Source organism: Micromonospora sp. CPCC 205561 (assembly GCF_036906775.1).
Taxonomy (GTDB): Bacteria; Actinomycetota; Actinomycetes; order Mycobacteriales; family Micromonosporaceae; genus Micromonospora.
This window is the reverse complement of the sequence record NZ_JBAKHV010000005.1, coordinates 114,420-169,226: the sequence shown is the minus strand read 5'-3', so window position 1 is coordinate 169,226 and position 54,807 is coordinate 114,420. Positions and strand designations below refer to the sequence as shown.

55 protein-coding genes, 1 tRNA gene and 1 pseudogene (1 of these 57 cut by a window edge) are annotated in these 54,807 nt (G+C 74.1%); 30 read left to right on the top strand and 27 right to left on the bottom strand.

Features of this window, described 5'->3' with window-relative positions; genetic code table 11:
- The first annotated feature begins 104 nt into the window (after nt 1–104).
- Nucleotides 105–178 (top strand) — tRNA-Gly (locus V6V16_RS05920).
- 175 nt (nt 179–353) lie between these two features.
- On the opposite strand, the gene V6V16_RS05915 is transcribed toward V6V16_RS05920, so the two are convergent.
- The 6 genes from V6V16_RS05915 to V6V16_RS05890 all read right to left on the bottom strand — a co-directional run bounded on the left by V6V16_RS05915 (nt 354) and on the right by V6V16_RS05890 (nt 4,986).
- On the bottom strand, nt 354–1,298 hold the full coding sequence (locus V6V16_RS05915; protein WP_334560173.1) for a hypothetical protein: 945 nt from the start codon (nt 1,296–1,298) through the stop codon (nt 354–356).
- 109 nt (nt 1,299–1,407) lie between these two features.
- Nucleotides 1,408–1,953, bottom strand: coding sequence for a hypothetical protein (locus tag V6V16_RS05910; protein WP_334560171.1), 546 nt, complete (start codon nt 1,951–1,953; stop codon nt 1,408–1,410).
- Nucleotides 1,954–2,024: 71 nt separating this feature from the next.
- Nucleotides 2,025–2,567 (bottom strand): hypothetical protein, encoded by a 543-nt coding sequence (locus tag V6V16_RS05905; protein ID WP_334560169.1) that lies wholly within the window; start codon nt 2,565–2,567, stop codon nt 2,025–2,027.
- A 103-nt stretch (nt 2,568–2,670) separates the two neighbouring features.
- Nucleotides 2,671–3,192, bottom strand: a complete 522-nt coding sequence (locus V6V16_RS05900; RefSeq protein WP_334560167.1) for a nucleotidyltransferase domain-containing protein — start codon at nt 3,190–3,192, stop codon at nt 2,671–2,673.
- A gap of 233 nt (nt 3,193–3,425) precedes the next feature.
- Nucleotides 3,426–4,523: a hypothetical protein gene (locus V6V16_RS05895; protein WP_334560166.1), complete on the bottom strand. Its 1,098-nt coding sequence runs from the start codon at nt 4,521–4,523 to the stop codon at nt 3,426–3,428.
- Between the two features lie 142 nt (nt 4,524–4,665).
- Nucleotides 4,666–4,986 (bottom strand): PadR family transcriptional regulator, encoded by a 321-nt coding sequence (locus V6V16_RS05890; RefSeq protein WP_334560212.1) that lies wholly within the window; start codon nt 4,984–4,986, stop codon nt 4,666–4,668.
- Nucleotides 4,987–5,078: 92 nt separating this feature from the next.
- Here V6V16_RS05890 and V6V16_RS05885 point away from each other — a divergent pair, with 92 nt between their 5' ends.
- Nucleotides 5,079–5,966, top strand: a complete 888-nt coding sequence (locus tag V6V16_RS05885; RefSeq protein ID WP_334560164.1) for an LLM class flavin-dependent oxidoreductase — start codon at nt 5,079–5,081, stop codon at nt 5,964–5,966.
- A 60-nt stretch (nt 5,967–6,026) separates the two neighbouring features.
- On the opposite strand, the gene V6V16_RS05880 is transcribed toward V6V16_RS05885, so the two are convergent.
- Entirely contained in the window at nt 6,027–6,458 is a 432-nt protein-coding gene (locus V6V16_RS05880) for an ASCH domain-containing protein (protein WP_334560163.1), read from the bottom strand.
- A gap of 104 nt (nt 6,459–6,562) precedes the next feature.
- Here V6V16_RS05880 and V6V16_RS05875 point away from each other — a divergent pair, with 104 nt between their 5' ends.
- Nucleotides 6,563–7,099, top strand: coding sequence for an alpha/beta hydrolase (locus tag V6V16_RS05875; RefSeq protein WP_334560161.1), 537 nt, complete (start codon nt 6,563–6,565; stop codon nt 7,097–7,099).
- On the opposite strand, the gene V6V16_RS05870 is transcribed toward V6V16_RS05875, so the two are convergent.
- Complete coding sequence (locus V6V16_RS05870; protein WP_334560159.1) at nt 7,087–8,148, bottom strand: hypothetical protein; 1,062 nt, start codon at nt 8,146–8,148, stop codon at nt 7,087–7,089. The two genes, V6V16_RS05875 and V6V16_RS05870, sit on opposite strands and share 13 nt — an antisense overlap.
- A gap of 34 nt (nt 8,149–8,182) precedes the next feature.
- Nucleotides 8,183–8,734, bottom strand: coding sequence for a phosphoribosyltransferase (locus V6V16_RS05865; protein WP_334560157.1), 552 nt, complete (start codon nt 8,732–8,734; stop codon nt 8,183–8,185).
- Between the two features lie 197 nt (nt 8,735–8,931).
- On the opposite strand from V6V16_RS05865, the gene V6V16_RS05860 reads away from it, so the two are divergent.
- The 5 genes from V6V16_RS05860 to V6V16_RS05840 all read left to right on the top strand — a co-directional run bounded on the left by V6V16_RS05860 (nt 8,932) and on the right by V6V16_RS05840 (nt 13,860).
- Entirely contained in the window at nt 8,932–9,567 is a 636-nt protein-coding gene (locus V6V16_RS05860) for a septal ring lytic transglycosylase RlpA family protein (protein WP_334560155.1), read from the top strand.
- A 97-nt stretch (nt 9,568–9,664) separates the two neighbouring features.
- The gene (locus V6V16_RS05855; RefSeq protein WP_334560154.1) at nt 9,665–10,792 is read left to right on the top strand and encodes a PP2C family protein-serine/threonine phosphatase; all 1,128 of its coding nucleotides are present in this window, start codon (nt 9,665–9,667) and stop codon (nt 10,790–10,792) included.
- Nucleotides 10,793–10,956: 164 nt separating this feature from the next.
- Nucleotides 10,957–12,813 (top strand): acyl-CoA dehydrogenase, encoded by a 1,857-nt coding sequence (locus tag V6V16_RS05850; RefSeq protein WP_334560153.1) that lies wholly within the window; start codon nt 10,957–10,959, stop codon nt 12,811–12,813.
- A 300-nt stretch (nt 12,814–13,113) separates the two neighbouring features.
- Nucleotides 13,114–13,431 (top strand): hypothetical protein, encoded by a 318-nt coding sequence (locus V6V16_RS05845; protein ID WP_334560151.1) that lies wholly within the window; start codon nt 13,114–13,116, stop codon nt 13,429–13,431.
- Nucleotides 13,432–13,590: 159 nt separating this feature from the next.
- A complete protein-coding gene (locus V6V16_RS05840; RefSeq protein WP_013730795.1) occupies nt 13,591–13,860 on the top strand; it encodes a DUF6458 family protein in 270 nt (89 codons plus the stop codon).
- 97 nt (nt 13,861–13,957) lie between these two features.
- Here the strand turns inward: V6V16_RS05840 and V6V16_RS05835 are convergent, their stop codons facing one another.
- Complete coding sequence (locus V6V16_RS05835; protein WP_334560150.1) at nt 13,958–14,494, bottom strand: SixA phosphatase family protein; 537 nt, start codon at nt 14,492–14,494, stop codon at nt 13,958–13,960.
- A 116-nt stretch (nt 14,495–14,610) separates the two neighbouring features.
- Between V6V16_RS05835 and V6V16_RS05830 the strand changes: the two genes are divergently transcribed.
- Nucleotides 14,611–14,898, top strand: coding sequence for a DUF6458 family protein (locus V6V16_RS05830; protein ID WP_334560147.1), 288 nt, complete (start codon nt 14,611–14,613; stop codon nt 14,896–14,898).
- Between the two features lie 151 nt (nt 14,899–15,049).
- On the opposite strand, the gene trhA is transcribed toward V6V16_RS05830, so the two are convergent.
- Entirely contained in the window at nt 15,050–15,724 is a 675-nt protein-coding gene (trhA, locus tag V6V16_RS05825) for a PAQR family membrane homeostasis protein TrhA (RefSeq protein WP_334560145.1), read from the bottom strand.
- Between the two features lie 108 nt (nt 15,725–15,832).
- Between trhA and V6V16_RS05820 the strand changes: the two genes are divergently transcribed.
- The 3 genes from V6V16_RS05820 to V6V16_RS05810 are packed head-to-tail and all read left to right on the top strand — an operon-like array spanning nt 15,833 to nt 18,031.
- Nucleotides 15,833–16,444 carry a 5-oxoprolinase subunit B family protein gene (locus V6V16_RS05820; protein WP_334560143.1) on the top strand — a complete coding sequence of 204 codons (612 nt, stop codon included), beginning with the start codon at nt 15,833–15,835 and terminating at the stop codon, nt 16,442–16,444.
- A complete protein-coding gene (locus V6V16_RS05815) occupies nt 16,342–17,298 on the top strand; it encodes a biotin-dependent carboxyltransferase family protein (protein WP_442934038.1) in 957 nt (318 codons plus the stop codon). The genes V6V16_RS05820 and V6V16_RS05815 overlap by 103 nt, the downstream gene beginning before the upstream one ends.
- Nucleotides 17,282–18,031: a LamB/YcsF family protein gene (locus tag V6V16_RS05810; RefSeq protein WP_334560140.1), complete on the top strand. Its 750-nt coding sequence runs from the start codon at nt 17,282–17,284 to the stop codon at nt 18,029–18,031. Before V6V16_RS05815 ends, V6V16_RS05810 begins: the two co-directional genes overlap by 17 nt.
- 18 nt (nt 18,032–18,049) lie before the next feature.
- On the opposite strand, the gene V6V16_RS05805 is transcribed toward V6V16_RS05810, so the two are convergent.
- The 3 genes from V6V16_RS05805 to V6V16_RS05795 all read right to left on the bottom strand — a co-directional run bounded on the left by V6V16_RS05805 (nt 18,050) and on the right by V6V16_RS05795 (nt 20,509).
- Complete coding sequence (locus tag V6V16_RS05805) at nt 18,050–19,888, bottom strand: NHL domain-containing thioredoxin family protein (RefSeq protein ID WP_334560137.1); 1,839 nt, start codon at nt 19,886–19,888, stop codon at nt 18,050–18,052.
- A gap of 89 nt (nt 19,889–19,977) precedes the next feature.
- Nucleotides 19,978–20,232 carry a flavin reductase gene (locus V6V16_RS05800; RefSeq protein ID WP_334560134.1) on the bottom strand — a complete coding sequence of 85 codons (255 nt, stop codon included), beginning with the start codon at nt 20,230–20,232 and terminating at the stop codon, nt 19,978–19,980.
- 10 nt (nt 20,233–20,242) lie between these two features.
- Nucleotides 20,243–20,509, bottom strand: a complete 267-nt coding sequence (locus V6V16_RS05795) for a hypothetical protein (RefSeq protein WP_442934037.1) — start codon at nt 20,507–20,509, stop codon at nt 20,243–20,245.
- Between the two features lie 377 nt (nt 20,510–20,886).
- Here V6V16_RS05795 and V6V16_RS05790 point away from each other — a divergent pair.
- From V6V16_RS05790 to V6V16_RS05765, 6 genes and pseudogenes are all read left to right on the top strand, one after another.
- Nucleotides 20,887–21,652 (top strand): annotated as a pseudogene (locus V6V16_RS05790) (DUF5753 domain-containing protein).
- Nucleotides 21,643–21,834 carry a DUF397 domain-containing protein gene (locus V6V16_RS05785; RefSeq protein ID WP_334560131.1) on the top strand — a complete coding sequence of 64 codons (192 nt, stop codon included), beginning with the start codon at nt 21,643–21,645 and terminating at the stop codon, nt 21,832–21,834. Before V6V16_RS05790 ends, V6V16_RS05785 begins: the two are co-directional and overlap by 10 nt.
- Before the next feature lie 545 nt (nt 21,835–22,379).
- Entirely contained in the window at nt 22,380–23,615 is a 1,236-nt protein-coding gene (locus tag V6V16_RS05780; RefSeq protein ID WP_334560130.1) for a YcaO-like family protein, read from the top strand.
- A gap of 7 nt (nt 23,616–23,622) precedes the next feature.
- The gene (locus tag V6V16_RS05775; protein WP_334560129.1) at nt 23,623–24,120 is read left to right on the top strand and encodes a hypothetical protein; all 498 of its coding nucleotides are present in this window, start codon (nt 23,623–23,625) and stop codon (nt 24,118–24,120) included.
- A gap of 8 nt (nt 24,121–24,128) precedes the next feature.
- Nucleotides 24,129–25,370: an MFS transporter gene (locus V6V16_RS05770; RefSeq protein ID WP_334560127.1), complete on the top strand. Its 1,242-nt coding sequence runs from the start codon at nt 24,129–24,131 to the stop codon at nt 25,368–25,370.
- 110 nt (nt 25,371–25,480) lie between these two features.
- Nucleotides 25,481–25,849 (top strand): VOC family protein, encoded by a 369-nt coding sequence (locus V6V16_RS05765; RefSeq protein WP_334560123.1) that lies wholly within the window; start codon nt 25,481–25,483, stop codon nt 25,847–25,849.
- A 171-nt stretch (nt 25,850–26,020) separates the two neighbouring features.
- Here V6V16_RS05765 and V6V16_RS05760 read toward each other — a convergent pair whose 3' ends face one another.
- From V6V16_RS05760 to V6V16_RS05735, 6 genes are all read right to left on the bottom strand, one after another.
- A complete protein-coding gene (locus V6V16_RS05760; RefSeq protein WP_334560120.1) occupies nt 26,021–28,822 on the bottom strand; it encodes an LppU/SCO3897 family protein in 2,802 nt (933 codons plus the stop codon).
- A gap of 343 nt (nt 28,823–29,165) precedes the next feature.
- A complete protein-coding gene (locus V6V16_RS05755) occupies nt 29,166–29,303 on the bottom strand; it encodes a hypothetical protein (RefSeq protein ID WP_168222356.1) in 138 nt (45 codons plus the stop codon).
- A gap of 219 nt (nt 29,304–29,522) precedes the next feature.
- Nucleotides 29,523–30,998 (bottom strand): dihydrolipoamide acetyltransferase family protein, encoded by a 1,476-nt coding sequence (locus tag V6V16_RS05750; RefSeq protein WP_334560209.1) that lies wholly within the window; start codon nt 30,996–30,998, stop codon nt 29,523–29,525.
- A gap of 5 nt (nt 30,999–31,003) precedes the next feature.
- Complete coding sequence (locus V6V16_RS05745) at nt 31,004–31,993, bottom strand: alpha-ketoacid dehydrogenase subunit beta (protein ID WP_334560117.1); 990 nt, start codon at nt 31,991–31,993, stop codon at nt 31,004–31,006.
- Nucleotides 31,993–33,168 carry a pyruvate dehydrogenase (acetyl-transferring) E1 component subunit alpha gene (gene pdhA, locus V6V16_RS05740; RefSeq protein ID WP_334560115.1) on the bottom strand — a complete coding sequence of 392 codons (1,176 nt, stop codon included), beginning with the start codon at nt 33,166–33,168 and terminating at the stop codon, nt 31,993–31,995. Before pdhA ends, V6V16_RS05745 begins: the two co-directional genes overlap by 1 nt.
- A 671-nt stretch (nt 33,169–33,839) precedes the next feature.
- Nucleotides 33,840–34,490: a hypothetical protein gene (locus V6V16_RS05735; RefSeq protein WP_334560112.1), complete on the bottom strand. Its 651-nt coding sequence runs from the start codon at nt 34,488–34,490 to the stop codon at nt 33,840–33,842.
- 229 nt (nt 34,491–34,719) lie between these two features.
- Here V6V16_RS05735 and V6V16_RS05730 point away from each other — a divergent pair, with 229 nt between their 5' ends.
- Entirely contained in the window at nt 34,720–35,274 is a 555-nt protein-coding gene (locus tag V6V16_RS05730) for a phosphatase PAP2 family protein (protein WP_334560109.1), read from the top strand.
- Between the two features lie 77 nt (nt 35,275–35,351).
- Here the strand turns inward: V6V16_RS05730 and V6V16_RS05725 are convergent, their stop codons facing one another.
- The 3 genes from V6V16_RS05725 to V6V16_RS05715 form a co-directional block, all read right to left on the bottom strand.
- Nucleotides 35,352–36,575: a hypothetical protein gene (locus V6V16_RS05725; protein ID WP_334560106.1), complete on the bottom strand. Its 1,224-nt coding sequence runs from the start codon at nt 36,573–36,575 to the stop codon at nt 35,352–35,354.
- Nucleotides 36,576–36,689: 114 nt separating this feature from the next.
- On the bottom strand, nt 36,690–38,372 hold the full coding sequence (locus V6V16_RS05720) for a GTPase (protein WP_334560103.1): 1,683 nt from the start codon (nt 38,370–38,372) through the stop codon (nt 36,690–36,692).
- The gene (locus V6V16_RS05715) at nt 38,369–40,210 is read right to left on the bottom strand and encodes a GTPase domain-containing protein (protein ID WP_334560100.1); all 1,842 of its coding nucleotides are present in this window, start codon (nt 40,208–40,210) and stop codon (nt 38,369–38,371) included. Before V6V16_RS05715 ends, V6V16_RS05720 begins: the two co-directional genes overlap by 4 nt.
- Nucleotides 40,211–40,431: 221 nt before the next feature.
- Between V6V16_RS05715 and dnaK the strand changes: the two genes are divergently transcribed.
- The 5 genes from dnaK to V6V16_RS05690 all read left to right on the top strand — a co-directional run bounded on the left by dnaK (nt 40,432) and on the right by V6V16_RS05690 (nt 45,166).
- On the top strand, nt 40,432–42,297 hold the full coding sequence (dnaK, locus tag V6V16_RS05710; protein WP_334560097.1) for a molecular chaperone DnaK: 1,866 nt from the start codon (nt 40,432–40,434) through the stop codon (nt 42,295–42,297).
- 47 nt (nt 42,298–42,344) lie between these two features.
- On the top strand, nt 42,345–43,073 hold the full coding sequence (gene grpE / locus V6V16_RS05705) for a nucleotide exchange factor GrpE (protein WP_334560095.1): 729 nt from the start codon (nt 42,345–42,347) through the stop codon (nt 43,071–43,073).
- An 84-nt stretch (nt 43,074–43,157) separates the two neighbouring features.
- Nucleotides 43,158–44,351, top strand: coding sequence for a molecular chaperone DnaJ (gene dnaJ, locus V6V16_RS05700; protein WP_334560093.1), 1,194 nt, complete (start codon nt 43,158–43,160; stop codon nt 44,349–44,351).
- Between the two features lie 46 nt (nt 44,352–44,397).
- Nucleotides 44,398–44,838 carry a heat shock protein transcriptional repressor HspR gene (locus V6V16_RS05695; protein WP_334560090.1) on the top strand — a complete coding sequence of 147 codons (441 nt, stop codon included), beginning with the start codon at nt 44,398–44,400 and terminating at the stop codon, nt 44,836–44,838.
- Between the two features lie 136 nt (nt 44,839–44,974).
- A complete protein-coding gene (locus V6V16_RS05690) occupies nt 44,975–45,166 on the top strand; it encodes a hypothetical protein (RefSeq protein ID WP_334560088.1) in 192 nt (63 codons plus the stop codon).
- A gap of 102 nt (nt 45,167–45,268) precedes the next feature.
- On the opposite strand, the gene V6V16_RS05685 is transcribed toward V6V16_RS05690, so the two are convergent.
- The 4 genes from V6V16_RS05685 to V6V16_RS05670 form a co-directional block, all read right to left on the bottom strand.
- On the bottom strand, nt 45,269–46,714 hold the full coding sequence (locus V6V16_RS05685; protein WP_334560086.1) for an SDR family NAD(P)-dependent oxidoreductase: 1,446 nt from the start codon (nt 46,712–46,714) through the stop codon (nt 45,269–45,271).
- Nucleotides 46,715–46,835: 121 nt separating this feature from the next.
- Entirely contained in the window at nt 46,836–47,267 is a 432-nt protein-coding gene (locus tag V6V16_RS05680; RefSeq protein ID WP_334560083.1) for a hypothetical protein, read from the bottom strand.
- Between the two features lie 179 nt (nt 47,268–47,446).
- Nucleotides 47,447–48,652 carry a cation:proton antiporter gene (locus V6V16_RS05675; protein ID WP_334560080.1) on the bottom strand — a complete coding sequence of 402 codons (1,206 nt, stop codon included), beginning with the start codon at nt 48,650–48,652 and terminating at the stop codon, nt 47,447–47,449.
- A gap of 7 nt (nt 48,653–48,659) precedes the next feature.
- Complete coding sequence (locus V6V16_RS05670; protein ID WP_334560077.1) at nt 48,660–49,160, bottom strand: cation:proton antiporter regulatory subunit; 501 nt, start codon at nt 49,158–49,160, stop codon at nt 48,660–48,662.
- Nucleotides 49,161–49,591: 431 nt separating this feature from the next.
- On the opposite strand from V6V16_RS05670, the gene clpB reads away from it, so the two are divergent.
- The 6 genes from clpB to V6V16_RS05640 form a co-directional block, all read left to right on the top strand.
- Complete coding sequence (gene clpB, locus V6V16_RS05665; protein WP_334560074.1) at nt 49,592–52,183, top strand: ATP-dependent chaperone ClpB; 2,592 nt, start codon at nt 49,592–49,594, stop codon at nt 52,181–52,183.
- A 105-nt stretch (nt 52,184–52,288) separates the two neighbouring features.
- Complete coding sequence (locus V6V16_RS05660; protein WP_334560071.1) at nt 52,289–52,669, top strand: hypothetical protein; 381 nt, start codon at nt 52,289–52,291, stop codon at nt 52,667–52,669.
- A 161-nt stretch (nt 52,670–52,830) separates the two neighbouring features.
- A complete protein-coding gene (locus tag V6V16_RS05655) occupies nt 52,831–53,457 on the top strand; it encodes a DUF4178 domain-containing protein (protein ID WP_334560068.1) in 627 nt (208 codons plus the stop codon).
- On the top strand, nt 53,457–53,963 hold the full coding sequence (locus V6V16_RS05650) for a DUF2617 family protein (RefSeq protein WP_334560065.1): 507 nt from the start codon (nt 53,457–53,459) through the stop codon (nt 53,961–53,963). The genes V6V16_RS05655 and V6V16_RS05650 overlap by 1 nt, the downstream gene beginning before the upstream one ends.
- Nucleotides 53,960–54,385, top strand: a complete 426-nt coding sequence (locus V6V16_RS05645; RefSeq protein WP_334560062.1) for a DUF4247 domain-containing protein — start codon at nt 53,960–53,962, stop codon at nt 54,383–54,385. Before V6V16_RS05650 ends, V6V16_RS05645 begins: the two co-directional genes overlap by 4 nt.
- A 31-nt stretch (nt 54,386–54,416) precedes the next feature.
- Nucleotides 54,417–54,807 carry the 5' portion of a DUF350 domain-containing protein gene (locus V6V16_RS05640; protein ID WP_334560059.1) on the top strand. The gene runs 32 nt beyond the window's last position, so 391 of the gene's 423 nt are visible here — the first part of the coding sequence; its start codon is at nt 54,417–54,419; the stop codon falls past the right edge of the window.

Genomic DNA, 54,807 nt, shown 5'->3' with positions numbered 1-54,807 from the left:
GGGGCCCTCCGGCGGTCGAGCCGTCGCAGGATCTCGGCAGCGGGTGGCGTCGGAGGGGTACCTGGGTGCACCGACGTGACGACTCAGGTACAGTGATGCCGCCTGCGGGTGTAGTTCAATGGCAGAACATCAGCTTCCCAAGCTGACAGTGCGGGTTCGATTCCCGTCACCCGCTCCACGTGCGAAGGCCCTGGTCAGGACGCGAGTCCTCGCCAGGGCCTTCGACTTTTTTCGGAGCAGGGACGATGCCGAGTGCCGCGAAGCTCCGGTCGGAGGAGGCGGCTCTGCCTGCGAGGTCGAGCCGGGACGAGGGCAGTCGCCGAAATGCGCTCGGTCGGTGGCAGGTGGCTGGGTCAGCGGCTGTCGGATGCCCTGTTGAGTGGCGATGTCGGAAACCAGGAGCGCAGAGTGCTGGGCCGGTTGCCGAGTCGGCGCTGACGCCGTGCGTAGCTGACCAGCAGGACCAGCACGAGTGCCGACGTGGCGAGGCCGCCGACGAGCACCGCGCCGCTGCCGTCCCCGTCCGACGTGGGGTTGGTGGCGCCCGGGAGGGTGAAGGTCACGCGGGCGGTGGCGTTGCGTCTGGTCCAGCCGCTGGCGAGCTTCAGCTCGGCGGTCCAGGGACCGTTGGGTAGGTGCTGGCCGACCGGGACTGCGAGGTTGGTGGTGGCGCCGATGGCGAGGGTGGGGGCATCGACCTTGAACGGTCCGGTGCCGAGCCCGTCCGGCCCGTCGGTCAGGGAGAGTGTGCCGTCGAGGTCGAGGGCGCGTTTACCTGTGTTGGCCACCTGGGCGGTGAGGAGGGCGGTGCCGTCCGGGGCGCGGGTGCCGGCAATGCCGCTGATGGTGAAGTCGGAGGGAGGCTCGCCCCCGGGACCGACGGACAGGTAGACACGAACTCCCACGCGGTTGACGGCGCGAATGGGCCCCTCGGAGCGTGGGGCGACGCTTTCGGCCCAGATCACCGCGTACCGCTCCCCGGCGGAGGCGTCCTTGGGTACGCGGATGGTGGCCCAGGCGGTCGTCTCAAGGTCAGGTTTGAGGTCGAGGTGGTCGCGGTCGAGGGTGATCCAGCTCGACAGCTCGTTGGCCGTACGGTCGGGGGCGACGGTCCACTCGTCCTTCTCGACGGCGGCGGCGGCCGGGTACACGGCCACGTCCTGCCTCAGCTGGCTCGGGTTGGCCACGACGATCCGGCGCCTGATCGTCGTGCCGGGGTTGACGTGGTCGACGACGTACTGGTGGGCGCGGGCGTCGTCGCGGCGGCTGACCGGTGCGTCGAGGAGCCGGATGCCCACACCGGTCTCCGGCGCCGGGGGTGGAGGGGTCGGTGACGCGCTGACGGCGGGGGCCCCCGCCAGCACCAGTGTGGTGATGACGAGGGCGAGTGCCGGTGCGGCCTGCCGGTCACGACACAGAATGGGTCACCGTCCCGGTGTAGAGACCCCCGACCGCGTCGGAGGGAATGCTGAGGATGAGTCTCGGGGTCCAGGTGACGGTGTTGTTGCCGGAGCCGGAGGTCTTGGAGAAGGCGACGCGTGGCTGGTTGAGGGTGATCGCCTGCTCCTGGGTGGGTTGGCCGGGCACGAAGGTGCCGGTGCCGGTGCTGGATGTGGCGGGACCGGACCAGTATTCCGCCAGCTGCGACTGGATGATCTCGGTCGGCTCGCCGGTGCCCGTGGCGAAGTCGCTGGCGACGACGGAGGCGACCCAGGTGGCGCTCGCCGCGGCCCGGTCGTCGCGAACGGTCACGGGACCGATGGGGCCTCTCAGTTCCTGCCCGGGAAAGGCGGAGCCGAGGTTGACCGACGTCGGTGCCTCGATGTTGAGGTTGGCGGTCGCGACGGTGAACGTGACCTGGGTGTCGGTTGAGGGCTGCGCGGCCGCCGGTGCCGCGATGCCGAGGATCGCTGCGACGGGGAGGCACAGCACGAGTGCCGAGGTTCTCTTCATGTACCGGTTATAGCAGCCGAAATGGGACGAGACAGGGCAAACCTCAGCCAGGCGTCAGCTCGGGCGGTGTGTCAGGAGACCGAGTGCGTCACGGTGCCACGGTAGAGACCGGAAACCGCCGTTGCCGGGAGATTGAGCACCAGGCCCGGGCTCCACGTGACCCGGTTGTTCGCGTTGCCCGAGGTCTTGCGGAAGGCGACGCGGGGTGCGGCGAGCGTCTGAGCCTGCGGCCGGGTCGGCTGCCCGGGGATCAGGTTGCCCCCGCCGGTGGAGCGGATGGCCGGCCCTGACCAGTAGGAGAGCTGGCTCGCCGGAATCGTGGCCGTCGACGTGCCGGTGCCGGTGGTGAAAGCCGTCGACGTGACAGTCGCCGTCCACGTGTTCGGGTTGACCGGCCGGCTGTCGCGAACCGTGACGGCAGTCAGCTGTCTGCTGGGGGTCGCCCCCGGCCGACCACCCCCGAGGCTCACCGATGCCGAGGCCGATACCTCCAACCCGGTCTCCAGGGCCCGCGCGATGACGAACGAGGCGCCGACCGCGGGTGCCGACCGCACGACTGCGGCACCGGTCACCAGCACGAGGGAAAGCCCCATCAAAACCACCAAACGCCTCATACCGACAGTATATGCAGTTACAGGGCCGGGACCGATCCGGCCCGGCCCTGTCGCCGCCTCCCATCCGCTCGCATGTCGTGGCTCAAGGGATGAAGCCGTCGGCTCAGGCCTTCGGGTCGTCGCCGGTCGCCGGGGACGTGGCGAGGCGGTGCAGCCAGGCCAGGTCGGCGCGGTCGACGTCGCGCGGCTGGTAGCCACTGTGGAACACGAGCTGCTGCGCCACCGAGATGCAGTCGACCCGGCGACCGGCGATCGACCCGATGGTGAAGCAGTCCTTCGGCCAGCGGAAGCTGCCGCCGTCGGGGCCGGCCTGGTGGCCGTCGCCGGCCTGGTCGAACGTCAACGGGTGCAGGTCGACCCGGCCCCGCCCGGCGGCGACGACCTCCACGCGGATCGGCCGCCAGTCGGTCTCGACCAGGTAGCCGAGCCGGCCGAGGGCCCGTAGCGCCGCGGCTTCGTGTTCGACGGCGATGGCCAGGTCCAGGTCGCGGTGCGTACGGGTCTGGTGCCCGACGAGGGCGTCGACCCCCCATCCGCCGCCGATCCATGCCCTGCACCCGGCGGCGGCCAGCGCGGCCAGGACGGCGTGGACCTCGTCGGCTTCCATGCCGGCAGAGTCGGTCATGGCCACCGTTCTAGCCCCCGCGGGCGCCCGGAGCCACCCGATATCGGTCGCCTGGGCCGCGAGCGAGGCACCGAACGCGCGGGGTCCGTGCTCGGGCGGATCCACTCGCCGGGCTCCCCGGAGTTCGCCGGGCCGTGGCGGCCGGCCCGGCACACGGTCCACATCCCGAGGTTTACGACGGCGGGATCGTCGACACCGACGCCCGGCGACGTCGGCGCGTCGCTCCGGGCCGGTCAACCGGTGGTGGGCAGCGGGTCGGGGCCGCGCCGGGGGGCGGCGGCCAGCGCCAGCCCCAGCAGCGCGGTCGCCGCGCCCACCACGAACAGCAGCGAGGCCGCCGGCTGGCCGAGCCACTCCCACAGCGGGTGCCACGTCGGGTGCGGTTCGTCGAGGTGGTGCCGGAGTAGGGGCGGGACGGTCAGCAGGACGGGCGTCCACCAGAGGAAGAGGGTGATCGCGAACAGGACGCCGACCGCCCCCCGGGCCGGGTGCGCCGCCTCGGTGCGCCGGCTGGCCCAGCCGAAGACCAGCCAGCCGATCCCCGCGCCGAGCAGGCCGCCGGCGATGCCGGCCGGCAGCACGGCCGGCGGAGTGGTCCGGCTCAGGGCCAGCGAGAGGTGACTGCCGTCGACGGGCGGCGGGGAGGTGACGTGGAGTTCGAGGACGGTGTCGCCGCGCCGGGCGAGCAGGGTGGTGCCGATGCTGGTGACGGGCGTGGCGCACGTCTTCTCGGGGCAGCTGGGGGTGCTGTCGGAAAGCGGCTCGTACACCTGCCAACCGGTCTCGTGCAGGCGACGCCGCGCCAGCGCGAGGGTCTCGCCGGCGGGCATCCGGGGTGTGCCGGCCGCGACGGCGACGACGGAGCTGCGCTGGTACTCGCCGCCGTCACCGAGGAGCACGTTTTCGAGCGACCGCACGGTGAGCGGCTGGCTGTAGAAGGTGAAGAGCGCGGGCGCCGGGTCGACGTCACCAAGGTCGTGGCCGGGCAGCACGGCGGCGAAGACGCCGGCCGTCTCGGCCCGTCCGGGCTGCGGTGGGCTGGTCTCCCAGGCGGCCCGGGTGGCGAGGGCGGCCGTGAACAGCCCGCAGATGACGGCGGCGAGGGTGGCCCACACCCCGACGGTCCGGCTGGCCGGTCGTCCCAGCCGGCAGCGCAGGCCGTGCCGGATCAGGTTGGCGGCCTCGCGGACGGTGGGGCGGGTGCGGCCGGGCGGTGCCGCGTCCAGCAGGACGCCGACCATCTCGTCGGCCCGGGCCCGCCGGTAGTCGCGGGGGTGGCAGAGCAGCAGCCGCCGGTAGCGGCGGGCGAGCGGGTCGCCGGTCGGCGGCATGGCCGTTCCTTCCGATCGGTACGCACCGGCGGGGCGGTGCGGCTGGGGTGTGCGGGTGGTGCGGGCCCGGGCCGACGTGCGACCCGGGGCGGCGCGGGTGGGGTAGCCGGGCGGGCGCGGGCTGGCGGGTGAGCGGTGGCGGTCAGGCGGTGCCGGGGCGCAGGGCGCGCAGCCGGGTCTCGGCGGCGGTGGTGAGCTGGCGCAGCCGGGTGGTCTCGGCGTCGAGGGCCGCGATGCCCTCGGGGGTGAGGCGGTAGTAGCGCCGGAGCCGGCCGTCGACGGTCTCCTCGCGGTCGGGCGCGACGAGCCCCTGCGCGTGCAGCCGGTCGAGCGCCGCGTAGAGGGTGCCCGGCAGCAGCGTGACGCGCCGGGCGGAGAGGGCGGTGACCTCCTGGATGACGCCGTAGCCGTGCCGTGGGCCGCCGGCGAGCGCGGTGAGGATCAGGAACGTCGGCTCACGCATCGCGGTCACGGGCGTCAAGATAGTCAGATGATCGATATATGGTCAAGGGCCCGCGCAGCGGACGGCCGCAGGGTGCGTCGGCGGTTAGGCTGGTGATCATGCGGATTGGCATCGTGATCCTTCCCGACCAGCGCTGGTCCGAGTCGCGGCGACGCTGGCGGCAGGCGGAGGAGTGGGGCTTCGACCACGCCTGGACGTACGACCACCTGGGCTGGCGGGACCTCGTCGATGGGCCCTGGTTCGACTCGGTGAGCACGCTGACCGCCGCCGCGACGGTGACCTCCCGCATCCGGCTCGGCACGCTGGTCGCCTCGCCGAACTTCCGTCATCCGGCGGCGTTCGCCCGGCAGGTCACCGCGCTCGACGACGTCTCCGGCGGGCGGCTGCTGCTGGGCCTCGGCGCCGGCGGGATCGGTTTCGACTCGGCCGTGCTCGGTGGCGAGACGCTGCCGCCGCGCCAGCGCGTGGACCGGTTGGCGGAGTTCACCGAGCTGCTCGACCTGATCCTCCGCGAGGACGGCACGACCTGGCGGGGGGAGTGGTTCACCGCCGTGGACGCGCGGAGCAACCCGGGCTGCGTCCAGACGCCCCGGGTGCCGTTCGTGATGGCCGCCAACGGGCCCCGGTCGATGCGCCTGGTGGCGCGGTTCGGGCAGGGCTGGGTCACCACCGGTCCCGGCGGGGACGACCTGGAGAGCTGGTGGGGTGGGGTCGCCGAGGTCTCCGCCCGGATGGACGAGACGCTCGCCGCGGCCGGCCGGGACCCGGGCACCCTTCCGCGCTACCTCTCGCTCGACTCCGCGCCGGTCTTCTCGCTGCGCAGCGCCGGGTTCTTCACCGAGCAGGTCGGCCGGGCCGCCGCCCTCGGCTTCACCGACGTGATCACACACTGGCCCCGGGCCAGCAGCTGGTACGCCGGCGACGAGGCCGTCCTGGCGGACGTGGCCACCCGCCTGCTGCCCGAGCTGCGTCGGGCCTGACCGCCCCGTCGACCGGACGCCGGGCGCTCGGGCCGCGGAGACGCCTCGGGCCCGGCGTCGTCAGGTGCCGAGGTCCCCGGTGGCGATCCCGCCGTCGCCGGCGGAGACCAGCCGGAACCGGATGCAGACGACCTCGCTGTCGGCGGTGACGGGGGTGCCCACCCGCGCCCAGTAGGCGGCGTGCCCCTCACGCCACTCCTCGATGGAGCGGTCGCCCTCCCCCTCGGAGCGGGCGAACTCCCACGGCACCTCGGCGAAGCGGACCACCTCGACACCCGTGACCTGCACGACGCCGACCAGCGCGTCCGCGTCGTCGACGAGGACCAGCCGCTCGCCGACCCGCTCCAACTCCTCGCCCTCCCCGGCGTACTCGGTGAGCAGCCCGGCGGTCGCGGTCTTCACCCCGGCGAGCACCAGGGTGTTCAGCCGGGCCCGCAGCTCGCCGGGGGTGCCGAGGGCGAGGGTGCGCAGTCCACCGATCCGAGGCCACATCCTGCCGACGCTACCGCCGCCGCAGATCGCCCGTCGCGGCATTTCCGCCCCCACGCTCGGTGCCGATGGGGCTACGGTGGGTCGGGCGACGATCGGGAGGCGGCATGGCGGGGCGACGGGCGGTGCTCATTCCGGGCCGGGGTTACGACACGCGGTTCCCGCTGTTCGTCTACGCCGGCGAGGCGCTGCGCCGGGTGGGTTACTCCCTGCACGGCATCTCCTGGGAGGTGCCGGAGCGCTTCGACCCCGACCGGGAGGGGCCGGGCCCGACCATCGACTGGGTGATCGGGCAGGTCGCCCCGACCCTCGCGGAGCCGACGCACCTGCTGGTCGGCAAGTCGCTCGGCTCGATGGCCACGCCGCTCGCCGCCGACCGTGGGCTGCCGTCCGTCTGGCTCACCCCGCTGCTGCAACTGCCGGCGGTGGTCGACGGGCTGCGCCGCGCCACCGCGCCGGTCCTGCTGGTGGGCGGCACCGCCGACCCGTCCTGGGACGGCTCGGTCGCCCGCCGGCTCACCCCGCACGTGGTGGAGGTCGACCAGGCCGACCACGCGCTGATGGTGCCGGGGCCGCTTGCCCGCTCCGCCGAGGCGCTCGGCCGGGTCTGCACCGCGGTGGAGGAGTTCGTTCAGATCAGCTGACCGGCGTAGCCGGCCGCGGCGAGCACCCGGTCGTCGCCGCTGGCCGCGTGCGCCTCCAGGACCGCGTCGGCCAGCTTCACCACGTGGGCGTCCCCGTGCCGGGCGGCGCGGGCGAAGACCTCCGCCGGGTCACCGGCGGCAACCGCGGGCGGTGCGGCCGGCCGCACCGGGGCGTACATCGCGGTCACGGCCGCCGTCGCGGACCAGGCCGCGGCGACGCTCGGCGCCCAGAGCGCCGGGTCGAGAGCCGGCAGGGTACGCAGCACGGCCGTCGGTGCGGTCACCGCGTGCACCAGCATCACCGGCTCGGCGTGCCCGAAGCGCAGGTAGTCCAGGCTCGCGCCGTGCACCAGCGCGGCCAGGTCCCACCCGGCCCCGGCCGGGGTGGACGCCGGAGGCAGGGCCGCCAGCGCGGCCGGCCAGTCCGGCAGGGCCGGCAGCCGCCCCAGTCGGTCCCGGATGCCCCCGCTGCGGTCGGCGATGCGGGGCAGCCCGGCCAGGGCGGACGCGACGCGCGGATCGCCGTCCCCGGGCGCGCCCGTGGGCGTCGCCGCCCGTCCGGCACCGGTCGACGGGTCGGCCCCGGGGACCGGCTGCCACCGGGCGGCCCAGTAGCCGAGGGCCTGGCCCAGCTCGGCGAGGCGCTCGGGGCTCTCCCGCGCCTCCCGCAGGGCGCGCACGGCGTGCCCGACCCGGATGACGCCGTGCGTGGCTCCGGCGGCGATCCCGGGCAGCAGCCGGGGCCACCAGGTGCCGAGCACCTCCCGCCAGGGGCGCTCGCGCAGTTCCCGGTCGAAGTGGGCCAGCCAGTCCCCGGCCCGCTTCGGGTCGCCGAGGGCCTCGCGCCAGTCCTCGACGGGGCGCAGGCCGCGCGGCAGCTCGTCCAGCCGCCCCAGGTACGCGTCCAGCCAGCGGTGCACCGCCCGGCCGTGGCCGTGCCGGACCAGCGCCTCCACGGCCATCGGCCCGTGGTTGGAGAGCCAGCCCTCGTACTCGGGCCCGGTGCGGTGCAGTCGTCGGTACGCCTCGTCCAGGATCTCCTCGCCCATGGCGACGATCGTCGGACCTCAACCGAGGTTGAGGTCAACCCGTGAGCTCCGCGCCGTCCACGAGCCCCCGTACGCGCAGTTCGGCGGCGACCGCCGGCGGGCAGTCCAGCACCACGGTGGCGGTGCCGACCGGTTCCGCCCCCCGCGCGGCGCAGATCTCGTAGAGCGCGCGGACCTGCGCCCCGGTGGCGACCCAGTCGTCCACCACCAGCACCCGGTCGCCGGGGCCGAGACCGTGCTCCCGGACGGCCAGGTCCACCCGTCGGCCCCGGAAGTCGGCCGGGCTCCGCGCCCAGGTCAGCGGCCCGGCGGGCAGCCGGCCGTCGCCCGGCTTGTGTGCCGGCACGAAGCCGACCCCGAGCGCCGTCGCGGCCAGCGGACCGAGCAGGTATCCCGTGACCGCGGGCGAGACGACCACCGTCGGCCGGGCGGCCCGGAACGGCTCCACCAGGGCCGGCCCCAGGCGGGCGAGGACCACCGGGTCCCGCCACCAGCCGGTGACGTCGCTGACCAGGTGACTGGCGGCCGGGCCGGGGTCGATCCACCGGACCAGTTCGGCGAGGCGTCCGCTCAGCTCGGAGGGCATGGGCACCATCCTGCGCCACCGGGGGCGGGACGGGTGGCCCGCCCCGGACCCGGGCCGCGCGGCCCACCCGGGGTCGGATGATCGGCCACACGTATGCCTCTAATTCCGGCGATACCACCATGATCACGTTGACTTCGGAAGTGCTTCTCTCGTTACGGTCCGACCCGGTTTGTTGAGCTCACGAAAGGACCGGACCGGTGGCTGGCAGGCACTCCCGTCCCCGCATCTTCTCCTCGCCGGCCGGCATCGCGGCCACCGCCGCGGTCGGGGTCGCCCTCGCCGTCGGCGGCACCGTCGGCGCCGTCCAGCTGACCTCGGACGCGCGGCCCGCCCCGCCGCCGGTCGCCGCCGACCTCCCGCCCACCGGCGTGCCGAGCGTCGCTCCCTCCGGCTCGCCGGCCGCCTCGCCGAGCGCCAGCGCGTCGCCGAGCGCGACCGCCAGCCCGAAGGCCGCCCGGTCCACCCAGGCCCCCTCGCGCGGCAAGCCGCGTACCGCCGCGCCGAAGCCCAGCGCGGCGAAGAAGAAGAGCAGCACCGCCCGCCCGGTCGTGGAGAGCGGCTCGTGCGGCGCGTCGTTCTACTCCGAGGGGCAGCTCACCGCCAACGGCGAGCACTTCGACCCGTCGCAGCTGACCGCCGCGCACAGGACCCTGCCGTTCGACACGAGGGTCCGGGTCACCAACCCGTCCACCGGCAGGTCCGTGACGGTACGCGTCAACGACCGCGGACCGTTCGTCGACGGGCGCTGCCTCGACCTCTCCCGGGCCGCGTTCGCCGAGATCGCCCCGCTCGACGCCGGCCACGTCGAGGTCCGCTACGAGGTGCTGGGCTGAGCCCCGCACCGGGCGATCGGCCGGCGGCGCGAGCCGCGCGGGCAGAACATCCTCGAATGACGGGCCAGGTTCATTCACCCGCTCACGTCGATCAGGCATGCTGTCCCTCGTACGCACGCGACCCTTCCAGTCGGGCCCCGGCCCGCTGAGTCCCGGATCCCGCGCCGGCCTCGGCGCGGCCCTCGCCCTGCTCGCGATCGTCTCGGCGGTGGAGCTCGCCGACGGCCGTCCGGCGAACTACATCGCGCTCATGGTGGCCGCGCCCTTCCTGGCCGCGGCGCTGGCGTCCTGGCGGATCACGCTCGGCGTGGGCGTCGCCGCCACGGCCCTCGGGATCGGGTTCGCCCTGGGCGCCGACACCATGGCGCTCCCCACCGCGGTCGCCGTCGCCTGCATCGTGCTGGGCACCGCGATCGCGGTCGCCACGGCGGCCGTGCGGCAGCGCCAGGCCCAGCAGATCGTCGAGTTGTCCCGGTTGGCCTCGGTCGCCCAGCAGGCCGTGCTCCGCCCGCTCGGGCCGCAGGTCGGAACGCTCTCGGTCGCCGCCCGGTACATCTCCTCCACGGCCACGGCCGAGATCGGCGGCGACCTCTACGAGGCGGTCGACACCCCGTACGGGGTGCGCATGATCATCGGTGACGTGCGGGGCAAGGGGCTGGACGCGGTGCGGTTGGCCAGCATCGTGCTCGGCTCCTACCGGCACGTCGCGTACGAGCGGGCCGACCTGCGGGCCATCGTGGCCGACCTGGACCGGGCGGTGGCCCGGAGCGTGGGCGACGAGGACTTCGTCACGGCGGCGCTGGTCGAGGAGCGGGGCGGGACGCTCACCATCGTCAACTGCGGCCACCCGCCGCCGCTGCTGCTGCGCCGGGGCGCCGTCATCCCGCTCGAACCGCCGGCCCCCGCCCCGCCGCTGGGCTTCATGCCGGCGGTCCGCCCCCGCGTCGAGCGGCTGGAACCCGGCGACCGGCTGCTGCTCTTCACCGACGGGCTCGGTGAGGCCCGCCGGGACGGGGAGTTCTTCCCGACCGCCGACCGGGCCTGGCGGCTGCTCGGCCACGGCACGGTCGCCGACGGGCTCGCCTCGCTGGAGACCGCCCTGGTCGAGTGGGTGCACGGCCGGCTCGACGACGACATCGCCCTGGTCCTGATGGAGTACACGGGCTCGCGCGGGGTGGCCACGGCGGCCGTGCCGAGCTGGGAGGTCGGCGCGGCCGAGGGCTGAGCCGGCCCCCGCGGCGTGCCGGGTCACGGCGGGCCGTTCCGCAACCCGAACGGCAGGTGTGTAATCGCCGTCACTTCCGAGATCGGGTTGTCGCTGCCTACCCATCGGTAATACAGTCGGGGTTACTGATCGGTAACACCTGTCCGGAAGCGGGGCCAGCGAGCATGACCCACTACAAGAGCAACCTTCGGGACCTCGAGTTCAACCTCTTCGAGGTCTTCGGGGCGGACCAGGCGTTCAGCCAGGACCCGTACTCGGAGCTGGACGTCGACACCGCGCGCGACATCCTCGCCGAGGTGGACCGCCTCGCCCGCGAGGACCTGGCCGCCAGCTACACGGACAGCGACCGCAACCCGCCGGTCTTCGACCCGGCCACGCACACCGCGCCGCTGCCGGAGTCGTTCAAGAAGTCGTACCGGGCGTTCATGAACTCCGAGTTCTGGCGGCTGGAGCTCCCGACTGAGCTGGACGGCAGCAACGCCCCGCGGGCACTCGTGTGGTCCCTCGCCGAGCTGATCCTCGGCGCCAACGCCGCCGTCTGGATGTACTCCTCCGGCCCGTCCTTCGCGCACGTGCTGCACGTCGAGGGCACCGAGCAGCAGAAGCGGTGGGCGAAGCTCTTCGCCGACAAGCAGTGGGGCTCGACGATGGTGCTCACCGAGCCGGACGCCGGCTCGGACGTGGGCGCCGGCCGCGCCCGGGCCGTCCAGCAGCCCGACGGCTCCTGGCACATCGAGGGCGTGAAGCGCTTCATCACCTCCGCCGAGCACGACCTGAGCGACAACATCATCCACTACGTGCTGGCGCGCCCGGTCGGCGTCGAGGGCGTGGGCGGCCCGGGCACCAAGGGCCTCTCCCTCTTCGTGGTGCCGAAGTACCACTTCGACGAGAACACCGGCGAGCTGGGCGAGCGCAACGGCGTCTTCGCCACCAACGTCGAGCACAAGATGGGCCTGAAGGTCTCCAACACCTGCGAGGTGACCTTCGGCGAGCACGGCGTACCGGCCAAGGGCTGGCTGCTCGGCGAGAAGCACGAGGGCATCCGCCAGATGTTCATGATCATCGAGAACGCGCGGATGATGGTCGGCACCAAGGCCATCGCCACCCTCTCGACCGGCTACCTGAACGCGCTGGAGTACGCCAAGAGCCGGGTGCAGGGCGCCGACCTGACCCAGATGGCGGACAAGACCGCCCCGCGCGTCACGATCACCCACCACCCGGACGTGCGCCGCTCGCTGATGTTGCAGAAGGCGTACGCCGAGGGCCTGCGCGCGCTGGTCTGCTACACCGCCACCTGGCAGGACAAGGTCGCCATCGCCGAGGCGGCCGGTGACGAGAAGGCGACCAAGCTCGCCAAGCGGGTCAACGACCTGCTCCTCCCGCTGGTCAAGGGCGTCGGCTCCGAGCGGGCGTACGAGCTGCTCGGTCACGAGTCGCTGCAGACCTTCGGCGGTTCCGGCTTCCTCCAGGACTACCCGCTGGAGCAGTACGTCCGGGACGCCAAGATCGACACCCTCTACGAGGGCACCACCGCGATCCAGAGCCTCGACCTCATCTTCCGGAAGATCGTCCGGGACAACGGCAAGGCGCTGATGGCGGTCGCCGGCGAGATCCAGGAGTTCATCGCCACCGAGGCCGGCAACGGCCAGCTCAAGGAGGAGCGGCAGGCGCTGGGCAAGGCGCTCGCCGAGATCCAGAACATGGTCGGCGTGCTGACCGGCTGGCTGGGCGAGGCGCAGGGCGGCGACTCCCGGGCGCTCTACAAGGTCGGCCTGAGCAGCCGGCGCTTCCTGCTGGCGATGGGCGACCTGGTCGTCGGCTGGCTGCTCCAGAAGCAGGCCGACGTGGCGCTGAAGGCGCTGGCCGGCGAGGTCTCCGCCGCCGACAAGGCGTTCTACACCGGCAAGGTGGCTGCCGCCCGCTTCTTCGCCCGCGAGGTGCTGCCCCGCATCGGCGCCGACCGGCGGATCATCGAGGGCACCGACCTGGACGTCATGGACCTCCCGGAGGAGGCATTCTGAGGCGGGCCGCGACACGAGGCGGCGCGGCCGGGGTGACCCGGCGCTGATCCGGCACGGGCGGCGACGTGGTCGGGGCGACCCGGCGCTGATCCGGCACGACGGCCGGGTGGGGTGACCCCCATCCGGCCGTCGTCGTCCGTGCTCCGGGGCCGTCGGTCGGCGCGCCGCCACCCGGCGCCGCGCTGTGCCGGGGGACTACCGTGGTCAGCCGGCGGACCTTCGACGGTGGGGGCTCAGTTGACTGGTATGTGCGTCTGTGACCGGGTGCTGGTCCGATTCTCTCCCGGTGACGACAAGAGCATGATCGACTCGTCCCGTACCACCGCCAATCTGCTCCAGCGGGTCGCTCTGGGGGACATGGTCCTGCTCCGGGCGGACTGCCCCCTGGAGCGGACCACGGCGATCTTCGAGTCGGAGACCCGCTACACGCTGCGGCACTACCTCGGCTGCCGGGTCTGCGACCGCACCATCCTCTACGGCCTCTGCGTCCGCGGGCTGCCGATCTACCGGCACGTCGACGCGGACGAGCCGGTCACCGTCAGGTGGGAACGGTCGGAGACCTTCGTCGACCACCTCGGCGGCATCGTCGACTGGTTCGAGCCCCGACGGGCCGGTTGACGCCGGCCGTGCCCGACGCCCGGCCCCGGGCGGCCGGCGGGACCGGCCCGCGGGACTATTCGCGGGCGCCATCCGGGTAGCCCCGCGACGTGGCGGGTAACCGTCGCGGAGCCACGTCAGAGAACGCCCAGAGCCACCGCACGGGGGAGTGCAGCGCACATGGGCATTGGTAGCGGAATCTTCCTGATCGCCATCGGCGCGATCCTCACCTTCGCCATCAGAGCCAACGTCTGGTGGGTCGACCTGCGGGCGGTCGGCTGGGTGTTCATCCTGGCCGGGCTGGGCGTACTGCTCACCACGCTCTGGTTCTGGCAGGACCGGCGCAAGCGGGCGCGGACCCTGATCGTCGAGGAGAACCGGCTCTCGCACCCGACCGCGATGATGCCGCCGCCGCCCGACCCGCCGCCGCCGACGGCACCGCCGTCCTGATCCGGGGCCGTCGCCGGCCCCGTTCACCGCCCGGTCCGGCGGTGTCCCCGACGCCACGAGCGGCCCCCGAGCCACCCGTCACGCACAGGCGGGTGGCTCAGTGGCGTGCGGTGTGCCGGTCGACGACCGGCGCCCGGCCCCGGTCGAACTCCGCCCAGTCGTCGGCGGACCGGTGCACCACCACGTCGGCGGTGCGCATCCCGTCCTGATCCGCCCGCTCCGGGTCGAGCAGGGCGGAGAGCAGCGAGACGCCCGGGTTGTGGGCGACCAGCAGCACCGTCCGCGCCGCCGGGTCCACGCCGCGCACCAGGGACAGCAGTTGCTCCGGGCTCGCGTCGTAGGCGTCCGCCTCGTAGCGCACGACGGGGGCGGGACCGGCCGAACCACCCTCCGGCGGCGAACCCGTCATCCCCATCGCCACGCCGTGCCAGGTCTCCCGGGTGCGCCGGGCGACCGAGCAGATCACCACGTCCGGCAGCAGGTCGTGCCTGGCGAGCCACGCGCCGGCCGCCGCGGCGTCGGCCCGCCCCCGGTCGGCCAGCGCACGGTGTACGTCCGGCGTCTCCCCGGGCTGCTCCGCCCTGGCGTGCCGGAGCAGCACCAGTGTCCTTGCCCGGGCGTGATCGTCCGTCATGTCCCCAGCTTGCCCGATTGGCGGTCGGAGCGCCGGGGTAAGTCGATGGATGCCGCACCCTCACCGATGGCCGCGGCGGAAGGAAACGCCAGGTAACAGCTGAGGAGGGCGACGACATGGGCTTTGGTGGCAGCATCTTCCTGATCGCGTTGGGTGCGATCTTCGCGTTCGCCGTGGAGGCGGATCTGGGCTGGCTCAACCTGGCCGTCGTCGGCTGGGTGCTGATGCTCGCCGGCGTGGCCGGCCTGCTGCTCACGCTCCACTTCTGGAACTCGCGCCGCCGGACCGTGGTCGCCGCCCCGGCGCGTGGGGACCGGGTGGTCACCGAGCGGGTGGTGCCGGTGCAGGGCGAGCCGGTCGTGCAGGAGTACCGCGAGGTGCGCCGGCCGGGCGGCACCGTCTGAGTTCGGCGTCAGCGTCTCTTCCGGGGGCTCCGCCACGCGGCGGGGCCCCCGGCGCGTGCCCCGGTGATCCGTCGCCGGGCTCCCGTAGAACCCCGGGCGGGACGTCCGGGGGCCGGGCCGGAGGACGACGCCGGGCGGCGCGCGCGACCGGTCAGGCGAAGAGCGCGAAGTAGATGGCGATGTGGTGGCTGAGCGCGGCCAGCAGCGTACAGGCGTGGAAGAACTCGTGGTGGCCGAAGACGGCGGGCCAGGGGTTGGGCCGGCGTAGCGCGTAGCAGACCGCTCCGACGCTGTAGATCGCGCCGCCCACGATGAGCAGTACCAGCGCGGTGACCCCGCCCTGGTGCAGGATGTCGGGCAGCATCGCGACCGAGACCCAGCCGAGCGCCAGGTAGAGCGGCGCGGAGACCCAGCGCGGGGCGTGCGGCCAGACCAGCTTGACGGCCACCCCGGCAAGGGCGCCGCCCCACACCAGCGACAGCATGACCGCGGCCGGCCGGGGTTGCAGCAGCAGTACGCAGAACGGCGTGTAGGTGCCGGCGATGAACACGAAGATCATCGAATGGTCCATCCGGCGCATGATCTGGAACCCGCGCTCGGTCCACACCCGCCGGTGGTAGAGCGCGCTGGTGCCGAAGAGCCCGCACACCGTCAGGCTGTAGATGACGCAGCTGACCAGGGGCGCCCAGCCGGGCCTGGTGGCGGCGACCGCGCTCAGCGCGACGCCGCCGACCGCGGCGACGAAGAACGCGTACGTGTGCAGCCAGCCGCGCATCCGGGGTTTACCGATGTCGACCGGCTTGAGTCGCGGTGCGGAGGTGGTCACGTCCAATAGGTTACGACACCGTAGGTTACTTGCAAGTAGTGCCCGTGGTCACGTGGGACGGCGCCCCGCCGGGCGGGACGCCGCGCGCCCGTCGGGAAGTATGGCGGAATGCGGACCAGACCGGTCGGGGCGCACGCCCTGCTGCTCGACTGTGACGACGCCGACCAGGTGGAGGGGTGGCGGGCGGAGCTGTGGCGGCGGCGCGAACGCGGCGAGCTGGCCGCCGTCGAGATAGTGCCGGCGGCCACCACCGTCTTGCTCGACGGGGTGCCCGACCCGGCGGCGACGGCCGCGCGGATCGCCGGCTGGACGCCCCGGCCCGCCGCCCCCCGCCGCGCCGCCGCCCTGGTCGAGGTCCCGGTGACGTACGACGGGGAGGACCTGCCCCGCGTCGCCGAGCACTGGGGCGTGGGCGTGCCGGCGGTGGTCGAACGGCTGCGGCGTACCCCGTTCCGGGTGGCCTTCTGCGGCTTCGCCCCCGGGTTCGCCTACCTCACCGGGCTCCCCGCCGAGCTGGCGGTGCCCCGGCTGCCCACCCCGCGTCCCCGGGTGCCGGCCGGCTCGGTCGCCCTGGCCGGCCCGTACGCCGGGATCTATCCCGCCGCGTCGCCCGGCGGTTGGCTGCTGGTCGGCCGCACCGACCTCGCCCTCTTCGACGTGCGCGCGGACCCGCCGGCCCGCCTCGCCCCCGGCACCCCGGTACGCCTGGCGGCCGCGTGAGGCGGGCGGTCGAGGTGCTCCGCGCCGGGGCGCTGACCACGGTCCAGGACCTTGGCCGGGCCGGCTGGGCACACCTCGGCGTACCCCGGTCGGGAGCGCTCGACCCGGCGGCGCTGCGGCTGGCCAACCGGCTCGTCGGCAACCCGGAGCCCGCCGCCGGCCTGGAGATCACGATGACCGGGTGCGAGCTGCGCTTCCCCCGCGCGGCGACGGTCGCGATCACCGGAGCCGACGCCGCCGTCCGGGTCGGCGACCGACCGGGGGACGTGGGCCGGCCGCTGTCCGTGCCGGCGGGCGCGGTGCTGCGGATCGGCCCGCCCCGGGCCGGCCTGCGCAACTGGCTCGCCGTCGGCGGCGGGATCGACGTCGAGCCGGTGCTCGGCAGCCGCGCCACCGACACCCTCTCCGGGCTGGGCCCGCCGCCGCTGCGCGACGGCGACCGGCTGCCCCTGGGCACACCCACCGGGCCACCCGCCCCGGTGGACCTCACCGTCGCGCCGCCCACCCCGGCCGAGCTGCGGCTGACCCTGCGGCTCGGCCCCCGCGACGACTGGTTCACCGCCGCCGCGCTCGACCTGCTCTTCGACGGCGCGTACGCGGTGAGCCCGGTCGGCAACCGGGTCGGCGCGCGACTCACCGGCGCGGCGCTGCCCCGCGCGGTCGCCGGGGAACTGCCCAGTGAGGGCATCGTGCTCGGCGCGGTGCAGGTCCCGGCGGACGGCCAGCCGCTGATCTTCCTCGCCGACCACCCGACCACCGGGGGATACCCCGTCGTCGGGGTGGTGGACGACGTGACCCCGCTCGCGCAGGCCCGCCCAGGCACTACGGTCAGGTTCCATGGACCTCAACGCTGACCTCGGCGAGGGTTTCGGCATCTGGCGGCTGGGCGACGACGCCGCGCTGCTGGACCTGGTCACCTCCGCCAACGTCGCCTGCGGCTTCCACGCCGGCGACGCGTCCACCATGCGCCGGGTCTGCGAGGGCGCCGCCGAACGCGGCGTCGCCGTGGGCGCGCAGGTCGGCTACCGCGACCTCGCCGGCTTCGGCCGGCGACACATCGCGTACGCCTTCGCGGAGCTGCGCGACGAGGTCACCTACCAGCTCGGCGCGCTGGAGGCGTTCTGCCGGCTGTCCCGCACCCGGGTCCGCTACCTCAAGCCGCACGGCGCGCTCTACCACGCCGCCTCCTGCGACGAGACCCAGGCGGCGGCGCTGGTCGCCGCGGTCGGCGACTACGACGACCAGCTGCCGCTGCTCTGCCCACCCGGCTCGGTGCTCGCCCAGCTCGCCACCGGGGCGGGGCTACGGGTCGTCGCCGAGGGTTTCGCCGACCGGGGCTACCTGCCCAACGGCGCCCTGGTCCCCCGCGGTGCCGCCGGCGCGCTGGTCACCGACCCGGAGGAGGTGGCCCTGCGGGCCGTCCGGATGGCCACCGAGCGGTGTGTGGTCGCGGTCGACGGCACCGTCGTGTCGTGCCCGGTCGAGTCGATCTGCCTGCACGGCGACACCCCCGGCGCGGTCCGCTGCGCCGAGCTGGTCCGCGCCGCCCTCATCGACGCCGGCGTGCCGCCCGCCCCCTTCGCCTGAGCCGGCGCGCCGCGCGGCTCAGGCGTCCAGGCCGCGGAGCACCAGGGCGAGCCGGGCGGAGGCGCCGTCGGCCACCCGGACCGGGACGCCCCAGTCCTGCCGGGTCAGGTGGCAGGCCGCGTGCTCGACGTCCGCGTCGCAGGTCGCCGCCTGGGCGGTCACCTGGAGCACGCCCTCGGCCACGTCGCCGTTCACCACCAGCTGGCGGGAGAGCTCCGTGCCGGTGCCGGCCCCCGACAGCAGCAGCTCGGGCGGGGACGCGGAGACCACCAGGCGCGTCGACGGGCCGTACGTCTCGTCCAGCTTCTGCCCCGGCGCGGGCGTGAAGACGATGTCCAGGGTCAGCTCGCCGGCCGGCACGTCGGTGGGCCTGCGCTCGGTGCGGTGCCGGGGACCGTCCACGGTGCTGGCGCCGGCCGCCGAGAGCGCCCCCGGGGCCAGCCGGGTCAGCCGGTGCGCGGCCGACTCCACCACCAGCACGTCACCGGCGGGGGTGAGCACCAGGTCGCTCGGCTCGGCGAGCCCGTCGGCGACCGTCGAGACGAGGTCGCTCTCCGGGTCGAAGCGGCGGACCGCGCCGTTGTACGTGTCGGCGACCAGCACCGAGCCGTCCGGCAGCGCGCACACGCCCAGCGGGTGCTGGAGCAGCGCCTCCGCCGCCGGCCCGTCGACGTGGCCGAAGTCGAAGAGCCCCTGCCCGACGGCGGTGCCCATGACGCCGTTCTCCACGTACCGGATCGCGCTGGTCTCGCTGTCGGCCACCCAGAGCCGGGTGCCGTCGGCGGAAACGGAGAGACCGGACGGCTGCGCCATCCACGCCTCGCCCAGCGGGCCGTCGCGCAGCGCCTCGACGGTGGTGCCCGCGTACATGCCGGCGGTGCGCTTCACCGGGTCGAACCACCAGAGCTGGTGGATGCCGGCCATCGCGATGACGACCTTGTCGTCGTACCAGGCCAGGTCCCAGGGGGAGGAGAGGTCGACCGAGAGCGCGTCGTGCGGGTGGTCGTCGACCGTGGAGCGCCACTGCCGGCCGGTGCCGGCGACGGTGACTACCGCACCGTCCGCCAGGCGTACGCCGCGCAGCAGGTGGTTGACGGTGTCGGCGACGACGAGGTCGTAGCCGGCCACCTCGGCGGTGTGCGCCGGCAGCAGGCAGAGCCCCTGCGGCTCGGAGAAGGCCGCCGCCCCGGGCGGACCGTCCTCCCGACCCCGGGTGCCGGTCCCGAGCCGGCGGAGCAGCGTCTCCCCGTCGGGGGCCAGCTCCACCAGCGAGTGCCGGGCCGAGTCCGACACCAGCAGGTTGCCGTTGCCCAGCAGCACCGCCTTGCCCGGGAAGCGCAGCGTGGTCTCCGGCTCGGCGGGCGGGACGTACGGGCCGTCGCCCCGGTGCAGGGTGCCCTTCGCCTCGTGGGTGGCGATCAGGTCGTCGATCAGGCGGGCCAGCCCTTCGGCGTGGCCCTCGCCGGCCATCGTGGCCACCACGTAGCCCTCGGGGTCGATCACCGCCAGGGTGGGCCAGGCGCGGGCCGCGTACTGCTGCCACATGTCCAGCTCCGGGTCGTCGAGCACGGGGTGGTGCACGCCGTACCGCTCCACGGCGGCGGCCAGCGCGTCCGGGTCCTTCTCGTGCTCGAACTTCGGCGAGTGCACGCCGACCACGACGAGCACGTCGCCGTACTTCTCCTCCAGCGGGCGCAGCTCGTCGAGCACGTGCAGGCAGTTGATGCAGCAGAAGGTCCAGAAGTCCAGGACGGCGATGCGACCCCGAAGGTCCTGGAGGGTCAGGTCCTGCCCGCCCGTGTTGAGCCACTGCCGGCCCCGCAACTCGGGGGCACGTACGCGCGCTGTCGTTCCCATGCCCGCCAGCCTGCCATGCCGGGCTCGGGCCGACCGGGCTCCGTGACCCGGACGACAGGCGGCGCGCCGCACCGGCCGGGCGCGCCGGGCTACAGGACGGGCGCCGCCCAGTTCACGAAGCGCCGGTCCACGTCGGCCGGCGACGGGCCGCCGTCCTGGACGGCCAGCTGCTGCGCGGCCTCGGCCTTCAGCGTTCCCAGGTAAACCATCAGGCCCTTCCGGTTCTCGCGGTACTCGCCGAGGAGCCTCAGCTTCGCCGGCGAGCACGGCCACGCGATCCCGCACGACTGGCAGCGCCAGGTGGGCCGGGACGGCAGGTGCGGGAGGATGCGACGAGGAACCATCAGCCAGTTCTCACGGGCGTCCGGGGGAGCGGTCGGCGGACGGTTCTCGCTGGGGCGGGCGGGGTGTCGAGCCGGCGCAGCCCTTCGCGCAGGGCGAACAGCTCGCGCTTCGCCACGGCGACGCCCTTCCCGTCGACTGGTAGCCCTCGAACCACAGCCAACCGTGGTACGTGAACCGCTCGGGAAGCTCGCGGATCACGCGGATCACGATCGGATTCACGAACTGCGGGGATGCGGCGCGGGTCAGGTGAACGACGTCGCCGGACTTCAGCTTCACCGCGTGCCCCCGTGTGCCCCGCCGACCCAGCGGGACGCGGGGACGACGTTCGTCACGCGGCCGGGGCTCCTGTACGGCGGAACGAAGGGGCCGATCGGCCCGGGGACGATCGGACGCGCCGGCGGCGGGTCGGTTCTCGGCGCGGGGCTCGGGGCGGGCTTCGGTGTCTCGTCGGGCCCGGCTTCCCCCTCGGTCGATGGTCGGAGGGAGGCCGCCGAAGTGCCGGTCCCCGGCGGCCCCGGGGCAACGCGATCGGCGGGTTCGGGTGTCTCCGCCGGCTCACGCCGTCTACGCACAAGATTGCCGAGAGCGACGGGACCAGTACACGACGAAGGTTTATTCTCAGGAACGCCTAGGACGTCCATGCTGGAGGCGGGATGAACCATGCGCTTCAAACGGCCATGGCCGAGGCGGGCGAGACTGCGGAAAGCCTCGCAGCGCAGACAGGGGTCGATCCGAAGACGGCCGCGCGGTGGATAAGCCCGGGACGGGTCCCGCAGCCGCGACGACGCGCGAAGGTCGCGGCGATCCTGCGTCGGGACGTTGGGGACCTATGGCCCGATGTCCTGAAACGCCGCGAGCCGCAATGGCTTCGCGAGTGGGTCGAATGGGAGCGCGAGGCGGTCGCGCTGCGCTGGTTTGAGCACACATGGATTCCCGGCCTCCTTCAGACCGAGGCTTATGCGCGGGCGACGCTCACGGGCGAGGCGTTGACGGCCGAGGAGGTAGACAACGCCGTCGCGTCGCGCATCGACCGTCAGGCCGTTCTGAGGCGCGAGCGCCCGCCGCTGTTCGTCGCGGTTGTCCACGAGTTGGTGCTGTATCAGTCGGCGTACGGCGACCGCGAGCTGATGCGTGATCAGGTCACCCACCTTGTCAGGTGCGCGGCGTTGCCGTGCGTTCAGGTGTTGGTCGTGCCGCGACGTCGGGATGTATCCGGGCCTCGGCGGGGGCTTCATCGTGGCCGAACTACCTACCGGCGAGCAGGACGCGCACGTCGACAGTCAGGCGCGGGCGCAGATCGTAAACGAAGCTACGGACGTTGCTACGCTGAATCGAAGGTGGGAGCGCATCAGAAGCGAAGCCCTCTCCCGGCCTCAATCCCTAGAGCTGATCAGGAAAGCGGCAGCAGCATGGACATGACCGGCGCGCAGTGGCGCAAGAGCACAAAGAGCGGCAACAACGGCGGGTCATGCGTTGAGGTCGCGGACAACATTCCGGGAGTCGTCCTCGTCCGTGACACGAAGGACCGGGACGGCGGGACGCTGAACTTTTCCCCGGCTGCCTGGCGTGCCTTCGTCGCCCAGGTCACCGACCGGACCTGACCGACCCGAAGCCGAGAGCGCCCGTCCCCGTCCCGGGGCGGGCGCTTCGCTTTCCCGGAGGCCACTGTCCGCCGGCCCGGGGTCCGGCCGGGCGGCGGAGGGCAGTCCATCGGGCGCCCGCGAGTCGGCCGGGACCTTTCGGGGCGTTCGGACGGTGGGCGGCACCGCTATCGTGCGGGGATGGGTGCGATCAAGCCGTGGCACATCGCCACGCTGTGCTGTCTCGTCTCGTCGGTCGTGCTCGTCGGCGGCCTGGCCTGGTTCCTGGTCAGGAGGACCAACCGCCGCTAGGCCTGTGTCGAGGTCGGCGGTGGCGGCTGAGCCGGTGTGACTGCTCGGCGTGTCGAAGGCCAGGAATCGTCATGGAGTAGGCGGCGGTTGATTGGTGGGATCCGGGTGGGCGCCCGAGCCGATCCCGAGCGAGGACCGGGCGGCGACCCTGGCACGCGGTGCGTCGCGTAGCCCCTATTCCGCTGCCAGCCGTTGACATCGAAGCAGTTCGTTGACACAGTCCGGGCCGGTGAATAGTCCCGGGGGAGGCTGCGGTGCCGTTCCGATCCGTGCCCGCGCAGTGCGCCCTCGCGACGGCCTCCGCCGAGATCGACCGGCTCGGCCTCACGGCGCGGGTCGCGGTCCTCGGCCCGGCCGCATCGCCGACCATGCGCGTCACGCTGTTCCGGGACGGGGCCCGGGTCGCCGTCGGTGCGGGGAAGGGAGCAGGTCCCCAGGGCGCGGCGAGCGCGTACTTCGAGGCCCTGGAGCGCTATCTCATGTCGGCCCGGGGCAACCGCCGATGGACCGCGGACGCCACCAGGCTACTGCCGGCGAGCGTCGTGGCCGGGCAGTCCGCCCTGGATTCCGACCTGGTCGTGCGGCGGTGGGCGGCGGAGTTTCCGGACTCCGTCGCGGCGTGTGCCTCCTACGGCGAGGTCCGTTATCCCACCTTCCTTACCGATCCGCGCTACTACCGGTGGCCGGTGGCGGGTGACGACGTCCGGCCGTACCGCAGTCTGCTGCGGTACTCGTCCAGCCTGGGCACAGCGGCAGGCGTCGACCTGGCAGAGGCCGTCTATCACGGCCTCTGCGAGCTGATCGAACACGACGGGCTCGGGCAGGCGCTCCTGCGCTGGTACGTCGCCGGAGTTCCGGACGTCGACCTCGTGCCGGTCGGGGAACTGCCGGACGGGTTGCGTTCGCTGCACGCGGGCGCCGTACGGGCGGCCGGCGCACCCGTGCACCTGCTCGACATCACGACCGACCTGGATGTGCCGGTGTACCTGGCGGTCAGCCCGGCGGCCGGCGGCGAGCCGACCCGGCTCGGGGCCGGCGCGTCGCTCTGGGCCACCGACGCCGCGTCGCGTGCCCTCGGCGAACTGATCCAGGTCTGTGCGCTCTCCCCATCCACGGGCTCGCCTGCCGTCCAGCGTCTGGCGACCTGGCCGGCACTGCAACGGTGTGCCTCGATGCCACTCGACGAGCTGCTCTCCGGCCCGGTGCGGGCGGTGCCGCTACGCGCGGACGTAGCAGGTGACGGCAGCCCACGGTGGGGGCTGGAGCACGTCCGGCGGGCTCTGGCCCGTCACGGCATCGGCTACCACGTGTGCGAGGTCGCGCCAGTCGGCTCACCGATCGCGGTGGCCACCACTATCGCCCCGGGGCTGGAGCGCTTCAGCCTGGTGCGGCACGGGGTGCCCGTCGTCCCGACCGGGCGGGGGTGGCACCTGTGGCCGTCCCCGGAACGGACGACGGTCACCCGACCAGGTCCAGTTCGAACGAGATGAGGGAAACGTGTCTGCTGACAACTTCTACTTTGGCCCCGGTGACAAGCACGATGAGCTGGTAACTCGCCACGGTGTGCCCGGCGGCGTCTCCCCCTGCTTCCACCCCGGCGACGAGGACGGTGAGCTGACGGCTCGTCTTTCTCCCCCGGGCGGCTCCATGTGCTTCCACCCGGGCGACGAGGTCGAGGAGCTGATGGTCCGTAGCGTGGGGCCCGGTGGCGGCGGCGGCCATTTGTGCTTCCACCCGGGCGACGAGGCCGAGGAGCTGATGGCCCGTAACGACGGGCCCGGTGGCGGCGGCGGCCAAGCGTGCTTCCACCCCGGCGACGAGGTCGAGGAGCCGATGGCCCGTAACGTCGCCCCCGGCACCGGCGGCGGCACTTGTTGCTTCCACCCGAGTGACGAGGAAGGTGCGTCGATGACTCGCCTCGCCGACGATCTGGCGGCGGACCTGCACCTCGCACTGACCAGCATCGACGATCGGCAACTCGCCCTGCTGGGCTGAAGCAGGCCGTGACGCAGCGCACCGAGGCAGCCGGCGTCGAAGGACGCCGGCTGTTTCACCGTGACTTCTCCTTCTGGTACCTCGCCCGATCGATCTCGGTCGCCGGGACCGCTGCCAGCGCCGTCGCCCTGCCGCTGCTGGTCTACCGTACGAGCGCCTCCCCGACGCTGACCGCGGCGGTGGTCGGCCTCGAAGCCCTGCCGTACCTGTTGTTCGGGCTCTTCGCCGGCGCCGCCGCGGACCGCCTGCGGCGCAAGCGCATGATGATCACCGCCGACGTGTGCTGCGCTCTCCTGCTCGCGACCGTTCCGGTCGCCGCGCTCTTCGATGCGCTGGCCTCCTGGTACCTGCTCGTCGTGGCGTTCGGCGTGGGCTGCGGTTTCTGCTGGTTCGACGCCGCGGCCTGGGGCGCCTTCGTACGCATCGTCGGCAAGCCAGGGGTGACCCGGGCGAACAGCCTCGTCTGGTCCACCGAGATCGTGCTGGAGATCGCCGCGCCCGCCGCCGCCGGACTGCTGGCCGCGATCGCCGACCCCACGCTGGTGCTGGCCGTCGACGCCGCCACCTATCTGGTGTCCGCCGCGCTGCTCGTCCAGATCCGCACCGGCCTGGACCCGGGGCCGCCGGTGGCCCGCCGGCTGCGGGCCGAGATCGCCGAAGGAGTGCATTTCCTCTGGCGGACGCCCGCCCTGCGTACGCTGACCGCCGCGGGCTTCGGCCTCAACGTCGCCGCCGGCGGCGTGCTGGGTCTGCTCGTCGTCCACGCCGACCAGGCTCTCGGTCTGAGCCCGGAGGACCAGCGCCTGGGCCTGCTCTACGCCGCCGCCGCGGTCGGCTCGCTGATCGCCGCCGTCATCCTGCCCCGAGCCAGCCGTCGGGCCGGCCAGGGAATGGTGTCCATCGTGGGGCTCGTCATCTTCGTCGCGGCCCTCGTCGGCCTGGCCGGCACGTCGGCGTTCACCCTGGGGCTGGCCGGGTGGGCGATGTGGGCCGTGGCGCGCCTGACCGTGAACGCGAACGGCATCACCGTGCGCCAACTGCTCACCCCCGACGTGCTGCAGGGCCGCGTCAACACCACCGGGCGCATGCTGGCCTGGGGCGGCACTCCGTTCGGTGCCCTGATCGGCGGGCTGGCCGCAGACACCTACGGGGTCCGGGTCGCGTACCTGATGCTGGCTGTGCCCGTCGTGATCAGCCTCGCCCTGGTCATCGCCTCACCGGTGCGTGACCTGCGCATTCCGGTCGACTAGCCAGAGCCGGCGCCGTGCCCGGCGGCCGTGGCGGTTGGCCTGGTCGGCTGTTCGCGGGACGAGCGGCGCGCTGGGCTGGTGCGTCGTCGCGGGCGGGTGAGAATGGCGGTATGCCGAGCCGTCTTTCCTACATCGCCATCGACGCCGTCCGACCAGAACTGATCGTGGACTTCTGGTGCTCGGTGCTCGGCTGGCAGGTCGTCGACCGGGAGGGGGAGGTGATCACCATCGGAGCCGCCGACCGTTCCGCACCGATGATCGACGTGGTGGCTGTGCCGGAGGGCAAGGTCACCAAGAACCGGTTGCATTTCGACCTGCGCGCCGACGGCGTGTCCACCGAGGAGGAACTCGACCGGTTGCTGACCCTCGGCGCACGACGCGTCGACGTGGGACAGCCTTCCGACGCGAGCTGGGTCGTGCTCGCCGACCCCGAGGGCAACGAGTTCTGCCTGCTGTCACGTCCTGTCCAGGAGCTCTAGGACATCTCCGGTCAGGCGTACCGGGCACCACGCGCCCGGCATGGGGTGCCGACCGACGGGGCGCGTACCGTCGCGGGCCGCCCGGCACCGTCCGCGCTTGCCGGGGCCGGCCGGAGCCGGACGCACGACGGCGGGGTCACGGCTCACCGTGGCCCCGCCGTCGTGAGGTGGCTACTGGCCCGCCGGCTTGAGGCAGAGCACCCGGTTCGCGCCGCCACCCTGGAGCACCACGTGCGGCTGGGCTGGGTCGGCGCACTTGTCCCTGGCGTCCACCCTGGAGACCACGGTGAAGGCGCCCGCCTCACCGCAGTCCGCCGCCGCCGCGCTCTCGCCCGACTTCTTGACGCAGCTGCCGACCGCCGGGTCGAACGCCGGGGCCTGGTCCTCGCCCCCGATCTTGCCGAGCAGCATGAGCAGGCCCAGCGGCACCGCCAGGATGAGCACCGCCGCGACGAGCACCGCGGCGAGCACCCGGCCGTTGCGAATCTTGGGCGTGGGCGCCTCGGTCTTCGGCTCGGCGATCGGCTTGAACGAGTCGAACCGACCCTGGTCCTGCTCCGGGGCGCCCTGGTCCCAGGAGGAGCCGGGCTGCTGCGGGGGCGGCGGGAACGCGCCGCCTGACGTGGGCTCGGCCATCGGTGCGGGCCCGTAGCCGGGTGCCGCCCCGCCGGCCGCCGGGGCGCCGAACTGGTCGGCGGGGCGGTCGCCGCCGCCGTGCGGCCGGACCCCGTTCACGGGCCGGTCGTTGGCCGGCGCGTCGACGAAGGACGGCACGCCCGGCGGGAAGGCCGGGGGCGCGGCCGGCGAGGCGGGCGCGACCGCGCCGAAGGTGGCGGTCCCGCCCGGTGCCCGGTCGTCGAAGCGGGGCTCAGACGGCTGGTCGAACCGGGTCTCCGGACCCCGGCCGAAGCGGCTGTCCTGGTCCTGGTCGAAGCGGCTCTCCTGGCCGTGGTCGAACCGGTTGTCCTGGCCGTGGTCGAAGCGGGGCTCCGGAGCCTGGTCGAAGCGGGGCGGCGGAGCGTGGTCCGCCCAGCGGCCCGCGTTCGGCTCGTCCCGCTCCGGCTCGTCCGCGGGCTCCGGGCGGGACGGGCGGCCGTAGACCCGGGGCTGCGGCGCGGGCGTGCCGCCCGGGCGCAGGGCCTGGTCGGTCGGGGGCATCACCCGGCTGGCGAGCGGCACCGACGCGCTCGCCGAGACGCTGCCGGCCGCCGGCTCGGCGGCCTCCGGCGACGGTACGGACGCGCGCCCGCCCGACTCCGGCGAGGTGCGCGGGGCGGGGACCACCGGCCCGGCCGGAGACTGCGGCTCGTCGTGCCGGGAGCCGCCCTGGGCCCAGGCCGGCTGCTCCTGCTCGTACGGCGGCAGGCCGCCCTCCCGGCCGGACTGCTCGGGGGTGAACGGGGCGGGTGCGGCGTAGTCGACCGGCGGGGCGGCGGCCAGGCTGGCGCCCGGCACCCGCTGTTCCTGGGGCGGCAGCGGTACGGCGTTGGCCGGCGAGATACCGGGGCCCGGGGCGGGCTGGTAGGCGGGCGGCTCCTCGGCCCGCTCCGGCTCCCAGCCGTTGCCGGCCCGGCCGGCGGCGGGCTCGCTCGACTCCGCGCGCCCCCACGCCTCGTCGGCCGACCACGGCTGCACGTCCGGCACGGCCGGACGCTCGGCGGGGTTGCCCGTCCACTGCTGCGGGGCCTCCGTGCCGGAGGCCCACGGCGCCGGCCCGCCGTCACCGGGCACCGGAACGGAGGCCCGGCCGGGCGGGGTCGCGGCGGGCGGGGCGGCGCCCCACCCGGTCGCGTCCCGGTCGTCGGTCTGCTGGGGGACGGAGGCCGCACCGCGCGGGGAGCGGGCCGGCTCGTCCCCGGCCGGCCACTCGCCGCCGCGCGGCTGGTCGTCCCGGGGCGCGTCGGCCCAGGACCCGCCCGGCCGTTGCTCCGCACCGGCGTCCCAGCCCGGCTGCTCGTCCTGCTGCCCGGCCCACACGCCGGGGCGGTTCGGGTCGCCCTGCTGCTGCCCGGCGCCGGCGGGGTCCTGTGGGGACCCGGCGGGCCAGCCGCCGGGGCGGTTGGCGTCGCCGTCCTGGGCGGGCCAGGGCTGCGGGGCGGCCGCGGGCTGCGGCACCCGGGCGGCGCCACGGGCGGCGGGCTCGGGCTGCTGCGCCCAAGCCGGGGCGGCCTGTTCCGCCGCCGCCCAGGCGGGCTGCCCGTCCTGCTGCGACGCGGCCCAGCCGCCGGAGCGGTTCGGGTCGTCCTGCTGCGCGGCCCAGTCGTCCTGCCGGGGCCGGTCCTCCGCCGCCCCGGCGGAGTGGCCCTGCTCGTCCTGCTGCCCGGCCCACACGCCGGGTCGGTTCGGGTCGCCCTGCTGCTGCCCGGCCCAGCCACCGGGGCGGTGGGGATCTTCCTGCTGCCCGGCGCCGGCGGGGTCCTGTGGGGACCCGGCGGGCCAGCCGCCGGGGCGGTTCGGGTCGCCGTCCTGGGCGGGCCAGGGCTGCGGGGCGGCCGCGGGCTGCGGCACCCGGGCGGCGCCACGGGCGGCGGGCTCGGGCTGCTGCGCCCAGGCCGGGGCGGCCTGTTCCGCCGCCGCCCAGGCGGGCTGCTCCGGAGCGGCGTGCGGCTGCTGGTTGGCGTGCGGTGGCTGCGCGTCGGCGGCCCAGGCGGGGCCGGCCTGCTCCTGCGCGCCCGGCCACGCCGGCTGGGTCGACCCGCCGGCTGGCGCCCACTGGCCGGGCTGGGGCGGGTCGTTCTGCTGCGGTGCCTGGGCGGCCCAGGCCGGGGCCGGCGGCTGCCCGCCCTGCGCGCCCCAGGTGGGCGGGCCCGGCCGCCCGGACGGCGGCGGAGGCGCCCAGCCCAGGTCGGGAGCGTCCGCGCCGTAGCCGTTGTCCTGCCGCGCCGGGCGGTCGCCGTATGGCGCCGGTCCGCCGGCGCCCGGAGACACCTCGTCCGGCTGCTGGCCGGGGTGGTGCGTGCCCTCGGACGTCATGCGTGCGCCTCCTCCATCACCTGTCGGCCACCGCTGCCGATCGGTCTGCTCGGCAGGGCGGCCGGCGTCGCCGGCGTGCCGGCCGTGCCGGCTCCCCGCACCGTATCCGGTGGCCGCCCGAGGGCGTCCGGGGAGCACGGTCGTCACTCCACGTGGCCGGGTGGTGTCGAGCGGCTTCTATCGACTCGACCTTCTCCGGCCGGTGCGCGACGACCGAAGCCCACCGTACCGGGCGCTGCGGCGAGGTGGAATCCCGGTGCCGACGGGCGGGAAAACGCCGACGACCCGCCCGGGCGGACCAGGCGGGTCGTCGATCTGGAGGAGGTGAGGAAGGTTCTGGGCGTCAGCTCATGTGACGCTGGGCGATGGCGAGGATCTCTTCGCGGACCGCGGGCGAGTTGGCGGAGCGCAGCGCGTGCTCGATGGCACGGGCGCGCCGGTTGGCGTCGCGGCGGGTACGGATTCGCTCGATCATGCTCACGGTGGCTCTCCTCCTGGCTATTCGGTTGTCAGCCCCTTGATGTCTCCATTGAACCCCACGGCAGCCCCAGCCGCCATCGATTATTAGGTGAGCTGGGACACGAGCCGAACAATCGAAGGTGAGCCGGTTGGGTGACCTACGTTTATGTCGCCCAACGGAAGCGGCCGGTGTGCCGGGGCGAACCCCTGCACACCGGCCGTCGGCTGGCGTCGGAACCGGTCAGGTCCAGGCGAGCAGCGCCGCCTCCGGGTCGGCCAGGAACTCCCCGATGTCGCGCAGGAACTTCGAACCGAGCTCACCGTCGATGATCCGGTGGTCGAAGGAGAGGCCCAGCGTGGTGACCTGACGCGGGCGGACCTTCCCCTTGTGCACCCAGGGCATCTCGCGGACCGCGCCGAAGGCCAGGATCGCCGACTCGCCCGGGGGCAGGATCGGCGTGCCGGTGTCCACCCCGAACACCCCGACGTTGGTGATCGTCAGCGTGCCGCCGGACATGTCGGCCGGCGAGGTCTTCCCCGCCTTGGCCGTCTGCACCAGGTCGGTCATCGCGTCCGCCAGCTCGCGCAGCGAGAGCCGGCCGGCGTCCTTGATGTTCGGCACGATCAGCCCGCGCTCGGTGGCCGCCGCGATGCCCAGGTTGACGTACTCCTTGACCACGATCTCGTCGCCGGCCCAGGTCGAGTTGACCATCGGGTGCCGCCTGACCGCCAGCAGCACCGCCTTGGCGACCAGCAGCAGCGGCGAGACGCGCACGTCGCGCCACTCGCGCCGGTTGCGCAGCCGGTCCAGGGCCTTCATCGCCCGGGTCACGTCGACGGTGAGGAACTCCGTGACGTGCGGCGCGGTGAAGGCCGAGCGGGCCATGTTCTCGGCGGTGAGCTTGCGTACCCCCTTGACCGGGATGCGCTGCTCGCGGTCCGCGCCGAAGCTCGCGGCCGCCGTGACCGGGGCCGACGCCGCGAGCGGCTCGGCCGCCGCGGTGGACCCGCTCGCCGCCCGCTGCACGTCCTCGCGGGTGATCGAGCCCAGCGGGCCCGAGCCCGCCAGGGTGGAGAGGTCGACGCCGAGGTCCCGGGCCAGCTTGCGTACCGGCGGCTTGGCCAGCACCGGCCCACCGGCCGGAGCGTGGCCGTTCGACGGCGCGCTGGCCACCGGGGCCGGTGCCGCCGGGGCGACGGGAGCGGCCGGCGCGACCGGCGCGGCGGGGGTGCCCGCCTGGGCGGGCACCGGGGTGCCGCCCTTGCGCGGGCGCCGCTTGGCCGCCGCGGTCCGTGGGCCGTAGCCGACCAGCACGGCGGTACGCCCACCCGGGGCCGGACCGCCGATCAGGCCCGGCTCGACCGCCCCCTCGCTCGGCGCCACCTCGACCGCGGCCAGCGAGGCCGCCGACGGGGTGGGCAGGGCGGCGGACGGCGCGCCGGTCGTCGACGCCTCGATCGGCCCCGCACCCGGGTCGGTGTCGATAGCGATGATCGGCGTGCCGACCTCGACCGTGCTCCCCTCCGGGTGGAAGATCGCCTGCACCTGGCCGGCCCACTTCGCCGGGATCTCGACGGCCGCCTTCGCCGTCTCCACCTCGACGATCGGCTGGTTCAGCTCGATCACGTCGCCGACCTTGACCAGCCAGGCGAGGATCTCGCCCTCGGTCAGGCCCTCGCCCAGGTCGGGCAGGTTGAACTCCTTGATCCGAGACATGCCGCTCACCAGCCGAAGGTGCGGTCGACGGCGTCGAGCACCCGGTCGAGGTCGGGCAGGTACTCCTCCTCCACCCGGGCGGCCGGGTAGGGGGTGTCGAAGCCGGTCACCCGCAGCACCGGGGACTCCAGGGAGTAGAAGCACTCCTCGGTGATCCGGGCCGCGATCTCCGAGCCCAGGCCCAGGTTGCTCGGGGCCTCGTGCACAACCACGCAGCGGCCGGTGCGCCGCACCGACTCGTACGCGGCGGCCAGGTCCAGCGGGGAGAGCGAGCGCAGGTCGATGACCTCCAGCTCCCGGCCGTCCTCGGCGGCGGCGGTCGCCGCGTCCAGGCAGGTGCGCACCATCGGCCCGTACGCCAGCACCGTGGCGTCCGTGCCGGGCCGGACGACCCGGGCGGAGTGCAGCGGGTACGCGCCGGAGAGCGGGGCGTCCAGCTCGACGGGGCCCTTCTCCCAGTAGCGCCGCTTCGGCTCCATGAAGACGATCGGGTCGTCCGAGGCGATGGCCTGCTGGATCATCGTGTACGCGTCCTGCGGGTTGCTGCAGGACACCACCTTCAGGCCGGCCGTGTGGGCGAAGTACGCCTCCGGCGACTCGGAGTGGTGCTCGACCGCGCCGATGCCGCCGCCGAACGGGATCCGGATGACCATCGGGATCCGGACCTTGCCCTGCGAGCGGTAGTGCATCTTCGCCACCTGCGACACGATCTGGTCGTACGCGGGGTAGACGAAGCCGTCGAACTGGATCTCGCAGACGGGCCGGAAGCCGCGGATGGCCAGGCCGACCGCGGTGCCGATGATGCCGGACTCGGCGAGCGGGGTGTCGATCACCCGCTGGTCGCCGAAGTCCTTCTGGAGGCCGTCGGTGATCCGGAAGACGCCGCCGAGCTTGCCGACGTCCTCGCCCATGATGACGACCTTCGGGTCGTCCTCCAGGGCCCTGCGTAGACCGGTGTTGAGTGCCTTGCCGAGGCTGAGCGTCTCCGTGGCCATCAGTGCGCGCTCCCCTCGAACGACTCCAGGTAGCTGGTGAACTGCGCCCGCTGCTCGTCGAGCTCGGGGGACCCGTGGGGGTAGACGTGGTCGAACATCGTCACCGGCTCGGGGTCGGGCATGGCGAGCACCCGCTCGCGCAGGTGCACCGACTCGGTGCGGGCCTGCTCGTCGACGGAGGTAAAGAAGTCGGCGTCGGCGATCTTCTGCTTGGTCAGGAAGGACTTCATCCGGGCGATCGGGTCCTTGGCCTGCCACGCCTCGACCTCGCTGGCGATCCGGTAGCGGGTCGGGTCGTCGGAGGTGGTGTGCGCGCCCATCCGGTAGGTGTAGGCCTCGATCAGGCTGGGGCCCTGGCCGAGCCGGGCGTTGTCCAGCGCGTGCCGGGTCACCGCGTACGACGCGAGCACGTCGTTGCCGTCGACCCGGACGCCGGGGAAGCCGAAGCCGCCAGCGCGCTGGTAGAGCGGCACGCGGGTCTGCCGCTCCAGCGGCTCCGAGATGGCGTACTGGTTGTTCTGGCAGAAGAACACCAGCGGGGCGTTGAAGACGCTGGCCCAGACGAACGACTCGTTGACGTCGCCCTGGCTGGTGGCGCCGTCGCCGAAGTAGGCGATCACCGCCTCGCCGTCCTCGGTCCCGGTCTTGCCGTCCATGTGGACGCCCATGGCGTACCCGGTGGCGTGCAGGGTCTGCGCCCCGATCACGATCGTGTACATGTTGAACTTGAACTCGTTCGGGTCCCAGCCGCCCTGGTCGACGCCGCGGAACAGCCCGAGCGGCATGATCGGGTCGATGCCCCGGCAGTAGAGGACGCCGTGCTCCCGATAGGTCGGGAAGGCCATGTCCTGCGTACGCAGAGCGCGCCCCGAACCCACCTGCGCGGCCTCCTGGCCCAGCAGGCTGGCCCAGAGGCCGAGCTCGCCCTGGCGCTGAAGCGCCGTGGCCTCGGCATCGAGCTTGCGGACCAGCACGAGGTCGCGGTAGAGGCCGCGGTACTCCTCGTCGGTGAAGTCCACGCGGTACTCGGTCCCGTCCGGGCCGGTCGCGCTCTCCACCCGCTCACCCTCCGGGGTGAGCAGCTGCACCAGCTGCGGGTCTCCGGTCGCACCCTTTCTCGACCGGGGTGCGGCGCGTCGGCCGCGGCTGGAGACCCCGGGGTCGCCCTTTGCCATCCGTCTCTCCCTGTCTGTCTGCGTCGGCACCGGGGGGTCACCCGGCCGCGCAACTCGTGCGCCTGTCCGGCTGGTGCCGGACCGGTTCCTGGCGGTCGCGCCTAGCCCCGGTGGGGGTTGCCGCGCGGCGTGAGCCGGATTCTTGGCCGAACCCGGATCGGGAGCGCCGGCGCCCAGCCGCGCCTGCCGCGAGGGTGCGCGGAGGTCGTGGCTGCGTTGCCGTCGTGGTCCATATTCGCATCACACGTGACTGCGCCCACACCGCGCCCGGGCCCGGCCGCCGCGGCGGCCCGCTTCGTCGCACGGAGCGCAGGTTGTCCGGTGCAACGACGCGCGGCCGATCCGGCGGTGGTTCGTCACCGTTCGGCCAGATACGCGTGTCGACACGCTGTGCGGGGTTGGCTGACTGAGCGTTACTGGTCCAGGCTGATTGGCACGGGATCGTCCCCGTCGGGCGCGGTTTGCCGTTTCCCGCCTGCGGGTGCCACCGGGCGCCCGGGGCCGGTCGCCGTGCCGTCCGCCGTCGGGTGCAACGAGGAGGAGTGCGCGGTGTCCGAGCCAGCCGAAGGTCCCGCCGCCACGCCCTTCCTCGGCCGGCACCGCGCCCCCGGGGGCTACCGCCGGGTCGTCGGCGCGCACCGGGCGCCCGGTGCGGGCGGACCGGCCCGGGGCTACCTGTTCACCGTGGCGCTGCTCGCGGGCACCGCGTCGATGCCGATCCTCGCCGCGATCAGCACGGGCTCCGCCACGGTCGGCAGCACGGCCCTGCCGGACGGCAGCACCCCCTTCCTCCCGACGCCGTCGGTCGGCCCGGTGGTGATCCCGCTGCCGGTGACGAGCCAGCCGCCGCTCGTCCCGTCGACTCCGGCACCGGCGGTGGCGACCCCTACCGCCTGGGGGCCCTTCGCGCCCGACCCGCGTACGCCGATCGTCGCGGCGCCGCTCCCGCCGCCGGAGCACGGCGGGGTGGGGCGCCCGAAGCCTCCGCCGCCGCCGGTCCCGCCGCCCCGGCCCAGCGGTCGACCGGTTCCCCCCGCGAGCCCGTCCCCGAGCCCCTCGCCGTCCCCCAGCCCCGCACCGGATCCCTCGCCGAGTCCGAGCCCGAGCCCGGTGCCCGGGCCGAGCGACCCGCCCACCGGCACGCCGTCGTCCGTGGAGCCGACCGCGTCGCTCTCGCGGCCGGCGCCCGAGCCCACCCCGCTGCCCGCCTCCCCGGCGTCGCCCGCCTCCCCGGCACGGGACGACCCGGTGGCCAGCGCGACGGTCGACCCCGGCGCGAGCGCCGCGCCGACCCGCCCCGACCGCCCGACGCGGACACCCACGGGGGCCGGTCGACCACGGGTACGGTGACGATCGACGGCAGGTGGTCGCCGTGACCCGCGCCGGGCCCCGTGAGGGCCGGTGGCGGACGCCACGGGGACGGCTCCGGGTGGCGGCCCGGGGTGGATCAGGGGCGGAACGCTGAGCGGAGCGGAAGGTACGGGCGCGGGACCCGGGGCCCGGCCGGCCGCCGCGCCGCCACCCGGTCGGACCCTGCGGCTCGCCCGGTACGTGACCGAGCTGACCGCGCCCGCCGTGCTGGTCTCGGCGCTGACGCTGGCGGTCGGCTGGCACAGCGCCCGGGGCGGCGCGCACGGCCTGGCCTGGGGACTGCTGGCCACGCTCTTCGTCAGCGGCATCCCGTTCGCGTACATCCTCGGCGGGGTGCGGCGGGGCCGGCTGACCGACCATCACGTCGGGGTCCGCGAGCAGCGCCGGGTTCCGCTGCTGTTCGGGCTCTGCTCGGTCGCCGCCGGGCTGGCCCTGCTCGCGGCGCTCGGCGCGCCGCGACCGGTGCTGGCCCTGGCCGCCGCCGGGCTGGTCGGCCTGGTGGTGGCCGTCACGGTGAGCCACTGGTGGAAGATGTCCATCCACTCGGCGGTGGCCGCCGGCACGGTGGTCGTGCTGGTGCTGACGTTCGGGGCCGCCCTGCTGGCGACCGCCCCGCTGCTCGTGCTCGTCGGCTGGTCCCGGGTCCGGCTGCGCGACCACACCGTGCCCCAGGTCGTCGCGGGCGGCCTGCTCGGCGCCCTCGTCGCGGGGGTCGTCTTCGCCGCCCTGCGCTGAGCCGGTCGAGCGCCACCGGGGTTGGCGGTGGGCACCCTGCGCACGGCGTGCCGCCCGCAGGGTGCCACCCGAGCCCGTCAGACGCCGTCGTCGGCCAGGCGGTGCCGGTTGGCCTCGATCCAGGCGTCGAGGGCGGCCGGGTCGTCGGGGTCGACGCCGTCTGCCATCAGCTGCGCGACCGCGGCGGTGGCGGGGCTGCGGCGTTCGCCCGTGCTGTAGAGGCGGGCGAACTCCGGCACCATCTCCTCGATGGCCGTGTCGGTCTGCTCCGCCGCCTGCTCCGGCAGGCCGCGCTTGCGGGCGGCGTACCCGGCCCAGCCGCGCAGCACCCGGGGCAGCAGCGCGGCGTCGTCCATGTCCAGCACGGCACGACGGTGCACCCAGTCGAGCAGGAACAGCCCGGCCACGGTGGGGCTCCACCGCATCGGGTCGGCGTCCGGGAAGCTGGCCGAGTGGTCCAGCAGCAGGCTGAGGCAGAAGTGCAGGGAGGCCAGCTCCGGCCCGTCGACGGCGTCCAGGCCGAACCGGGCCGCCTCCGGCGACGCGAGGAACCGGCGGACCAGCTCCGTACGTCCGGCGGCGGAGAGCGGTTCCGGGGTGGGCGCGGAGGCCGCGCCGCCGGCCCGGGGCAGCCGCGCCAGCCGGGCGCCGAGCAGGGCCCGGTCGGTGGCGAGCGAGCCCTCCCCGGGCAGCTCGGTGAGGCCGTCGGTGATCGCCAGGTGGCGGGTCACCTCGGCGCGCATCCGGGCCGGCTCCTCGTCGCGGAACCAGGTCAGCTCGTCCCCGTCGCACATCTGCCGGACCTGGTCGAGGATCCGGTCCGGCGGCCCGCCGACGAAGACGTCCTTGGCGATGCCGATGTTGTGGTCGAGGAGGGTCACCACCGCGTGCGGCCCACCGCCGGACGCGTCGTCGTAAGCGAAGGTGGCCAGGTAGGAGGTCTGGTCGCCGTACACGTCGCCGTACGACCAGCAGCCCGTCAGGTGCACCTGGCCGAGCTGGGCGGCCCAGGCCGGGGTGGCCGCGCCGGGGCGGACCCGCTCGGCCCCGTCGGCGTCGGGCACCAGCGCGGCGAACACGGCGCGGATCGTGGTCGCCGCGGCCGAGCGGCGGCGTGCGGTGGCGGTCAGGAAGCCGGCCACGAAGTCCCGGACGGCGGCGTCCCGCTCGGTCTCCGCGACCGAGTAGACGCTGCCGAGCAGGGCCGCGCCGAGCATCTCCGCGTCGAGGGCGTTGTCGAGCTTGGCCACGTCGCGGGCGGCGTGCAGCACCGCGTCGTACGGGGTCTGAGGCGTTCCCATCCACCGACCCTACGCTGCCGCCCGCCCCCGGACGGCACGAGCGACCCGGGCGTCCGCCCCGCGGCACGGCGCACCGCCGCCGACCTGCGGCCGCCGCCGGGCGGGATCGGCGGCTCAGCGGCCGGCGGCCTCCCGCAGCGTCGACCGGGCCTCGCTGTAGGAGGCGAGGACGGCCCGGACCGGGGTCAGCACGTACTCCTCACCGACGGCCGCCACGGCGCCGGTGAGGCGCTGCTCGGCCCGGCGTCGGGCCCGGCGCGCCGCCCACCGGATGACCGGCCTGGTCAGGAAGGCCACCAGTAGCCCGGCGAGCAGGCCGCCGAGGAGCAGCAGGGTGGGCAGCGGCACCTCGCCGACCATCGGGTGCTCCAGCGCCGGCAGGCCCAGCACGCGCAGCCCGTAGCCCAGCGCCAGCCAGCCCAGCCCGGCCAGTGCGGCCAGGGTGACCAGCCACTGGAGGCCGCCGACGAGCCGCCACCAGAAGGGCCGCCGGTCCATGCCGAGGTCCGTGCCGGCCACCGCGCGGTCCAGCGCGTCCGGCAGGTCGCCGAGGCGGGACCGGGCGGCGGTGGTCACCGCGGCGGGCCAGGAGGCGGGCAGCTCCGCCCCGGCCCGGTCGGCCACCGACCGGATCGCCAGCCCCAGCGCCGAGCGCTGCGCGACGGTGGGGTCGGGCACCGACGTCGCGGCGACCAGGCTCTCCGCCGGCTCGTCGCGGCCGGCAGCCGGGAGGGGCAGGTGCAGCCGGCGCAGCGGGTCGGGCCGCAGCCGCCGCCAGCCCCGGACCAGCGGCCAGCCGGTGGCCGCGCCGCCCCGGTGCCGGTAGGCCCGCTCGACGGCCTCGGCCACCGCCGGCACCCCGGCCGCGCCCGCCAGCGCCCGGTGCAGCCCGGCGACGGTGGCGTCGTCCGCCCCGTCGGTGGGCGCGGCGCCGACCAGTTCGTCGAGCCCGGCCACCACCGCGTCCAGGTCGCCCTGCAGCCGTCGCAGCGCGGCCTGCCGCTCGGCGACCGTGCGTTCCAGCGCCTCCCGCAGCCCGACCATGCCCGCCGGGTCGACGGCGGTGGTGGCCAGCAGCGGTACGCCGTCCAGGCCGTCCGCGTCGAGCAGCCGGCGCAGGTCGGCCAGGACCCGGGGCAGCTCGGCCGGAGGCAGCCGGTCGGCCTGGTTGAGCACGACCAGGGTGACGTCGCGGTGCCGGTGGAACTCGCTCAGGTAGCTGGTGTGGATGACGCGGTCGGCGTACTTCTGCGGGTCGACCACCCAGACCACGAGGTCGACCAGGCCGAGCAGCCGGTCCACCTCCAGCCGGTGGGAACGCTGCACCGAGTCGAAGTCCGGCAGGTCGAGCAGGATCAGCCCGCGCAGGGCGGACTCGTCGTCGGCGTCCAGCACGCTCTCCCGGACGAACCGGTGCCGGGGCAGCACGCCGACCCAGTCGAGCAGCCGGTTGCCGCCGTCGAGCGGCCCCCAGACGCAGGCGTGCGTGACGCCGGTGGTCGGGCGGCGGACCCCGACCGGGGAGAGCGTCATCCGGGCGAGCGCGTTGAACAGGCTGGACTTGCCGCTGCCAGTCGCCCCGGCCAGGGCCACCACCGTGTGGTCGCGGGAGAGCGCCAGCCGGGTGCCGGCCCGCTCGACCAGGGTGTGCGCCGGCACGAGCCGCGCGTCCGGCAGGTGGCCGTCGACGACGGCGAGGAAACGGCGCACGGCGTCGAGCCGGGCGACGAGCACGTCGGCGTCCACCCGCTGGTCGCCGCGGAACGCCTCGCGCATCCGCCCGACGATGTTGGTCATGACCCTCCGCCCTCGGTGCCGGGCAGGCCCGCGACCGCCGTGTCGGCGAGGCCGCTCCGGCGCCGGGCCAGTTCCACCCCGTTGGCGGCCCGGCGCAGGGACTGTGCGGTGTCCGCCGTGGGCCGGGCGCGCGCCGTCAGGTCCAGGTAGCGGGCGGCCTCCTCGTCGAGCAGGGCCCGCACCCGGTCCAGCAGGTCGGCCCGGGCCTTGGCGGCCAGCGTACGCACGGCCTGGTCGCCGAAGATCGCCTGGAGCACGGTCTGCGCCGCGACCGTCGTGCCGGCCCCGGCGGCCACCTCCAGCCCGGTGGGGATGAACGCCGTCGAGGCGAACACCGCGATCATCACGGCGAGCCCGGTGGCGTTGACCGCGTACGCCGCCGTCCGGGCCACGAAACGCCGGTCGCCGCCCTCGACGCGGACCAGCTCCAGCACGCCGCGCTGCCACTCCCGGACCAGCCGCTCGGCCCGCGCGGGCAGGTCGTCGGCGGGGTGGGCGAGCCCCGGTTCGAGCAGCGCCGCCCCTGCGGGATGCGCCCGCCACCCGGTGTGGGCGTTCTCCGCCGCCTCGGCGGCCACGCCGCGCAGCAGGGTCACCAGCTGGGACTCGATCGCGTCCCGCAGCTCGGAGGCGGGCGCGGGACGGCCGGTGACCGCGGCCACCACCCGGTCGCGGAACCGCCCGATGCGGGCCTCCATGTTGCGGAAGAACTCGCCCGTGCCGACGAACTCCTGCCAGCGGGCGAGCACCTCGCCGCGGAGCAGCCGACCGTCCCGCAGCCCCTGCTCGACGGTCCGGTACGCCCCCCGGTAGGCGGCCAGCACCCGCTCGTCGAGCGCGTCGGCGGCGGTGACCTGCTCCTCGGCGGCGTCGGCCAGCCCCTCGGTGGCCGGATGCAGCGCGGCGAGCGCGCCGTCCAGGGTCTGCCGGACCACGGCGGCCCGGGCGTCGGCGTCGGCGGCCAGCCGGGCGAACCAGGCGGCGAGCGGGGCGGTGACCCGCTCGGGCAGCAGGCCCTGCCCGTCGACCCAGGTCTCGGGCAGCACGAAGAGCGGGGCCGCGCCAAGATCCTGCGCGGCCAGCATCTCGGAGAGGTGGGCGGCGATCTCGTCGGCCGCCTCCGGGGGGACCCGGTCCAGCACCATGGCGATGACCGCGCCACGGGCCCGGGCGCTGCGCAGCAGCTCCCAGGGGACCGCGTCGGCGTAGCGGGCGGCGGTGGTGACGAAGAGCCAGAGGTCGGCGGCGGCCAGGAGCTGACCGGCCAGGGCCCGGTTGGCGTCGACCACCGAGTCGATGTCGGGAGCGTCGAGGAAGGCCAGTCCCGCCGGCAGGGCGGGGGCGGTGACCAGTTGCAGGGTGCCCGGATCCTCGCCGGGCTCGCTGGTGCGGGTGAGACCGGGCAGCAGCTCGCCCTGGCGGAACCAGCCCGAGTCGGCGGGGTTGCACACGAGCACCGGCGATCGGGTGGTCGGACGGAGCACCCCCGACGCGCTGACCCGGGCCTGCACCAGGCTGTTCACCAGGGTGGACTTGCCCGCGCCGGTGGAACCGCCGACCACCACGAGCAGTGGCGCGTCGAGCCGCCGCAGCCGGGGCAGCAGGTAGTCGTCGAGTTGGTCGGTGAGGCTTCCGGCGGCCCGTCGCGCGGGCTCGGCGGAGGGAAGCGCGAGTGGGAACCGGGCCGCCCCTATCGCGGCGCGCAGGCCGGCCAGTGCGGCGGGCAGGTTGTCGTCCCCGGTGGTGGCGGGCCGGTCCTCCCCGGCGTCCGTGGGGCCGGTGCGGGCTGCGACGGTGGGCGTGCCGGCCGGGATGGCGGGATCGCCGTGCGTCGTCACCGCTAAAGCGTGCCCGACCGACGCAAGGGAAAACAACCGGTCGGTCACAAACCGGGGTTGCGTGGGGTCGGCTCAACTCGACTTGACGATTTCGCGGGGCGTGGCACTATTGAGTCAGGTTCACTCAACTTGTGGTGGGGTCGCTGCGGGCGACGCCCGCCGGGCAGCTCGCGGGCAGGGCCCGTGGCCTGCCCACAACGTCACGAAGCGAGGAAGCGAAGATGGCACGTGCGGTCGGTATCGACCTCGGCACGACGAACTCCTGCGTCAGCGTCCTGGAGGGCGGTGAGCCCACCGTCATCGCCAACGCTGAGGGCTCGCGGACGACCCCGTCGATCGTCGCGTTCGCCCGCAACGGGGAGGTGCTCGTCGGTGAGGTCGCCAAGCGCCAGGCGGTGACCAACCCGGACCGGACGATCCGCTCGGTCAAGCGGGAGATCGGCACCAACTGGTCCGTCGACATCGACGGCAAGAAGTACACCCCGCAGGAGATCTCCGCCCGTACGCTGATGAAGCTGAAGCGGGACGCGGAGGCGTACCTGGGCGAGCAGATCACCGACGCGGTGATCACCGTCCCGGCCTACTTCAACGACGGCCAGCGCCAGTCGACCAAGGAGGCCGGCGAGATCGCCGGCTTCAACGTGCTGCGGATCGTGAACGAGCCGACCGCGGCCGCCCTGGCTTACGGGCTCGACAAGGGCTCCAAGGAGCAGACCGTCCTGGTCTTCGACCTCGGCGGCGGCACCTTCGACGTGTCGCTGCTGGAGCTGGCCGAGGGTGTCATCGAGGTCAAGTCGACCAGCGGTGACAACAACCTCGGTGGCGACGACTGGGACCAGCGGATCATCGACCACCTGGTGAAGACCTTCCGGGGCGAGCACGGCATCGACCTGGGCCAGGACAAGATGGCCCTCCAGCGGCTCCGCGAGGCGGCCGAGAAGGCCAAGATCGAGCTGTCCGCCGCCACCACCACCAACATCAACCTGCCGTACATCACGGCCGGCGCGGCGGGCCCGCTGCACCTGGACGTGACCCTCAGCCGGGCCGAGTTCCAGCGGATGACGCAGGACCTGCTGGACCGCTGCAAGGGCCCGTTCGAGCAGGCCGTGAAGGACGCCGGCATCAAGGTCGCCGACGTCGAGCACGTCATCCTGGTCGGCGGCTCGACCCGGATGCCGGCCGTCACCGACCTGGTCAAGCAGCTCACCGGCAAGGAGCCCAACAAGGGCGTCAACCCGGACGAGGTCGTCGCCGTCGGCGCGGCCCTCCAGGCCGGCGTGCTCAAGGGCGAGGTCAAGGACGTCCTGCTGCTCGACGTGACCCCGCTGAGCCTGGGCATCGAGACCAAGGGCGGCATCTTCACCAAGCTGATCGAGCGCAACACCACCATCCCGACCAAGCGCTCCGAGGTCTTCACCACGGCGGACGACAACCAGCCGTCGGTGCTGATCCAGGTCTTCCAGGGCGAGCGCGAGATCGCGGCCTACAACAAGAAGCTCGGCACCTTCGAGCTGACCGGTCTCCCGCCGGCGCCGCGCGGCGTGCCGCAGATCGAGGTCACCTTCGACATCGACGCCAACGGCATCGTCAACGTCCACGCCAAGGACCTCGGCACCGGCAAGGAACAGAAGATGACGATCACCGGCGGCTCCTCGCTGCCGAAGGACGACATCGAGCGCATGCGCCGCGACGCCGAGGAGCACGCCGAGGACGACAAGCGCCGCCGCGACGAGGCCGAGACCCGCAACCTGGCCGAGGCGCTCCAGTGGCAGACCGAGAAGTTCCTGGCCGAGAGCGGCGACAAGCTGCCGGCGGAGTCCCGTGACCAGATCAACGAGGCGCTCGGCGAGCTGCGCGGCGCGCTCGGCGGTCAGGACATCGAGAAGATCAAGTCGGCCCACGAGCGGCTGGCGCAGGTCTCCCAGCAGGCCGGCTCGCTGCTCTACAACCAGCAGGACGAGCAGCCGGGCGAGGCCGGTCCGGGCGCCGCGGGCGCCGGCGCGGCCGGTGGCGCGCAGGCCGGCGGTCCGGCCGGTGGCGCGGACGACGTGGTCGACGCGGAGATCGTGGACGAGGACAAGAAGTGACGATCCGTCCCGGACACGGAACCACGGCAGAGGGATGAGGTAACCCCATGACGGAGAAGCCACGAGCCGCCGACCCGGGTACGAACGGGTCGGCGCCGGGTGGCTCCGCGCCCGCCGACCAGGCCGGCGACGGGCCGCGGGTCGTCATCCGCAACAACCGCAAGATCAGCGAGAGCGGCGAGCCGGCCGCCGCCGACGCCGGGACGGACGCCCCGGCCGAGGGGTTGGTCGAGGAGTCCGAGGTCGTCGTCGACGAGATCGAGGTCGAGGCGGCCGAGGTGGCCGGCCCGCCGGTGGTGGACGCCCCCGCGCAGCCGGTCGACGGCGGCGGGTCCGCGCTCGGCGCCGAGCTGGAGGCGCTGCGCAAGGACCTCGACGAGCGGACCCGGGACCTGCAACGGGTGACGGCCGAGTACGCCAACTACCGCAAGCGGGTGGACCGGGACAAGGGCCTGGTCACCGAGCAGGCGACCGGTGCCGTGCTCGCCGCGCTGCTGCCGATCCTCGACGACCTGGACCGGGCCCGCGAGCACGGCGACCTGGTCGGGCCCTTCGGCACGGTGGCCGAGCAGCTCACCACGGCGCTGGGCAAGTTCGGGCTGACCCCGTTCGGCGAGCAGGGCGACCCGTTCGACCCGACCCGGCACGAGGCGGTGGCCCACCAGACCTCGGCCGACGTCACGGAGCCCACCTGCGTGCAGGTGATGCGCCGGGGTTACCAGGTCGGTGAGCGGCTGCTGCGGCCCGCGATGGTCGCGGTCGCCGACCCGGAGTAGTGCGGAACGACGACCGGACCGTCCCGCCCGCCCCCCGAGGGCGGGCGGGACGGTCGGTCCCCAGCTAGGGAAGGGGGTGGACCGGTGAGTTCCAAGGACTGGATCGAGAAGGACTTCTACGCCGTGCTGGGCGTGGACAAGGCCGCCTCCGCCGACGACGTCAAGAAGGCGTACCGGAAGCTGGCCCGGGATTCACACCCGGACCACAACCCCGGTGACCCGAAGGCCGAGGAGCGGTTCAAGGCGGCCTCCGAGGCGTACGCGGTGCTCGGCGACGACACCAAGCGACGCGAGTACGACGAGCTGCGGTCGCTGTTCGGCTCGGGCGCCTTCCGGCGTGGCGCCCGTGGCCCGGGCCAGCCCGGCGGCATGCCGTTCGACGTGTCCGACCTGTTCGGGGGCGCGGCCGGCGGGGCCGGTGACCGCCGCTTCGGCGGGGCCGGCTTCCAGGACCTGTTCAGCTCGATCTTCTCGGGCGGTGCCGGTGCTCCCGGCGGGACGGCGGCGGCCCGCGGACCGGCCCGGGGGCGGGACGTCGAGGCCGAGGTGGCCCTCGACTTCGGCGACGCCGTACGCGGGGTGACGCTCCCGCTGACGCTGCGCGCCCCGGGCGTCTGCGACACGTGCCACGGCGACGGGGCCAAGCCCGGCACCCAGCCGCGCACCTGCCCGGTGTGCCACGGCGCCGGGGTGACCAACCGCAACCAGGGGTCGTTCAGCTTCTCCGAGCCGTGCCGCAACTGCCAGGGCGTCGGCACAATCGTGGAGGAGAAGTGCCCCGAGTGCCAGGGCACCGGCGGGGTGACCAAGACCCGCACGCTCAACGTCCGCTTCCCGGCCGGGGTGGCCGACGGCCAGAAGATCCGGCTGACCGGGCGGGGCGAGCCCGGCTCGCGGGGCGGGCCGGCGGGCGACCTCTTCGTGCACGTCAAGGTGCGGCCGGACGAGCTGTTCGGGCGTACCGGCGACGACCTCACGTTGACGGTGCCGGTCACGTTCGCGGAGGCCGTGCTGGGCACGGACCTGCGGGTGCCGACCCTCGACGGCGCGGTGACGCTGCGGGTGCCACCCGGCACGCCGAGCGGCCGCGTCCTGCGGGCCCGGGGGAAGGGCGTGGTCCGCCGCGACGGCCGGGCGGGCGACCTGCTGGTGACGCTCGACGTCATGGTGCCCGCACGGGTGTCCGACGAGGCGCGCGCGGCGTTGGAGAGCTTCGCCGCGCAGACCCCGCCGGCCGCCCGGGAACATCTCGACGCGCGGCTGCGTCGATTCAGTTGACCCGGTGTTCATTCGGCTCGGTGGAGTGCACGCGGAGGTGAGCGGGATGTCGGACCAGTTCGTCCGTTCGGGCGACCCTGCCTACGAGGCAAAGGTGCTGATGATCTCGGTGGCGGCGCGGATGGCGGGGATGCACCCGCAGACCCTGCGCCAGTACGACCGGTTGGGCCTGGTCCAGCCGGGGCGGGCCGCCGGCGGCGGGCGGCGCTACAGCGTCCGCGACGTGGTGCTGCTGCGCGAGGTGCAGCGCCTCAGCCAGGACGACGGGATCAACCTCGCCGGGGTCAAGCGGATCATCGGCCTGGAGCAGCTGCTGGAGCAGGCGCAGCAGCGGGTGGCCCGGCTGGAGCAGGAGCTGGACGCCGCGTACCGCCGGATCGCCGAGCTGGAGGCGCTGGCCCGCTTCCCGGGTAGTGACCTGGTACCGACCAACCGCACCTCCACCGCGCTGGTGGTCTGGCGCCCCCGGCGGGGTACCGACCGCTGACCGCCCGATCAACCGGAACCGCCTCGCCGGCCCGGTCCGCTCGCCGTTCCCCGGCGCGGACCGGGCCGGCTCCGTTAGGGTGGCAATCACGGACCAACCCGCTCATATCGGTCCGACCGGCACGCGAGGGGGAGCGATGGCGGAACCGGCGAAGAAGGTCGCCCGGCAGGCGGAGGAGCGGCTCGACCGGGTGGCCGAGAACGTGCGGGAGAAGTTCGACCGGCTCACCCGGGGGCGCTCGGGGGCCGCGACCGACGGGCGCTTCGTCGACCAGGTCGACCACGGCGTCGACCAGGGCCGGGCCGAGAGCCGCCCGCGCGGGCGCTGACCGGCCGGCGACGTGCGGGCCGGGACCCACGGGGGGCCCCGGCCCGTTCGCCGCGTGCGGGGGCCCGGCCCGTGGGCCGCGTCAGTGGGGGTGGGGTGGCGGTCACCAGGCGCAGGGCGCGTAGTCCTTGAGGAAGCATCCGTACAGGTCCTCGCCGAGTTCGCCGCGGACGATCGGGTCGTACACCCGGGCCGCGCCGTCGACCAGGTCCAGCGGGGCGTGGAAGCCGGCCTCCGCCAGCCGCATCTTCGTCGGGTGGGGTCGCTCGTCGGTGATCCAGCCGGTGTCGACGCTGGTCATCAGGATGCCGTCGGTCAGCATCTCCTGGGCGCTGGTCCGGGTCAGCATGTTCAGCGCGGCCTTGGCCATGTTGGTGTGCGGATGCCCCGGCCCCTTGTAACCGCGGCCGAACTGGCCCTCCATCGCCGACACGTTCACCACGTACTTGCGGCGCGCGGTCGCTGCGGCCATCGCCGGCCGCAGCCGGCTGACCAGCACGAAGGGCGCCGTCACGTTGCAGAGTTGCACTTCGAGCAGCTCCACCGGGTCCACCTCGTGCACCCGCTGCACCCAGCTGTTGACCGGGTCGAGGTCCGGCACCAGCCCGCCCGCGTCGATGGCGGTGGCCGCCGCGATCCGCTCCGGCGAGGCCGAGCCGCTGGTCAGCGCAAGCGCGGTGAGCGCCTGCGGGGTGAGCGCCGCTGACTGCGGGCCGGCCAGCTCGCCCTGGCCGGCCGGCTTGGCGAACGTGACAAGCTCCGGCAGCGGGCCGTCCGGCAGCGCGGCCGACTCCGCGGCGACCAGTTGCGCGTACGCCCCGGGGGTGCGGCGGACGGTCTGCGCCGCGTTGTTGATCAGGATGTCGAGCGGGCCCTGTTCGCTGACCGAGTCGGCGAGGGCGATCACCTGGGCGGGGTCGCGCAGGTCGATCCCGACGATCCGCAGGCGGTGCAGCCAGTCCCCGCTGTCCGGCATCGCGGCGAACCGGCGTACCGCGTCGTGCGGGAAGCGCGTGGTCACGGTGGTGTGCGCGCCGTCGCGCAGCAACCGCAGCGCGATGTACATGCCGATCTTCGCCCGGCCGCCCGTCAACAGGGCGCGCCGCCCGGTCAGGTCGGTGCGGGCGTTGCGACGCTCCCGGTTGAGCGCGGCGCAGGAGGGGCAGAGCTGGTGGTAGAAGGCGTCCACCTCGCGGTAGCGCTGCTTGCAGACGTAGCAGCCGCGCGGGTTGTGCAGGAGCCCGGCCGTCGCGCCCTCGGTGGGGGAGGTGAGCGGGATGCCCTGGGTCTCGTCGTCGATGCGGCCCGGGGCGCCGGTGGCGGTGGCCGCCGTCACCGCCTGGTCGGCCGCCGCGATGGCGTCCCGCCGTTCCACGCGGCGACGCTGCTTGATCACCTTGTAGAGCCTCGCGGTGGCCCGCTGCACCCGGACCACGTCGGGGTGGTCGGGCGGCAGGTCCTCCAACGCCTCGAAGACGCTGAGGCAGGTCTCCAGCTGGCTCCGGTCGATGCCGTCGTGGCCGGTCCCGGTAGTGTCGTCCGCCGTCATATCGTCACTGTCTCGCCTGTTGTCCCTGTTCCCTGGGCCGGAACTTCCCGGCCCACCCCGAGTCCGACCCGGAACTGTACGCACCGCGGGGCCGCCGGCGCATCCCGCGTCGCCCGGGTGCTCAGGCGATGCGGCGGTTCTCGCGTACCAGGCCGCCCTCGCACCAGTCCCGGTAGGCGAAGAGCTCCGGCCGGGCCAGCAGCACCCGGCTGTTGTACGCCCAGGTGCGCATCAGCTCGTCGCCGTTGCGCTCGGCCTGCTCCACCAGCTTGCGGAAGCGTCGCTTCGGGTGGGCGCGGAAGTTCGTCCGGATGCCGTCGGCGGCGTAGATGTAGAGGCAGTGCAGCGCGAACCGGCGCGCCGGGCAGGCCGGATCCATCGCCAGCTCGAAGAGCACCGCCACCAGCCGGTCGCCGGAGACCAGCAGATCCCAGTCCGGCGGCATCGAGGCCAGCGGCACGGAGTCCGGCTGGTAGGCCCACGCCCGCAGCTCGGCGGGGCTGGGGTCGACGGGGTTGGCGAAGCCGTGGAACGTCGACTCCTGCACGCTCACCGGCCAACCTTCCGCTCTCGTCCGCAGGGGGCGTCGGCCACCCGGGAGCTCTGGCTGCTGGGGCGAAACGGTAACCCGGCGCGCTGACCAGCGGTAGACCCCGCAGGGGAGCAATTCGCCAGACCGTCGGCCGAGGCCCGGGCACCCGTACGGTCACCCGGGCCCCGGCCGACGAGGTCTCAGTCGGGCACGGGCGCCGTCCGCGCCCGCTGCATCGCGCCGCGCTGGCGCAACCAGCGCTTGAACCACGCGTAGTCGGGCAGCCGCGCCAGCATCGGCCCGGTCACCACGGTGATCAGCACGTACGCCGTGGCGAGCGCCGCCAGTTTCGGCTCGACGCTGCCGGCGGCCACCGCGAGTCCGGCGATGACGATGGAGAACTCGCCCCGGGGCACCAGGGCGAGCCCGGCCCGCCAGCGACCGGGCTCGGCGATGCCGACCCGGCGCGCCGCCAGGTAGCCGGTGAGGGTCTTCGTCGCCATGGTGACGAGGGCCAGCGCGAGCGCGGGCAGCAGCACCGGCGGGATGTCCCGCGGGTCGGTGACCAGCCCGAAGAAGACGAAGAAGACCGCCGCGAACAGGTCCCGCAGCGGCGTGAGCAGCTCCGTGGCGTGGTGCGCCACCGGCCCGGAGAGCGCGATGCCGACCAGGAACGCCCCGACCGCCGCCGACACCTGGAGCTTCGCCGCGAGGCCCGCCACCAGCAGGGTCATCCCGAGCACGCCGAGCAGCAGCGCCTCCGGGTCCTTCGCCGACATGGCGTTGGAGATCAGGTTGCTGTAGCGGATGGCGACCACCAGCACCAGGAGCACGGTGCCGACCGCGACGCCGAGCGCGATCCCGCCGCCGAGCAGGCCGGTGCCGGCGAGCACGGCTGTCAGCAGGGGCAGGTACAACGCCATGGCCAGGTCCTCGATCACCAGGACCGAGAGGATCACCGGCGTCTCCCGGTTACCGAGGCGGCCCAGGTCGCCGAGCACCTTGGCGATGACGCCGGAGGAGGAGACCCAGGTGATGCCGGCGAGCACCAGCGCGGCCACCCAGTCCCACCCGAGCAGCAGCGCGAACGCCGCCCCCGGCAGTGCGTTGAGCAGTCCGTCGATCAGACCGGCGGGGGCCGCGGAGCGCAGGTTGCCGACGAGCTCGTTGGCCGAGTATTCCAGGCCCAGCATCACCAGCAGCAGGATCACGCCGATCTCGGCGCCGACCGCGAAGAACTCCTCGCTGGCGTTGAGCGGAAGCAGCCCACCGTGCCCGAACGCGAGCCCGGCGAGCAGGTAGAGGGGGATGGGCGAGAGACCGATGCGGCGGCTCAGCCGGCCCAGGAGGCCGAGCAGGAACAGCAGCGCGCCGACTTCGACGAGCAGGGTTGTCGTGTGGTGCATCCGCGCCTCAGCCGTCCGGGTCGCTGTCGGCGAGGATGGCTGTCACCCCGTCGAGCCCCTTGCGGGTCCCCACGACGACCACCACGTCACCGGCCGCGAAGCGGAAGGACGGGTCCGGCGAGGCGATCACCTCGCCGTGGCGCAGCACCGCGACGATCGAGGCGCTCGTACGGGAGCGGGCCTGCGTGTCGCCGAGCCTGCGGTTCACGTACTTCGACCCGGCCGGAATGGCGATCTGCTCGGTGAGCAGCCCGGCGGCCTGGTCGCGCAGCCCGGAGAGCTGACCCAGCATCAGCGACGCGCCGAGGATGTCGGCGAGCGCTTCCGCCTCGTCGTCGGTCAGCGGTATGTCGTGCTGGCATGAGTCAGGATCGTCCGGGTCGTACAGGACGAGGTCACGGCGGCCATTGCGGTGGGAGACGACGCCGAGGCGGCGACCGGACTCCGTCAACAGATCGTGACGGACCCCGATGCCGGGCAGGGCGGTCTGTTCGACACGTACGCGCACGGCGCCAGGCTACTCTCCGCCGTCACCTGCGAGACCGCTCAGGACGAAGCCCTCCGCTGAGTGAGCCGTCAGTGCTCCTCCGCCACGGGAGGGGGGTGGGGGTCACTGCCCGTGCGGTTCGCCCGAGGGACGACCAGGGCGTACGACGAGGGGTCCGCTGCGGCCGCACCTCGGGGGGTGGGCGGCGGTGCGTGCGGCGGGCCGACCACGACGAGCCCCGCGCTCCCCGCCCGGCGGGGCGGGCGGGGAGTGATGTCGTAGACGGTTCAGCTCGAAAGGGCCGAACGCCGATGCCCCCGGCGCTCCGGTGCGACGATCTCGGGCGACACCGGGCCGAGCGGAGTGATCCGGCTCACACGGCCAGGGTTGAGCGGAATAGGCTCAACTCTGGTTGTGTCCTTCCCAGTGGACACGCCGATCCGGGGGAGCCCATGAACACGGAACGTCTCACCACCAAGAGCCGCGAGGCCATCACCGGTGCCGTCGCGCTGGCGAACCAGCGCGGCCACGCCACCGTGGAGCCCTGGCACCTGCTGCTGTCACTGCTGGACACCGACGGTTCGACCGCCGCCGGCCTGCTGCGCGCCGTCGGGGCCGACCCCGCCGAGCTGCGCCGGGCCGCCCAGCGCTCGGTCGACAACCTGCCCGCCGCGCGGGGCTCCAGCATCGCCGAGCCGACGCTGGCCCGGGAGTTCGTCAACGCCATCGGCGCCGCCGAGCAGATCGCCCGGCCGCTCGGCGACGAGTACACATCCACCGAGCACCTGCTCGCCGGCCTGGCCCGGGTGGGCGGCGCGGTGTCGAACGCGCTGAAGTCGGCCGGGGTCACCGAGGAGACACTGGTCGCCGCCTTCCCGTCGGTGCGCGGCGGGGACCGGCGGGTCACCAGTGCCGACCCGGAGCAGACCTACCAGGCCCTGGCCAGGTACGGCGTCGACCTGACCGCCAGCGCCCGCGACGGCAAGATCGACCCGGTGATCGGCCGGGACTCGGAGATCCGCCGGGTCATCCAGGTGCTCTCCCGGCGGACCAAGAACAACCCGGTGCTCATCGGTGAGCCGGGCGTCGGCAAGACGGCGATCGTCGAGGGTCTGGCCCAGCGGATCGTCGCCGGCGACGTGCCGGAGTCCCTGCGGGACAAGAAGCTCGTCTCGCTCGACCTCGGCGCGATGGTCGCCGGCGCGTCCTACCGGGGGCAGTTCGAGGAGCGGCTGAAGTCCGTCCTGGAGGAGATCAAGAACTCCGACGGCCGGGTCATCACCTTCCTCGACGAGCTGCACACCGTCGTCGGCGCCGGCAAGGGCGAGGGCTCGATGGACGCGGGCAACATGCTCAAGCCGATGCTGGCCCGCGGTGAGCTGCGGATGGTCGGCGCGACGACGCTGGACGAGTACCGCGAGCACATCGAGAAGGACCCGGCCCTGGAGCGCCGCTTCCAGCCGGTGCTGGTCGGCGAGCCGACCATCGAGGACACCATCGGCATCCTGCGCGGTCTCAAGGAACGCTACGAGGTGCACCACGGCGTACGCATCACCGACGCCGCCCTGGTCGCCGCCGCGTCGCTGTCGGACCGCTACATCGCCGACCGGTTCCTGCCCGACAAGGCGATCGACCTGGTCGACGAGTCGGCGTCGCGGCTCCGGATGGAGATCGACTCCCGGCCCGTCGAGGTGGACGAGATCGAGCGGGCCGTGCGCCGGATGGAGATCGAGGAGATGGCGCTGGCCAAGGAGCCGGACGCCGCCTCCGCCGAGCGGCTGGAGCGGCTGCGCAAGGAGCTGGCCGACAAGCGCGAGCAGCTCACCGCCCTGTCGGAGCGCTGGCAGCTGGAGAAGAGCCACATCACCAAGCTCTCCACCGCCAAGGAGGAGCTGGAGCGCCTCGGCGGCGAGGCCGAGCGGGCCGAGCGCGACGGCGAGCTGGAGCGCGCCGCCGAGCTGCGCTACGGCCGGATCCCCGCCCTCAAGGCCGAGCTGAAGCAGGCCGAGGAGGAGCTGGCCCGGCTCCAGGCCGAGGGGGCGATGCTCAAGGAGGAGGTCGGCGCCGACGACATCGCCGCCGTGGTCGCCACCTGGACCGGCATCCCCGCCGGCCGGCTGCTGGAGGGCGAGACCGCAAAGCTGCTGCGGATGGAGGAGTCCCTCGCCGCCCGCGTGGTCGGTCAGGCCGAGGCGGTCGGCGCCGTCTCCGACGCGGTACGCCGCGCCCGGGCCGGCGTCGCCGACCCCGACCGCCCCACCGGCAGCTTCCTCTTCCTCGGCCCGACCGGCGTCGGCAAGACCGAGCTGGCCAAGGCGCTCGCCGAGTTCCTCTTCGACGACGAGCGGGCCATGGTCCGCATCGACATGAGCGAGTACGGCGAGAAGCACTCCGTCGCCCGGCTCGTCGGCGCCCCGCCCGGGTACGTCGGCTACGAGGAGGGCGGACAGCTCACCGAGGCGGTGCGCCGCCGGCCGTACTCGGTGATCCTGCTGGACGAGGTGGAGAAGGCCCACCCGGACGTCTTCGACATCCTGCTCCAGGTGCTCGACGACGGCCGGCTCACCGACGGGCAGGGCCGGACGGTCGACTTCCGCAACGCGATCCTGGTCCTCACCTCCAACCTCGGCTCGTCGGTGATCGGCGACCTGACGCTGGCCGAGGAGCAGCGCCGGGAGGGCGTCCTCGCGGTGGTCCGGTCGCACTTCAAGCCGGAGTTCCTCAACCGCCTCGACGACATCGTGGTCTTCGCCGCGCTGCACGGGGACGACCTGCGCGCCATCGTCGACATCCAGCTCGACCGGATGCGCCGCCGTCTCGCCGACCGCCGGCTGGCCCTGGAGATCACCGAGCCGGCCCGGGTCTGGCTCGCCGAGCACGGGTACGACCCGATCTACGGCGCCCGCCCGCTGCGTCGCCTGGTCCAGACGGCGATCGGCGACCAGCTCGCCCGGGCACTCCTCGCGGGCCAGATCCGCGACGGCGACACGGTGCGGGTCGACCTGGCGGAGAGCAAGGACGCCCTGGCGGTCTCGGCGGCCTGACCACCGCACGGTCCCCGCGGGTTCGCGCCCCGGCCGGGTCACGGCCGGGGCGCGAACCTCTTGATCGACAGGGTGGGCGGCGGACCGGCGGGGAAGAGTGAGGGCATGTTCGGTATCGGGAAGAAACGGGACCGCGAGCTGGAAGCCGCGGTCGAGGAACTCGTCCGCGCCGACACGGTGGCGTTCGGCGGGGTGGGGATCGCCGGGACGCTGCTGCCGGTGACCGAGGCGTACCGGCGGGTGGAGGCGGCACTCGCCGAGGACCCCGACGGCATCCGCGTCCAGCTCGACCGCGTGCTCGACGAGGGCACCCCCGCCGGGCGCGTCTACGCCGCCACCCTGCTGGAGCGGGTAGACCCGCCGGCGGCTCGGGCGGCCTGGGCCAGGCTGGGCGACGACCCGGCCGAGTTCGGCACCTTCACCGGCTGCGTCATGGGCCGGACGACGCTGCGCGACCACGCCAGGGAGCGCCTCTCCCGCGACTGATCCGCGGTCGCGCCGCCGTCCCGGGAGCGCATGGCCCGGGCGGGCGGCCGTACGGACGCGGACACGCAAGGTAACGGTTATCTCACTCGTTCGACAGCGAGTTTCCCCAGGTGCGCGGGGTTGTTACCGTCTCCGCCGACGTACCTGGGGAGGTGGTCGGCTTGAACGGGACGATCGTGTACGTGCTGGCGGCGGCGGGCTGTCTGGTCGGAGTGGCGGGCCTGGTGGTCGCCGCGGTGGCCCTGAGCCGGTCGCGGTCCCGCGAGCAGGGGCGGGCCAAGGAGCCGGGCGACCCGCTGCGGGACCGGGACGCCGACGCGCTGCGCGGCGACCCGCGCCGGCTGAAGCCCGGCGACATCGTCGAGATCCGGGGCGTGTCGTACGCGGTGCGCGGCTCGATCCGGCTGGTCGAGGGCGGCTGGAGCTGGGCCGAGCACCTGCTGGACGACGCCGCGGGCGTACGGCGTTGGCTCTCCGTCGAGGAGGACCCGGAGCTGGAGCTGGTGCTCTGGGGGGCCGAGCGGGGCGCCACCGTCACCCCGGGCGCGCCGACGATCGACTTCGCCGGCCGCCGCTACAACTGGAACGAGTCCGGGCAGGCCCGCTACACCGCCGTCGGCAACACCGGGCTCGACCCGAGCGGCACCATGCGTTACCACGACTACCAGGCGCCCGGCGGCGCCCGGCTCTCCTTCGAGGCGTACGGCGAGGCGGGCTGGGAGGTGGCGCTCGGCGAGCTGCTGCACCGGGGCGAAGTGATGATCTACCCGCAGGCCGAGGCCAGCTGATGCTCGTCACCCTCGACGCCCCGTACGTCGACACCAGCGCGGCCGACCTCAGCCTGGCGCTCGACGACGTCGAGCGACCCGCGCTGCACGTGCTCGACCTCGACCTGCCCGGCGGCGTCCGGCTGCGGCTGCGGCTGCTCGGCGCCTCGCACCAGGTGGTCCTGCACGCGCCCGGCGGGACGCTGACCGAGACGGTCGCCTGCCTGCCCGGCCGCCCGCCCGCGCTGCCCGGGGCGGTGCACGACGAGGCGAACGGCTACCGCTTCACCGCGACCGTGCTGCGGCCCGCCGGTGGCGGGCTGGGCGAACAGGTCGCCGCCCTCCGCGCCGACCTGGCCGACGACCCGTACGCGCTGGTGGGGGTCTTCCCCGGCGACGAGGACGCGGTGACGGCGCTCTCCGTACGCCCCGACCCGCCCGCCGGCACCCTCGCCTGGCGCACCTGGCACGCGTACCCCCAGACCAACGAGCTGGTCCTGACCGAGACGGTGGTGGCACTGCGATGACGTACCGACGCTGGTTCGTGGTGGGGGTGGCGTTCGCCGTCATCGGCGCCCTGGTCGCCGCCTTCGCCATCTTCTACGGCAACTTCTCCCCGCGCGGCTACGTCGAGGACAAGTACACCCGGGCGGCGAGCCGGGACATCGCCGGGAACGCCGTCGCCTACACCTCGACCCGGTCGCCGAGCCAGGTGGCCAAGGAGGTCACCGAGGCGTGGCAGCCGGCCGACCAGTACGTCGACGGCAGCGGCGTCTACCTGCGCTACGACGACGACTCGGTGGTGATCCTGCCGATCGCCGCCGGCTCGGTGATCCTGCTGGAGCGGATGCGCACCGCCTACCCCCGTTACCACTCCACGGTCGGCTCCCACTGGGGCTGGGGCCGTGGCAGCACCGTCCGGGGCGGCGGCCCCGGCAGCGGCAAGTGACGCACCGACCACCCTCACCCTGGAGCCTCCTGTGCAGACCCTCGTCACCGATCTGCTGGTCACCCTCGCCTACGGGGTGGTCGGCGTCCTGCTGATGGGTATCGGCTACGTCCTCGTGGACCTCGCCACCCCCGGCCGGCTCAACCAGCTGATCTGGACCGAGCGCAACCGCAACGCGGCGCTGCTGCTCGCCTCCAACCTGGCCGGCGTCGGCATCATCGTGGTCGCCGCGATCGCCGCCAGCGACGACGACTTCGTGCTCGGCATCGTCGGCGCGTTCGCGTACGGCATCCTCGGCCTGGTCATCATGGCGGCGGCGTTCGTGCTGCTCGACGTGGCGACGCCCGGCAAGCTGGGCGAGCTCCTGGTGGACCAGCAGCCGCACCCGGCGGTCTGGGTCTCCGCCGTCGTGCACCTCGCCA

What these genes read in the sequence shown, in the direction of transcription:
- V6V16_RS05720 (WP_334560103.1), bottom strand. Translation starts at nt 38,372, where the DNA reads ATGACCAACATCGTCGGGCGGATGCGCGAGGCGTTCCGCGGCGACCAG.
- V6V16_RS05890 (WP_334560212.1), bottom strand. Translation starts at nt 4,986, where the DNA reads ATGCGTGAGCCGACGTTCCTGATCCTCACCGCGCTCGCCGGCGGCCCA.
- V6V16_RS05800 (WP_334560134.1), bottom strand. Translation starts at nt 20,232, where the DNA reads ATGGTTCCTCGTCGCATCCTCCCGCACCTGCCGTCCCGGCCCACCTGG.
- V6V16_RS05645 (WP_334560062.1), top strand. Translation starts at nt 53,960, where the DNA reads ATGACGTACCGACGCTGGTTCGTGGTGGGGGTGGCGTTCGCCGTCATC.
- V6V16_RS05895 (WP_334560166.1), bottom strand. Translation starts at nt 4,523, where the DNA reads ATGCCGCCGACCGGCGACCCGCTCGCCCGCCGCTACCGGCGGCTGCTG.
- V6V16_RS05855 (WP_334560154.1), top strand. Translation starts at nt 9,665, where the DNA reads ATGCTGTCCCTCGTACGCACGCGACCCTTCCAGTCGGGCCCCGGCCCG.
- V6V16_RS05840 (WP_013730795.1), top strand. Translation starts at nt 13,591, where the DNA reads ATGGGCATTGGTAGCGGAATCTTCCTGATCGCCATCGGCGCGATCCTC.
- V6V16_RS05765 (WP_334560123.1), top strand. Translation starts at nt 25,481, where the DNA reads ATGCCGAGCCGTCTTTCCTACATCGCCATCGACGCCGTCCGACCAGAA.
- V6V16_RS05805 (WP_334560137.1), bottom strand. Translation starts at nt 19,888, where the DNA reads ATGGGAACGACAGCGCGCGTACGTGCCCCCGAGTTGCGGGGCCGGCAG.
- V6V16_RS05810 (WP_334560140.1), top strand. Translation starts at nt 17,282, where the DNA reads ATGGACCTCAACGCTGACCTCGGCGAGGGTTTCGGCATCTGGCGGCTG.
- V6V16_RS05750 (WP_334560209.1), bottom strand. Translation starts at nt 30,998, where the DNA reads ATGTCTCGGATCAAGGAGTTCAACCTGCCCGACCTGGGCGAGGGCCTG.
- V6V16_RS05870 (WP_334560159.1), bottom strand. Translation starts at nt 8,148, where the DNA reads ATGGGCGAGGAGATCCTGGACGAGGCGTACCGACGACTGCACCGCACC.
- V6V16_RS05675 (WP_334560080.1), bottom strand. Translation starts at nt 48,652, where the DNA reads ATGCACCACACGACAACCCTGCTCGTCGAAGTCGGCGCGCTGCTGTTC.
- grpE (WP_334560095.1), top strand. Translation starts at nt 42,345, where the DNA reads ATGACGGAGAAGCCACGAGCCGCCGACCCGGGTACGAACGGGTCGGCG.
- V6V16_RS05745 (WP_334560117.1), bottom strand. Translation starts at nt 31,993, where the DNA reads ATGGCCACGGAGACGCTCAGCCTCGGCAAGGCACTCAACACCGGTCTA.
- V6V16_RS05845 (WP_334560151.1), top strand. Translation starts at nt 13,114, where the DNA reads ATGATCGACTCGTCCCGTACCACCGCCAATCTGCTCCAGCGGGTCGCT.
- V6V16_RS05835 (WP_334560150.1), bottom strand. Translation starts at nt 14,494, where the DNA reads ATGACGGACGATCACGCCCGGGCAAGGACACTGGTGCTGCTCCGGCAC.
- clpB (WP_334560074.1), top strand. Translation starts at nt 49,592, where the DNA reads ATGAACACGGAACGTCTCACCACCAAGAGCCGCGAGGCCATCACCGGT.
- V6V16_RS05785 (WP_334560131.1), top strand. Translation starts at nt 21,643, where the DNA reads ATGGACATGACCGGCGCGCAGTGGCGCAAGAGCACAAAGAGCGGCAAC.
- V6V16_RS05880 (WP_334560163.1), bottom strand. Translation starts at nt 6,458, where the DNA reads ATGTGGCCTCGGATCGGTGGACTGCGCACCCTCGCCCTCGGCACCCCC.
- V6V16_RS05685 (WP_334560086.1), bottom strand. Translation starts at nt 46,714, where the DNA reads ATGACGGCGGACGACACTACCGGGACCGGCCACGACGGCATCGACCGG.
- V6V16_RS05830 (WP_334560147.1), top strand. Translation starts at nt 14,611, where the DNA reads ATGGGCTTTGGTGGCAGCATCTTCCTGATCGCGTTGGGTGCGATCTTC.
- V6V16_RS05850 (WP_334560153.1), top strand. Translation starts at nt 10,957, where the DNA reads ATGACCCACTACAAGAGCAACCTTCGGGACCTCGAGTTCAACCTCTTC.
- V6V16_RS05725 (WP_334560106.1), bottom strand. Translation starts at nt 36,575, where the DNA reads ATGGGAACGCCTCAGACCCCGTACGACGCGGTGCTGCACGCCGCCCGC.
- V6V16_RS05820 (WP_334560143.1), top strand. Translation starts at nt 15,833, where the DNA reads ATGCGGACCAGACCGGTCGGGGCGCACGCCCTGCTGCTCGACTGTGAC.
- V6V16_RS05660 (WP_334560071.1), top strand. Translation starts at nt 52,289, where the DNA reads ATGTTCGGTATCGGGAAGAAACGGGACCGCGAGCTGGAAGCCGCGGTC.
- pdhA (WP_334560115.1), bottom strand. Translation starts at nt 33,168, where the DNA reads ATGGCAAAGGGCGACCCCGGGGTCTCCAGCCGCGGCCGACGCGCCGCA.
- dnaK (WP_334560097.1), top strand. Translation starts at nt 40,432, where the DNA reads ATGGCACGTGCGGTCGGTATCGACCTCGGCACGACGAACTCCTGCGTC.
- V6V16_RS05690 (WP_334560088.1), top strand. Translation starts at nt 44,975, where the DNA reads ATGGCGGAACCGGCGAAGAAGGTCGCCCGGCAGGCGGAGGAGCGGCTC.
- V6V16_RS05695 (WP_334560090.1), top strand. Translation starts at nt 44,398, where the DNA reads ATGTCGGACCAGTTCGTCCGTTCGGGCGACCCTGCCTACGAGGCAAAG.
- V6V16_RS05650 (WP_334560065.1), top strand. Translation starts at nt 53,457, where the DNA reads ATGCTCGTCACCCTCGACGCCCCGTACGTCGACACCAGCGCGGCCGAC.
- V6V16_RS05865 (WP_334560157.1), bottom strand. Translation starts at nt 8,734, where the DNA reads ATGCCCTCCGAGCTGAGCGGACGCCTCGCCGAACTGGTCCGGTGGATC.
- V6V16_RS05905 (WP_334560169.1), bottom strand. Translation starts at nt 2,567, where the DNA reads ATGAGGCGTTTGGTGGTTTTGATGGGGCTTTCCCTCGTGCTGGTGACC.
- V6V16_RS05910 (WP_334560171.1), bottom strand. Translation starts at nt 1,953, where the DNA reads ATGAAGAGAACCTCGGCACTCGTGCTGTGCCTCCCCGTCGCAGCGATC.
- V6V16_RS05760 (WP_334560120.1), bottom strand. Translation starts at nt 28,822, where the DNA reads ATGACGTCCGAGGGCACGCACCACCCCGGCCAGCAGCCGGACGAGGTG.
- V6V16_RS05900 (WP_334560167.1), bottom strand. Translation starts at nt 3,192, where the DNA reads ATGACCGACTCTGCCGGCATGGAAGCCGACGAGGTCCACGCCGTCCTG.
- V6V16_RS05875 (WP_334560161.1), top strand. Translation starts at nt 6,563, where the DNA reads ATGGCGGGGCGACGGGCGGTGCTCATTCCGGGCCGGGGTTACGACACG.